The organism is Bacteroides sp. D1 (assembly GCF_000157095.2).
Classification (GTDB): domain Bacteria; phylum Bacteroidota; class Bacteroidia; order Bacteroidales; family Bacteroidaceae; genus Bacteroides; species Bacteroides xylanisolvens.
On record NZ_JH114342.1, the window covers coordinates 734 to 58,404 of the forward strand.

Sequence of the window (57,671 nt, forward strand, 5' to 3'; positions counted from 1 at the left end):
GCGGATGGTTTCGTTACAAAAGTTTTGGTTTCATGTGAATTACTCACTTCATTGAAATCGTACATACCTATTGATTGAAGTTTAGTTAGTAGTACTTCTCCTAAAATAGCTTTAGCTTTTTCGAATGTGATACAACCTTTTTTTGACAAAAGTTCATTCATCTCAGGAATTTTCCTACTGTCATCAGAGTTTAACGAATTCAATATAGCATTTGTTTTTTGAATATTTTCTTTTCTAAATAGGTTACCATTGAAATAAAATTTAGAGTCATTATCTAGATTCTCGTAATCAATAAAACCTATTTCTTCACATTGAGAAAATAAATCAACTGTATCTCTAGAAGTCAGTTTATATTCATCTGATATGTATTCTTTTAATTCTTTCTCAGGTTTGGGCAAATCTGATATCCTTTCAGATAACTCTAAAGCAGCCTTTTGATAATTATTTGAATTTGAAGAATCAAATATATTAGCTGTATGTGATAAAACCGTAGAAGTTGTTATGCCTAATACTGAAATACCTCCATTTTTTGCAACATCAATTAAATGTGCCTCTACAAGTTTGTTTTTAATCGTTTCTATCTCTGTTTTTTTTATACTTGAAGCTTTTGCTATGGCATCGACCTTATCTTTATTTAAATCGGTATTTTCATCTGCAGCTAAGTTAGATAGAAAAATTCCGCATTTACCAGCTAGTTCAATATCTTCAAAGTCTTGAGTATCCCTTACATCAAATAGTTTTTTGGTGTGGTGTATCAGCCATGCTCCTTCTGTTCGTTTTTCCATTTTGTTTAATGTTAGAGTTATATTATACAAAGGAACTAAAACTAATTGGAATTTGCAAAAGAATATTTATTTTTTGAGTACAATGTTTTAAAGCCCCATTTCTTTTAAATATGCTTGGGCTGTTTTGTGTTAAATTGGATAAGTATTGATAGTTGAAATAAATGTACTAATACAGTATAAGTTCATTTCTATTGTATGATAAACTATGTACCAAAAATGAGATTTATATAGGCTTCCAAAATGAAATTTGATTGTTTCAATCCAATATTCATTAAGAGTATAAATGAATATTAAGAATGTATGCAGATTTTTGATTATTAGTTGTTTATAGAAGCTATGTGTGAAATCGTAATTTGCAGGCATTCACTTTTATAGTATATTGTATATTTGTGAATATTAACTTCCTAATAGGTGTTGATAATGCTGACCTTATTTCCTTTATTGGCTTATATTTTCTAAGCGAGTTGCGTAAAACAAGTGCGTAAGATAAATGCGCAATTATGATTTTTTAGTATATGATTTAATGCTCTGTATTATAGATGATTAATTAAGGATGTGTTTGTTTCGACTGTATGCATAGGAGGATACTCCTGCTTGTTGTGGTCGTTGAGTTGAATTTGTTGTTCCATAAATTATTTCAATAACTTTTTATTTTTGATATCTTCTAGTATGCTCATTTGTTGAATTGCTATTTGATTTAATTTGATAAGTCTGTCTTTGGGTGTCAAACCTTCATTTATGAAAACGGCATTTAAATTTTCCATGTTTGATAAGCAGATAAGTTCATTGATTGAGGCATAATCACGAATATTACCTTTTAAATTAGGGTGTGTATCACGCCATTCTAAGGCTGTCATTCCAAACATAGCTACATTAAGGATATCAGCTTCGCTGGCATAAATCATGGATGCTTGCTGTGGGGTGATTTCTTGAGGGATAAGATGCTGCTTGATTGCATCAGTATGAATATGATAATTAATTTTAGATAGTTCTCGCTTCGCTGACCAACCAATTTGAGCTTGCTCTTGCTCTTTGAGACGTTGGAATTCTTTTACTATATATAACTCAAATTCAACAGAAATCCAACTTGCAAATTTGAATGCAATATCTTTGTGAGCAAAAGTGCCGCCATATCTTCCGGATTTGGATATGAGTCCAATAGCACAGGTCGTTTCTATCCATTTTTGAGGAGAAAGAGTGAATGCATTTAAACCTGCTTCTTTTCTAAACCCCTCGAATTCGAGGGGTTTAAAATGGGGGTTATATAATATTTCCCATAATCCTAGATATTCAATAGTCATTCTATTACGTAGCCAGTTGGCAATAACAATATTAGCATCTGTTGTCTTGTATTTAGCTATGTCGGTTAAAGAAATATAATCTGTATCGTTGATCTTTAAGATAGTAACGTCTGTGGTCTGAACTGTAATCTTTGCCATATTCTGATTTTTCAGTAAAGGTAAAGTTATATTTGGGAATAAAGAAACGTATATCACTTTTTATTCAAGGTATGTTAAACTCACTTCTAATATATAGGCATAAAAAAAGGAGCAACGCCTTGCTCCAACCTTTGTTAACCTTAAATCTAATACTATGAAAAACACAGTGCAAAGATACGGACTCTTGGGAAATTAGCAAATAATCCAAGTAAAATAGCATGTTATATAACATAGATTAAGAAAAACTTCTTTCGTCTTAACGGTTATTCGATATTTTGGGCGTCTATGTATGGAGTTTTTTTTATCTTTGTGAAAAATATCATATTACTAATACTTAATATAAACATGGATAAAAGAAGATTGAGCCAATGGATGTTATTGGCTGTTGTTTGCTTGAGTTTCTCAATAGGAGAAAGCTATGCACAGAAAAATGATTTTGGAAATTTAGCTCGTTATTCAAAACAAAATGCTGCACTTCCAAAGGCGACGAAGAAAGACAAACGAGTTATTTTTATGGGAAATTCCATTACGGAGGGCTGGGTACGTACTCATCCGGACTTTTTCAAATCAAACGGTTATATCGGCCGTGGAATCAGTGGGCAGACTTCTTACCAATTCTTGTTACGTTTTCGGGAAGATGTGATTAATCTTTCTCCTGCTTTAGTGGTGATTAATGCCGGAACCAATGATGTCGCCGAAAATACACAAACTTATAATGAAGATTATACATTTGGAAACATCGTTTCTATGACAGAATTGGCAAAAGCAAATAAGATAAAAGTGATTCTGACTTCCGTATTGCCTGCCGCTGCATTTAAATGGAGAATGGAAATAAAAGATGTTCCACAGAAAATTAAATCTTTAAATGATCGGATAGAGGCTTATGCAAAAGCTAATAAAATTCCGTTTGTTAATTATTATAAGGCAATGGTGGATGAAAATCAGGCCTTGAATCCCCAATATACTAAAGATGGAGTTCATCCGACAGGCGAGGGGTATGATATTATGGAGCCATTGATAAAAGCTGCTATTGAGAAAGCACTCTAAGGTTTATTGATGTAAATTTTGAAATATAAATGCTGTCTGATAATCAAGTTAGGCAGCATTTATTGTGAATGTGCACTTCTAATGGATATAGTTGTTGAAAAGGTTTTAGATGACGTATAGACATAAAAAAAGGAGCAACGCCTTGCTCCAACCTTTGTTAACCTTAAATCTAATACTATGAAAAACACAGTGCAAAGATACGGAGTTTTGGCAACTTTGCAAATTATAAGCTGCTAATTGGTGTTTTTATAACACTAATTAATAGATTAAATCCTGTGTTACAGGTTTGTTAAGAGTTTCAACCCTTAGCAATCGTAAGTACTCATGCAAAATAACCTTATATTATTAGGCACGGATTGCGCGGATTACGCGGTTGCTTTATAACAGCCATCATTCGAGGAACCGTGTAATCCGTGCCTAGATTTACTATATAGGCTAATTATGGTGACATACTTAGTGTAATATATGAAGAATGGGAGTTTTTACCCCCATTTCTCTTTCATCAAATCTTCCAGTTTCAACAACTCGTCACGGTATTGTGCAGCTTCAATAAATTCGAGTTTCTTGGCTGCTTCCTGCATCAGTTTGCGAGTACGTTCGATACTCTTTTCCATTTGCGCTTTACTCATATACTGCACTACCGGATCTGCTGCAATGTTCGGAGTAGAAGGTTCTACATAAGCATGTCTTTCTTTTAGCAGTTCATCCGCTTCTTTTGCATTACCGAATACCGACAAGTTTCTGGCCTTTTTAATCTGTTGAGGAGTAATTCCGTTTGCTTCATTGTATGCCAACTGTTTTTCGCGGCGGCGATTGGTTTCGTCAATCGTCAGTTTCATGCTATCCGTCATCCTGTCCGCATACATGATTACCTTGCCGTTTACATTACGGGCAGCACGTCCTGCGGTTTGCGTCAGTGAACGGTGGGAGCGGAGGAATCCTTCTTTGTCAGCATCAAGAATAGCAACGAGCGACACTTCCGGAAGATCGAGTCCTTCACGGAGCAGGTTGACTCCGATAAGCACATCATAGATTCCTTGCCGGAGATCATCCATAATCTTCACACGTTCCAATGTATCTACATCACTATGGATATAGTTACATCTTACATTATTATTAAGAAGATACTCTGCCAGTTCTTCTGCCATTCGTTTGGTTAGTGTGGTGACGAGTACGCGTTCTTCCTTTTCAATGCGGAGCTGGATTTCTTCCATTAAGTCGTCAATCTGATTAAGGCTCGGGCGCACTTCGATGACAGGATCAAGCAGTCCTGTAGGACGGATCACCTGCTCTACGACGATACCTTCAGACTGAATCAGTTCATAATCTGCCGGTGTGGCACTGACGTAAATTACCTGTTTTGCCATTTCCTGAAACTCTTCAAATTTTAACGGACGGTTATCCATAGCCGCAGGCAATCGGAAACCATACTCCACCAGATTGATTTTACGTGCACGGTCTCCTCCGTACATCGCACGGATTTGAGGTACACTTACATGGCTTTCGTCAATGACAATCAGAAAATCATCCGGAAAGAAATCGAGCAGACAATAAGGACGAGTGCCGGCAGCACGACCATCGAAATAACGGGAATAGTTCTCAATTCCGGAGCAATGCCCTAATTCCCGGATCATTTCCATATCGTAAGTCACCCGTTCATAGAGCCGTTTGGCTTCATATTCTTTACCGATAGACTCGAAGAATGCCACTTGTTTGGTCAGATCATCTTCTATTTCGTGGATAGCACGGAGAGTTGCCTCTTTGGTCGTCATAAACAAATTGGCCGGATAAATCTTATAGGCGTCGAATGGAGCAATGGTGACTCCTGTAATCGGGTCTACTTCTTCTACACCATCAATCTCATCTCCCCAGAAGGTGACACGGAGCAGATTGTCGGTATAAGCCAGATAGATATCCACAGTATCACCTTTAACGCGGAAATTTCCACGGTTCAAGTCAATATCATTGCGGACATACAAGCTGTCTACCAGACGACGTAAAAAGACATTGCGGTCCATCATCCGTCCCCGTTCTATTTCAATGACATTTTTGTAGAAGTCCGAAGGATTTCCCATACCGTAGATACAAGAAACGGAAGAAACCACTACCACGTCTTTTCGTCCGGAGAGTAGGGCAGAAGTGGCCGCGAGTCGAAGCTTGTCGATTTCGTCATTGATGGCAAGATCTTTCTCTATATAAGTATCACTGCTCGGGAGATAGGCCTCCGGCTGATAATAGTCATAGTAAGAAACGTAATATTCTACCGCATTATTGGGGAAGAAACCTTTAAACTCACTATAGAGCTGGGCAGCCAATGTCTTGTTATGGCTCAAAATCAACGTAGGTTTGTTGATATTGGCGATCACATTGGCAATGGTAAATGTTTTTCCCGATCCGGTCACTCCCAGTAAAGTCTGTGCGGGAACTCCCTGAAGTACCCCTTCAGTCAGTTGTGCTATCGCTTCCGGCTGATCCCCGGTAGGTTTGTAAGCTGATGTTAGTTCATAATTCATAGTTAAATCCTAAAAAGTGGAGCAATATTCGGTAAAATAATCGAGATAACAAATCATTTTTCCAAATAAATCCTTTACTTTGCAACATATTAATATCAAAAAACAGATTCATACAACTAGTAATACCAGAAACACATGATTTGGAATGAGAGCATTGAGTGTATGGACCGCGAAAGTCTTCGCAAGATTCAAAGCATACGACTCAAGAAAATTGTAGATTACGTCTATCACAACACTCCTTTCTATCGAAAGAAGATGCAGGAAATGGGAATAACCCCCGATGATATCAATAGTATCGATGATATTGTAAAACTGCCGTTTACCACGAAACATGATTTAAGAGATAATTATCCGTTCGGACTTTGTGCCGTGCCGATGAGCCAGATTGTACGTATTCATGCCTCTTCCGGAACGACCGGAAAGCCGACGGTTGTCGGATATACCCGTAAGGACTTGGCCTCCTGGGCGGAATGTATATCACGTGCTTTTACCGCTTACGGAGCGGGCCGTTCTGATATTTTTCAGGTATCATACGGATACGGACTGTTTACGGGCGGACTGGGAGCACATGCCGGAGCCGAGAATATCGGTGCTTCTGTTATTCCGATGTCCAGTGGCAACACTGAAAAACAGATTACCTTGATGCATGATTTCGGATCGACAGTGCTTTGTTGCACCCCTTCTTATGCGCTTTACCTGGCAGATGCAATTAAAGATTCCGGTTTGCCACGTGAAGAATTTCAACTGAAAGTCGGTGCGTTCGGTGCGGAACCCTGGACGGAAAATATGCGTCATGAAATTGAAGAGAAACTGGGAATCAAAGCATACGATATTTATGGGTTGAGTGAGATTGCCGGACCGGGTGTCGGTTACGAGTGCGAATGTCAGAACGGCACTCACTTGAATGAAGACCATTATTTCCCGGAAATTATCGATCCGAATACTTTGCAACCGGTTGAACCGGGACAAACGGGCGAACTGGTGTTTACCCACCTCACCAAAGAGGGTATGCCATTGCTCCGTTACCGTACGCGTGATTTGACTGCCTTGCATCATGATAAATGTTCTTGCGGTCGTACATTAGTACGTATGGATCGTATTTTGGGACGCAGTGATGATATGTTGATTATCCGTGGTGTAAACGTATTCCCGACACAGATTGAATCCGTCATCCTTGAAATGGCAGAATTTGAACCGCATTATTTGTTGATAGTGGGTCGTGAAAATAATACCGATACGATGGAGCTCCAGGTTGAAGTACGTCCGGAATTCTATTCTGATGAGATCAACAAAATGCTGGCTTTGAAGAAAAAGCTGGGAGGACGTTTGCAAAGCGTACTTGGATTGGGAGTCAACGTGAAATTGGTAGAGCCTCGCAGCATTGAGCGTAGCGTAGGTAAAGCAAAACGTGTGATTGATAACAGAAAAATATAAATAAGTATTAGGTATTAAGTATTAAGTATTAACCATGCGGGTGATCTTGGAACTACGGTAATACTTGTTGCCTAATACCTAATGCTTGTTACTTAATACTTATTACTTAATACTTTAATAAATATGGTAGCAAAACAACTTTCTATCTTTTTGGAAAATAAGTCAGGCCGTTTGACGGAAGTGACTGAAGTGCTGGCGAAAGAAAATATCAATCTTTCTGCCTTGTGCATTGCCGAAAATGCTGATTTTGGTATTTTGCGTGGAATTGTATCCGATCCGGATAGAGCATACAAAGCTTTAAAAGATAATCATTTTGCAGTGAATGTGACTGATGTAGTAGGTATAAGCTGTCCCAATATACCGGGTGCTTTGGCAAAAGTGCTGGGATATTTATCAGACGAGGGTGTATTTATTGAATATATGTATTCGTTTGCCAATAACAATATTGCAAATGTGGTAATTCGCCCTAGCAATCTGGATAAATGTATCGAGGTATTGAAAGAAAAGAAAGTCGATCTGCTGGCTGCAAGTGATTTGTACAAGCTGTAGATATAGCAGTAAACGATAAACAGGGAACGGTAAATAGCTGTGTTGTCTTTGAATGGGATAACACATTTGTTTGCCGTTTTCTGCTATAAAAAATAGTGACGCTATCCCGGGCATATACCGTCACTATTTTTTTTCTGCCTTATAACAAGTTTTTTTCTGTCTTATAACAAGGAATCTGACGTTTGTTCGTCAGGTTTATGTCAATCATGATTTCTGTGTGATTCGTTTATTACCTGCCGTTTACAGTTTGGTGTTTGCAATTCGACGTCATTTTCTCTCCTTTTGTCGATGTTTAACGCCTTTTATGTATTAAAAAACACAGATTAATTGCTAAATTCCCAGCGAATAAGTAACTTTGCGCATTATTTTTAAATAGGATGAAGAAAAATATCATTATAACTTTGCTTGCGGCGGCTACTCTGACATCATGTGGAGAGTACAATAAATTGCTGAAAAGCACCGATTACGAATACAAGTACGAAGCCGCCAAAAACTATTTTGCGAAGGGACAGTATAATCGTTCAGCTACGTTGCTGAATGAGTTGATAACCATTCTGAAAGGAACCGATAAAGCGGAAGAGTCTTTGTATATGTTGGGAATGAGTTATTATAATCAGAAAGATTATCAGACAGCTGCCCAGACATTTATCACCTATTTCAATACGTATCCCCGTGGCACTTTTACCGAACTAGCACGTTTTCATGCAGGTAAAGCTTTATTCCTGGATACCCCGGAACCACGTTTGGATCAATCAAGCACTTATCAGGCTATCCAGCAGTTGCAGATGTTCATGGAATATTTCCCGAACAGCACAAAGAAGCAGGAAGCACAGGATATGATTTTTGCTTTGCAGGATAAGCTGGTTTTGAAAGAACTTTATTCTGCAAGATTATATTATAATCTGGGTAATTATTTAGGCAATAACTATGAGTCTTGTGTAATCACAGCTCAAAATGCACTGAAAGATTATCCTTATACTGACTATCGTGAAGAACTTTCTATCTTGATTCTGCGTGCAAGACACGAAATGGCTATCTATAGTGTAGAAGACAAGAAGATGGATCGTTATCGCGAAACAGTGGACGAATATTATGCTTTCAAGAATGAATTTCCTGAAAGTAAATATTTGAAAGAAGCCGAGAAAATATTCAATGAATCACAGAAAGTAATTAAAGACTAAATTTAAATAGATTTATGGACTACAAAAAAACGAATGCTCCTGCTACAACAGTAACCCGTGACATGATGGAACTCTGTGCTGATACAGGTAATGTTTACGAAACTGTTGCCATTATTGGCAAGCGTGCTAATCAGATCAGTGTAGAAATCAAAAACGATCTTTCAAAGAAATTGGCAGAGTTTGCCTCTTACAATGACAACTTGGAAGAAGTGTTTGAAAATAGAGAGCAAATCGAAATTTCTCGTTATTATGAGAAATTGCCGAAACCGGACTTGATTGCTACGCAAGAATACATCGAAGGGAAAATATATTATAGAAATCCGGCTAAGGAGAAAGAAAAACTTCAGTAATTTATTTTCTGACGAAGAATTTGATAGTCAAGTAGTAAGTGGGATGATTATCCCTACTCCTTATTGCTTGGCTATTATTGTTTAACTCAACTACTATTTAGAATACTTATGATTCAACGAATTCAAACTGTTTATTTATTGATTGTTGCAGGATTGCTGATTACAGCTATGTGTATGCCAATAGGTTACTTCATTGATACAATGGGCGAACATCCTTTTAAGGCATTAGGATTGGAAATAAACGACGCTTTTCAGTCTACATGGGGTTTATTTGGGATTCTGATGCTTAGTACTATCGTTGCCGTGGCTACTATTTTTTTATATAAGAACCGTATGTTGCAGATTCGCATGACGATTTTCAATAGCTTGTTGTTGGTTGGTTATTACATTGCTGCCCTTGCTTTTTATTTTGCGTTGAAGAATGATGCAAATATGTTCCGGGTAGGCTGGGCGTTGTGTTTACCACTTATTTCCATCATTCTGAATATATTGGCTGTTCGTGCTATTGGACGCGATGAGGTGATGGTAAAGGCTGCGGATAGATTGAGATAAGACTTTTCCCTATATCTGGGTAATTCGTTAATATGATTAATGAAAAGCATCGCTTTATAAGAGTTAAAGCGGTGCTTTTTGCTCTCTAAAGCTATGCTTTAGCATCCCTAAAACGGTGCATTTACTGAATATCCCTATTTTAAAGATACAAATAAGGCAACTAATTCATTGCGAGTTAGTTGCCTTACTTATTTAAAGAGCATCCCTAAAGCGATGCTTTGTAGATATTCAAGCTCCTTCTCTCGAAAGGGAGGAGGGAGAGGATTTTATTTCTTCAAGTCAAATAGGTACGTGAGCTTTATGGTAATTGTTCCATGCGCTGCACGGGCGAAATAGTCTTTCTTTGTGGTGCTGTAAAAGTCGGACAGCGCAAAATAGTAACGGCCTTCAACGATGAAGCTGCCGGCTTTCTTTGTTCGGAGTTCTACACCGCCGCCACCGGCAATACCGTAGTCGAATTTATTCTGAATCTTAACTCCATACACCGCTTTCTGTGTATTGGATAAGGTGTTCATATCAATACCTTTTATTGTTTCCGATTCGCTTATCAGAAAGCTGATTTGAGGACCTGCATGAACAAAGAATTGTAATCCTCTGTCTCGTCCGAAAGCAAGATGGGCTAGAAAAGGAATATCAATATAGGTCATTTTGCGGGTGTAAGTTTTGCTCGGATCCTTCGAGGTGACTTCATATCCGTTATCGTCCAATGATACCGTTTCAAACAATTGGTCCCAACCCCTTTGTGATACATTCAATTCGACTTGTGCACCGCAAATCATGGCAAAATACTTCTCGGATATATAACGTGCCGTCAAGCCTCCGGTAATTCCCATCAAGCTATTTTGCTTGATGCTGGGAGTGAAAGAAACACTGTTTAAGTTGACACCTCCATTAACACCTACTGATAAATTGCTGCGTGCTTCTCCAATTTGGGCAGTGGCAGGAAGAGCAAATCCTGTAAGTAGGAGTGTTGCAATCAAAAATGGTTTTATCTTTATCATTTTCGTATTATTCGAAGTCAAGTTTTACTAATTCAAAATTCTTAGTGAAACGTATGAAGAACACTTTTTTATTAATAAATCCTCCCCAGTTGTTCACGCGCTGGAATTTGAATCCTGTCTGAATCGGAGTCAGATTCATCTTAGTCAGGTTGTTTTCAAGTTCTGAACCGTAACGTGACAATCCTTTTAGGAAGAAGAAGCCGGTATCAAATCCAAGCATTGCATAATTGGGCCACTCGCTTACTAAATCCTTGCTGTACCATCTGTGGTAATTGTTGGTAAATTGCACAGCAGCCGGGAACAAGGTATTTGTATAGAATGAGGAATAGAAATATGTATCCAGTTCAAAGAAACTTTCCAAATAATCTTTGGTGTAAGTCTGCCATTCCGGATAACCGAACAGGTGTATTTTTTCTACAGGATTCTCTCTGACTAACAGTGTCAGTTGAGGAAGTATCTTGATCAGTATGACATTATTGCCCGATGTGGGGATAAAAATATTTTCTTTATCATTGCGGAGTGTTGTTTTTAATATTTCTTTAGTTGCGCTTTCGCTAACACTTTTCATGGAGATCCCTTTGTTTTTCAATTCTTGTTTCAAACCGCTAATAAATTCCGCTTTTTCCTTATCACTATTTGCCGATTCAATAAAGATAACATGAGCATTAGGAAATTGACGGGTGAAATGTTCGTAAACTTCCGAATACAAATAAGATTGTGGTGTGTTGATTTGATAAACAGCAGGATTGTTGAATACTTCTTCCCCTTTCTTAGAGAAAGGAATCACCAGACGTATGTCGTTCTTCTCCGCGAAGTCTGACAATGGTTTTATTTGATTCTGATGCATCGGACCGAAGATGATATTCATACTCTTCATCTCGTTTTTGGCAAGAATCGTATTTAATGTAGAAATGTCTTTTCCGCTATCATATACATATAAATCAAGAGAAACGCCCGTACGTTTCAGACTGTCTACTGCCATCAGGAAACCTTCGTAATATTCCACCATGCGTTTGTCCTCCTGGAAAGGCAACAACAAGGCAGCCTTAATAGTAGACAGCTTTTGGGGAGTCTCCTTATTTTTGCGGAAAAGCTCGCTATTGCTGGGAGGAACAGCGTATGGATCTTCCTTCTGTGTAGGTTGTACGGTGGTTGCTGCCGGGTAGGGGATGCAAAGGAATTGTCCCTTTTTCATGCCCTTTTTCAGTTCCGGGTTAGCGTCAATCAACTCCTGCTCGCTGATTCCGTATTCACGGCTCACGCTGAATATAGTCTCTTTGCGCTTTACCTTATGCATATCTTTGCATCTCGGAACAACAGGACCTTGAATAGTCGATTGTTCAGTAGGCGTTTGAACTACGGCGTCAGTTTGTTCTTCTTTTTTCTGCGGAATCAGAATAACTTGTCCGATACGGAAATTCTCGGCACTCAAACCTGGGTTTGCTTCACAAATATCTTTGGCGGACACATTATACATCGTTGTCAGTTTGTACAATGTTTCTCCGGCTTGGATCGTATGGAATGTTTCTCCCTTCTGGCTTTCTTTCCCAGTAGGGATTTTGATGGTCTGTCCGGCATAGATTTTTTCGTCACAACCAGGATTCAGACGTATGATGTCTGACGTAGTGACATTATACATCTTGGAAATGGAGTATAAACTTTGTCCTTTTTCGATGGTATGCAAGAAATAAGATTGGTTTTCCTGTGCATAACTGATAGCGTATGAAACGCTTATAAAAAGCAGAAATAAGAATATTCGGTTTATCGGTTTCATCAAATTATAACTATTGGTTCTTGAAATCAAGGAACAAAGGTACAAATAATGCCCTATATCTTCATAAGATTTGAGTTAAGAAAATAATATTGTGCTTTTTTAGGAGCATATTTCGGGCGGAAACATTAATTTTGCAACATTTATGGAAGGATATGAATATGCAGGAAACAGAATATATTAATGTGTACGGTGCGCGCGTGCACAATTTGAAGGACATTGATGCCGAGATTCCCCGTAATAGCTTGACTGTTATCACCGGATTGAGCGGTAGTGGAAAATCTTCTTTAGCCTTCGATACGATTTTTGCCGAAGGACAGCGCCGCTATATCGAAACTTTTTCAGCCTATGCCCGCAATTTCCTGGGCAATCTGGAACGTCCGGATGTCGATAAAATAACAGGCTTGAGCCCGGTTATCTCCATTGAACAGAAAACAACGAATAAAAATCCCCGTTCTACCGTAGGAACAACTACCGAGATCTACGATTATCTCCGTTTGTTGTATGCCCGTGCGGGAATCGCTTATTCGTATCTGTCGGGGGAAGAAATGGTGAAATACACCGAAGAGCAGATTCTGGATTTGATTCTGAAAGATTATAAAGGAAAGAAAATATATCTGCTGGCGCCATTGGTACGTTCACGTAAAGGACATTATAGAGAACTTTTTGAACAGATACGTAAAAAAGGATATTTATATGTACGAGTAGACGGAGAAGTGCGTGAAATCACGCATGGTATGAAGCTCGACCGTTATAAGAACCACGATGTAGAAGTGGTTATCGATAAATTAGTGGTTGCAGAGAAAGACGACCGGCGTCTGAAACAGAGTGTGGCAACTGCCATGCGTCAGGGAGACGGGCTGATGATGATTTTGGATGCCCAGTCCGAAAGTATCCGGCATTATAGTAAGCGACTCATGTGTCCTGTCACCGGGTTGTCTTATCGTGAACCTGCTCCGCATAACTTCTCATTCAATTCACCGCAAGGAGCGTGTCCGAAGTGTAAAGGGTTGGGAGTAGTCAATCAGATTGACGTGGACAAAGTGATTCCCGATCGTGAACTTTCCATTTACGAAGGTGCGATAGCTCCTTTGGGAAAATATAAGAATGCGATGATTTTCTGGCAAATCGGTGCTTTGCTTGAGAAGTACGATGTAACGTTGAAAACACCGGTTAAGGAGTTGCCGGACGATGCGATTGATGAAGTGTTGTATGGCTCTGACGAACGGATTAAAATCAAGAGTTCGCTGATCGGCACTTCATCCGATTACTTTGTTACCTATGAAGGAGTGGTGAAGTATATTCAGATGTTGCAGGAGAAAGATGCTTCTGCGACAGCGCAGAAATGGGCGGAACAATTTGCCAAAACAACGGTTTGTCCTGAATGTAAAGGGGCTCGCCTGAATAAGGAAGCTCTGCATTTCCGCATCCACGATAAGAATATTAATGAATTGGCAAACATGGACATCAACGAGCTGTATGACTGGTTGATGAAGGTAGATGAGTTCCTTTCCGATAAGCAGAAGAAAATATCAGTAGAGATTCTGAAAGAGATTCGTACACGTTTGAAGTTCCTGCTGGATGTCGGTTTGGATTATCTGGCGTTGAACCGTAGTTCTGTCAGCCTTTCCGGTGGTGAGAGCCAGCGTATCCGTTTGGCTACACAAATTGGTTCTCAATTGGTGAATGTGCTTTATATTCTCGACGAGCCGAGTATAGGTCTGCATCAGCGTGATAATTTGCGTCTTATCAACTCTTTGAAAGAACTCCGTGACATGGGAAACTCCGTGATTGTGGTGGAACATGATAAGGATATGATGCTGGCTGCCGACTATGTCATCGATATGGGACCAAAAGCCGGACGTCTCGGTGGAGAGGTTGTTTTTGCAGGAACTCCCCAGGAGATGCTGAAGACCGATACGATGACTTCGCAATACCTGAATGGAAAGATGAAGATAGAAATCCCCGCCAAGCGTAGAAAAGGAAACGGGAAATCTATCTGGCTGAAAGGAGCGAAAGGGAATAACCTGAAGAATGTCGATGTAGAGTTTCCGTTAGGAAAACTAATTTGCGTGACAGGTGTATCGGGAAGCGGGAAATCTACTTTGATTAATGAAACTCTGCAGCCGATTCTATCGCAGAAGTTCTACCGTTCTTTGCAGGATCCTTTGGAATACGATTCGATTGAAGGATTGGAAAATATCGATAAGGTAGTGAATGTCGATCAATCACCTTTGGGACGTACGCCACGCTCCAATCCTGCTACCTATACCGGTGTGTTCTCTGATATCCGTAATCTGTTTGTAGGGCTTCCGGAAGCTAAGATTCGCGGTTACAAGCCGGGACGTTTTTCCTTTAATGTTTCAGGCGGACGTTGTGAAGCCTGTACGGGAAATGGTTATAAGACAATTGAAATGAATTTCCTTCCTGACGTATATGTGCCTTGTGAAGTATGTCACGGCAAACGTTATAACCGGGAAACACTGGAAGTACGTTTCAAGGGAAAATCGATTGCCGATGTATTGGACATGACAATCAACCGTGCCGTGGAATTCTTTGAAAACGTTCCGCAAATCTTGAATAAGATAAAAGTATTGCAGGATGTCGGACTCGGATATATAAAGTTGGGACAATCTTCTACCACACTTTCCGGTGGAGAAAGCCAGCGTGTGAAACTGGCAACGGAACTGTCGAAAAGAGATACAGGCAAGACCCTTTACATCCTTGATGAACCGACTACCGGACTTCATTTTGAAGATATCCGCGTACTGATGGGAGTACTGAATAAGCTTGTGGATAAAGGGAATACGGTTATTGTCATCGAACACAATCTGGATGTGATTAAAATGGCGGATTATATTATCGATATGGGTCCTGAAGGTGGTAAGGGCGGGGGAGAACTCCTTAGTTACGGAACACCGGAAGAGGTTGCGAAGAGCCCTAAGGGATATACACCTAAGTTTCTTCGCGAAGAACTGGGGCTCTAATTTGAAGCATAGAGCGAGTGCGTTCCTCCAATAAAGTCAACTATTCTTAATCATATTAATTAAGGCGCGGATTACATGGTTTTTATTTAATTAGAGCCGTGTAATCCGTGCCTTAATAAAAGTCATAGAGGACTTTGTCTCTCATTAATTCTTTATTTATCAGATATAGAAAGTATAAATACAACGAAAATGAAAATCAATAAAACAAATGCCGCACGGCTGTTAGATAAGGCTAAGATAGCCTATGAACTGATTCCTTACGAAGTGGATGAAAACGACTTAAGTGCTGTTCATGTAGCAGCAGATTTAGGAGAAAACATTGAGCAAGTGTTTAAGACTCTTGTCCTCCATGGCGATAAAAGCGGATATTTTGTCTGTGTCATTCCGGGAGAACATGAAGTTGACTTGAAACTGGCAGCTAAAGCTTCGGGTAATAAGAAGTGTGATTTGATTCCCGTAAAAGAACTTCTGCCACTTACCGGATATATCCGGGGAGGGTGTTCGCCTATCGGCATGAAGAAACATTTTCCTACTTATATCCATGAAACCAGCCGGGAGTTTCCGTATATTTATGTAAGTGCCGGTGTGCGGGGACTTCAGATAAAAATAGCTCCGGAAGATTTGATTCGTGAATCCAAGGCAGAAATTTGTCGTTTATTTGAGGAGTAGTTTAACAAATCATTGTGCAAAAACTCAAGAAAAAGTATATATTTGCAAGAAATATTTATTTAAATCAATCATTTATTAATTCTAAAAACTTATATCTATGTTCAGTAAACACCCTAAAGGTCTGATTGCTGCAGCTTTAGCTAATATGGGAGAGCGTTTTGGCTTCTATATTATGATGGCGATTTTGACATTGTTTATTTCAGCGAAATTTGGATTGTCCGAGACAACTACCGGATACATTTATTCCGCGTTCTATGCTTCCATTTATATTTTAGCTTTGGCGGGAGGTGTTATTGCTGATAAGACGAAAAATTTTAAAGGCACTATTTTAGTAGGGCTGATATTAATGGCTATCGGTTATTTGATTATTGCCATTCCTACTCCGACCCCTGTTCCTAGTATGGCTCTTTACTTGGGATTAACTTGTTTCGGACTTTTGGTGATTGCTTTTGGTAATGGTTTATTTAAAGGAAATCTGCAGGCTTTGGTAGGCCAGATGTATGATGACCCTAAATATTCAAACCTACGTGATGCCGGTTTCCAGATATTTTATATGTTTATCAATATTGGAGCTGTTTTTGCACCGTTTATTGCTATTGGTGTGCGCAACTGGTGGCTGAAGGTGAACAACTTTGATTATGATGCCACTTTACCTGAATTGTGCCATCAATATTTAGAAAAAGGAAATGATATGGCTCCACAGGCAATGGAGAATCTGACAACTTTGGCTAAGAGTGTTGTTCTTGACGGGACTCCTGTAACAGATATGGGTATGTTTGTTAATAACTACCTTGATGTGTTTAACCGTGGTTTTCAGTATGCTTTTATGGCTGCTATTGGTGCTATGCTTGTTTCGCTGATTATTTATATGGCAAATAAGAAGCGTTTCCCGGATCCTGCGACTAAATTGGAAACTAGTAAAGGTACTGCGGCTGTGAATAAGGAAGAAATCCAAATGAGCGCTACTGAAATCAAACAACGTATCTATGCTTTGTTTGCAGTATTCGGTGTTGTTATTTTCTTCTGGTTATCTTTCCACCAGAATGGTTATTCTTTGACTTATTTTGCCCGTGACTATGTGGATTTGAGTGTTATTAATATCGACTTAGGTTTTACGCAGATCAAGGGAGCTGAAATATTCCAGAGCGTTAATCCGTTCTTCGTTGTATTCCTGACTCCATTTATCATGTGGATGTTCGGCTCAATGAAAAAGAATGGTAAAGAACCTTCTACCCCGATGAAGATTGCCATCGGTATGGGTATTGCCGCATTAGCGTATGTATTCTTGATGGTATTCTCCTTTACATTACCTTCGAAAGAGGTGTTGGGCACTATGAGTGCTGCTGAAATAAATGCTATTCGTGTGACTCCGTGGATTATGATCGGTCTGTATTTCATCCTTACAGTTGCCGAATTGTTCATTTCTCCTCTGGGATTATCGTTTGTATCTAAGGTTGCTCCTCCTCATTTGCAGGGATTAATGCAAGGTTGCTGGTTAGCTGCAACAGCTGTGGGTAATTCACTGCTGTTTATCGGTGGTATTCTTTATACCACTGTTCCTATCTGGGCTTGCTGGTTAGTATTTGTAGGCGCAACAGGTGCTTCTATGATTGTAATGCTTTCAATGGTAAAATGGCTGGAACGCGTAGCGAAATAGAATCCCGTCATTGACTAAATAACAAAATGCCCCGGAACATTCACGATACTTGTTCCGGGGCATTTTGGTTTATTAAATATCCAATCCCATAATATAATCATTCATATAATACCCGTTGCCAATCGGGAAATCACCTTCCCGTAACTTTCTCATTCCCATGTATTCGTAAAACTGCAAGGCTTTATTATTACGATTCACGTTAAGTTCCATCAGACAAGGTTCCGGATGCATCCCTTTGATACATTTGATTGCTTCCTTAAATAAGAAACTGCCACAATGCGCACCCTGAAAGCGGGGGAGAACATAGATTTTCTGAAGATGGAATACATCTTTTCCCTGTTGCTGTACAGAGACGTATCCGCATGGCTCATCCTCTTTGTAGGCGATGGAATACACATGTCCTTCTTCCTCCATTTGCTTGCGCACATTGGAAGGAGCATACATCCAGTCCATCATATAATCCAGTTGTTCAGGAGATAAAATATCCTTGTAGGTGGCGGGGAATACCTCCTTTGCCATCATATGAATAAGCTCGCAATCGGCTACCGTTGCTTTTCGAATTGTAAACATACGTATTTTCTATTTTATGGTTTAACGGGCACAAATATAGCCATTATTTCTTTTTATAATAAGGTGGGCGCTCTCTAATGTTTTAATTATTATTAATTTATAGTACTTTGTAATGCAAGGTACTTAAGTAATGCATATATTTGTGCCATCTAAAAGAAGTGAATAATGAAAGTAGACAATGTGAAATCACAGATGAGGAAAGGCATGCTTGAATATTGCATCATGCTTTTGCTGCACAAAGAGCCTGCCTATGCTTCTGATATTATTCAGAAATTGAAAGAAGCCCAGCTGATTGTAGTGGAAGGCACCTTGTATCCGTTGCTGACCCGTCTGAAAAATGACGACTTGTTAAGTTATGAATGGGTGGAATCTACCCAGGGACCTCCCCGCAAGTACTATAAACTCACTGAACAAGGAGAAACCTTTTTGGGAGAACTGGAAATTTCCTGGAAAGAACTTAACGACACAGTGAATCATATAGCCAATAGATAATTAGAAAAAGAAGAAATAAAAATGAAAAAGACATTGACCATAAATTTAGGAGGAATAGTTTATCATATAGATGACGATGCCTACCGACTGTTAGACAATTATCTGTCTAATTTGAAACATTATTTTCGTAAACAGGAGGGTGCGGAAGAAATTGTAGACGATATTGAGATGCGTATTGCCGAACTGTTTGCCGAGAAAGTAACTGAAGGAAAACAGGTCATCACAGTTTCGGATGTAGAAGAAATTATCGCCCGCGTAGGCAAACCGGAAGATTTTGGTATTGCTGACGAGGATACAGATTCACAGAAAAGAACGGAGCAAGCATCGTCCGCTAATCAAAGTAATACGCAAACCTCTGCCCAACGTCGCTGGTTCCGTGATCCGGATAATAAATTGTTGGGTGGTGTGGCAGCAGGACTGGCAGCTTACTTCGGTTGGGACATCACATTGGTGCGTATCCTGATGATTATTCTGGTGTTTGTACCTTATTGTCCGATGATTATCCTTTATATTATCGGATGGCTCGTTATTCCGGAAGCCCGTACCGCCGCAGAAAAGTTAAGTATGCGTGGAGAAGCGGTAACCATTGAGAATATTGGCAAAACAGTGACAGACGGCTTCGAACGGGTAGCAGATGGGGTTAATAATTATGTGAACTCCGGTAAACCTCGTACCTTTCTTCAAAAGATAGGCGATGTATTTGTTTCCATTGCTGCCGTTCTTTTTAAGATATTTCTGGTAGCTCTTGTCATTCTTTGTTGCCCTGTCTTGTTCGTATTGGCTGTCGTATTGGTAGCGTTGGTATTTGCGGCAATTGCTGTGGCAGTCAGTGGAGGAGCTTTACTTTATGAGTTGTTGCCTGCCATCGACTGGATGCCGGTTGCCTCTGTATCTCCTATGATGACATTATTAGGTACGATTGCCGGAGTTGCCCTTATTGGTATTCCATTAGGAGCTTTTTTGTATACCATCTTGCGCCAGCTATTCCATTGGTCACCAATGGGAACAGGTTTGAAATGGTCGTTACTGATTTTATGGATATTGGGTGCGGTCATTATGGTTATCAATCTTTCTGCTCTTGGCTGGCAACTGCCTCTGTATGGGCTGCACTGTTGTTAACTAAGCCTCATTCTATTAAAAAAGGATAATATTTATTCTTTTATAAGTAAATGTACCCCGATAGTGTGTCCGGGGTACATTTTTTGTTTCCCCTTATTCACCGTAAATCGAGATTTTTTAGTAAGTTTGTAAATACGTATTCAGGAAATAAAATGGGTGAACATATATGTTTTAGGAGAAACGAACGTTTAGCGACAGTCAATCCTTATTGGAGAGGAAATCCGATGGTGCGCGGACGTTTTTTTAACAGGCAGCATCGCTTCCGTCCGGGGATGGGCAGCGTGTTGAAATGGCGTCTTTCGCCCAATCCCCAACGCAAAGAGAAGAAGACGGTGAAATGGGACCCGAAAGTTTGTTATCTTCGCTCATTGGATGCGATGGTAGGAGATTCTCTGATATGGCTCGGACATAATTCTTTCTTTCTTCAATTAGCAGGTAAGCGAATCATGTTCGATCCGGTGTTCGGCAGTATTCCTTTTGTGAAAAGACAGAGCGAATTTCCTGCTAATCCTGATATATTTACGGAGATTGATTATCTACTTGTCAGTCATGACCATTTCGACCATTTGGATAAACAGAGTATAGCCCGCTTACTGAAGAACAACCCGCAAATGAAACTTTTCTGCGGCTTGGGAACCGGTGAACTGATTCAGGGATGGTTCCCTGAAATGAAAGTGATTGAAGCCGGATGGTATCAACAAATTGAAGATGAAGGATTGAAGATCACGTTTCTGCCGGCACAACACTGGAGCAAACGTTCCGTACGTGATGGCGGTCAGCGACTGTGGGGAGCTTTTATGCTGCAAGGAAATGGGATTTCTCTTTATTATAGTGGTGATACGGGTTATTCCAGTCACTTTCGTGAGATTCCCGACATGTTCGGAGCACCAGATTATGCTTTGTTAGGTATCGGTGCATACAAACCTCGCTGGTTTATGCGTCCCAACCATATATCGCCATACGAATCATTGACTGCTGCCGAAGAAATGCATGCAGGTCTTACCATTCCCATGCATTATGGTACATTCGACTTGTCTGACGAGCCTTTGCACGATCCTCCGAAGGTTTTTGCAGCAGAAGCAAAGAAACGGAAGATTCCTGTGGAGATTCCCTATTTGGGAGAGATTGTAAAATTGAAAAAACAGAAATAATTAGAAACGAATAAAGAGATGAAGAAATTAGAAGTAAAAGACCTGAAAGAAAACTTTTTCGAAGCGATTGGAAAAGAGTGGATGCTGGTTACGGCCGGAACAAAAGAGAAGTTTAACACGATGACAGCAAGTTGGGGTGGCATCGGTTGGCTGTGGAATAAACCGGTTGCTTTCGTTTTTATCCGTCCCGAACGGTATACATACGAGTTTGTAGAGGAGAACGATTACCTGACACTTTCTTTCTTGGGAGAAGAAAATAAGAAAATTCACGCTATTTGTGGCTCCAAGTCGGGACGTAATATAGATAAAGTAAAAGAAACTGGATTGAAACCAGTGTTTACAGAAAATGGCAATGTGTTGTTTGAGCAGGCACGATTGAGCCTGGAGTGTAAGAAGCTTTATGCTGACGGTATCAAACCGGAATGTTTTCTGGATAAGGAATCATTGGAAAAGTGGTACGGTGGTGCTCATGGCGGTTTCCACAAGATGTATATTGTAGAAATTGAAAATATTTATTCGGAGTAAGATTTAGCCGATTTATGATGGATGCAATGGAGAAGGCTCTGAACTCAAGTAGATTGAGAACAGAGCCTTCTTTTATTTTACTTTATTGGAAAGTCGTTAAGCACAGATTATATGAAATATGCAGTTTTAGTGAATCAAATGACTGTGAGATTCGTATAATCCGTGCTTTAAAATTTTACTTAGATGGAGCTTTCTTCACCCATTTGTCCAGCCATTCGAAGAATGTGCGTTGCCATAGAACCCCATTCTGCGGTTTCAATACCCAGTGGTTTTCATCCGGATAAATCAGCAACTCTGCAGGAACACCACGCATCACGGCAGCATCGAAAGCAGCCATTGCCTGATTAGCCAGAATACGGTAGTCTTTTTCTCCATGAATACAGAGGATAGGCGTATCCCATTTCTCCACGAATAGGTGAGGAGAGTTGGCAAACGTACGTTGTGCCATCGGGTTTTGTTTTTCCCAGTATGCGCCTCCCATATCCCAGTTGGCAAACCATTTCTCTTCAGTTTCCAGATATTGCATTTCCATATTGAAGATACCATCGTGGGCAATGAATGCTTTGAATCGTTTGTCATGATGTCCTGCCAACCAGTATACGGAGAATCCTCCGAAGCTGGCACCTACACATCCCAAGCGATCTTTGTCTACATACGGCTCTTTTGCCATTTCATCGATAGCAGTGAAATAATCTTTCATACACTGGCCACCGTAGTCACCACTGATCTGTTCGTTCCATTCCACACCAAATCCCGGCAAGCCGCGACGATTCGGAGCAACAATGATATAATCATTGGCTGCCATAATCTGGAAGTTCCAGCGATAAGACCAGAACTGGCTTACCGGACTTTGCGGACCTCCTTCACAGAACAGCAAAGTCGGATATTTCTTGTTCGGATCAAACTGCGGAGGATAGATTACCCATGTCAACATCTGTTTGCCATCTGTTGTTTTCATCCAGCGACCTTCCACTTTACCCATTTCCAACTGGTCGTAGATCTGTTTGTTTTCCTGCGTCAGTTGAGTAGTAGAGCCATCCAGTGCCACAGTGTAAATTTCATCACCCATGCTCATTGAATGACGTTTGGCGATCAGTTTATCCCCGAAAAGAGCTACACCTTCATAATCGTACATTCCTGAAGTGATTGCCTTTACCGAATCATTGGCTAAATCCAGTGCATAAATCTGCGATTCTCCGTGCCATACACCGGTGAAATAAATCATCTTTGCATCTGCTCCCCATACAAAAGCATCCACATTCGATTCGAACGCCTTGCTGACAAACCGTTTCTCACCGGTTTCCAAATTCATGATGAACAGACGGTTTAAGTCGGCTTCGTAACCGTCACGTTCCATACTCTGCCAGGCGATATATTTGCCGTCTGGAGAGTATTGCGGATTGGTATCGTACCCTTTGTTTTCTTCCGTGATATTTTCCGTTTTTTGGGTGTTCAGGTCATAAACGTAAATATCGGAGTTGGTAGAAATCGCATATTCCAGTCCTGTCTTTTTACGGCAAGTGTAAGCTACTTTGTCCGAAGCTGTATTCCAGGCAAGTTGCTCAATGCCACCCCAGGGTTTCATTGGACTTTCATACGGTTCTCCGTTCAGGATATCCACGATATTGGAAATACCGTTACCGTCGAAGTCGGCAACAAAAGGATGTGGAGCTGTCGTTACCCATTCATCCCAATGTTTGTACATCAGGTCGGTCACGATGATACCTGTGGCTTTCGGCAGGTCCGGATATTTATCAGCAGTGCTTTCTTTCGTCTTTACTTGTGAAATAAACAGCAGCTTTTTGCCATCCGGTGAAATGGAATAACCTTCGATGTCTCCGTCGTAGTGGGTCAATTGCTTGCGTCCGCTACCGTCCGGGTTCATTTCATAGAGCTGGCTGCTTCCGTTGTCATTACTTAAGAATGCAAGTTTGGTGCCTCCTTTAATCCATGTCACTTCATTTTCCTGATACGGGGTATGAGTGATTTGCTGGTTTTCGCTTCCGTCTGCGTTCATCACGAAAACTTCGCGGTTACTCTTGTTTTCCGGTACACTGTAATACGCTACCGTATACGCAATTTTCTTTCCGTCGGGCGATACGGCGAATTCGCCGATACGTCCCATAGCCCAAAGTGCTTCGGGAGTCATGCGCTTCCCTTCGATCTTAATATCCGATTTCTCGATAAGCACCTGATCTGTTTTGCCTGCGTCTTTCGTTCCTCCGCAGGCAGCTAACAACATTGCTGCCGACATCATAAATAAATTAGCTTGTCTCATATATTTTATAAAATGTTTATTTTCTTGCGAAGATAGTGAAAAAAGGATTTAAATCTTCTTTTTCTGCCAGTTTCCTTTCTTCATATACCAGTAGCAGAACAACAGTATAAAAGTACCGTACACACATTCTGTCGTCCAGGCAAATGCGACATCCATTCGCAGATACATGATGAAATATGCAGAGTATGTGACATAGATAGCCAGTACACAAAGTTCCATAGCCAATGCAGTCCGCGTATTTCCTGTTCCTGATACCGATTGGAAATACACATTGGCAGGCACCAGTACCAGATAGGCAGAGCATAGTACCCACAGTGAAGGTACGGATGCCGCTCTTAAATCCGGGATGTCTGTATAAATGCGCAGAATCAAATCCGGGAATAAACAGAAGAATACCAGGATCGGCAATACAAAGATATATCCGATACGGATATGCTGTTTGATAGTTCCCCGTACACAATCCTGTTCGCCTGCACCGATCAGGTTACTTACCAACGAACCGCAGGTGGAAGCAAATGCCATTGCAATCATAAACGGTATCCCCGACACGTTGCGGATGATGTTGGCAATCGCCAATGACCGCTCTCCCAAATGTTCCACAAACAAGAAGAACATGAACCAGGTAGACAAAGAAACGAAATTCTGAATCATTGTCCACACAGAAACGTTCAGTATGCGTTTCAGTGTTTTTCCATGGAATTTGGGCAATATGTTCAACGCATATTTCTTGCAGTCAATTCGTTTCCAGGTGTAGATGATAAAGAAAATTACCGATACCATTTCGGCCAGTGACGAACCGATGGCAGCACCGGCAATTCCCAGTTGCGGGAAACCGAATTTACCGAAGATCAGGATATAGTTGAATACCACATTCGAAAGCACCATTACGATAGAGTTCAGCGTCAGTGTTTTGGTTTGTGTCGTACCTACAAAGAAGGCGCGGAACATGACCATGACAAAAGAGAAGAAGAACCCATACACACGCCAATGAATATAACTTTCGGCTGCATCGTAAATGTGAGGAGACGAAATGATATTCTTTAAGATATATGGTGAAAATACGATGGAGAATGTGAATAAAATCACTGCCATGGCAAGCAGGAAATAAATGCCCTGATAGAAAATCGGTCCGATTTCCTTGTAGTTTCCTTCTCCGTTGCGGCGGGCGATTAAGATCTGTGCGCCGATGCTGAAACCGAATGCCATCATAAAGATGGCGAGATAATATACCCCTGCGATAGCAGAAGCACCCAGCTCGATTTCTCCTACACGTCCCAGAAAGGCCGTGTCCGTCATACCAATCATCTGTTCCATAATCAGACTGATTAGGATAGGGTAGGAGATTGTCCAGATTTGTTTATAAGAATATTTAGTTTTCATCTTATTTTATTTTTTAGAGAAAGAAAGCCGGGCAACCAAAATAGGATGTCCGGCTTTCTTAGAATATGATTCAGGAATTACTCCTTATTTTTTATTCTGTCTTTGCTGCTGCAATTGCTCTTGTTGCTTTTGCATCGCCTCCAGGCGAGCAGCAAATCCGGTCTTTTTCATTTGTTTCGGGTCTTTCTTTTTCGCTTCAAGAATAGCCAACAATTTAGTTTCGTCAGTCGTTCTACGAAGCAGAATCATAGTACCCACACTAATCAGCGTTGACACGAAGTAGTAATAGTTCAAACCTGACGGATAATCGTTCAAGACGAACAAGAACATAATCGGCATCAGATACATCATCCATTTCATAGCCGCCATTTGTGGCTGCGCTCCGGTATCCTGCATAGACATTGTGTACTTTGTGTTCAAGATGTTTGTCAACGTCATCAGCAAGCAGAACAAGCTAAGGTGATTGCCAAGGAACGGGATATGGAACGGGAATGTGATGATAGCGTCATAAGTAGAAAGGTCGTCCGCCCACAAGAAACTCTGTTGACGCAGTTCGATAGCACTCGGCACGAACATAAACAAAGCCATCAGGATAGGGAACTGCAATAACATCGGCAGACAGCCACCCATCGGGCTTACCCCGTATTGGCTGTAAAGGCTCATCACCTCCTGCTGTTTCTTCATTGCATCTTCCTGCTTGGGATATTTCTTGTTGATTTCATCAATTTTCGGTTTCAATACACGCATCTTGGCAGAAGACATGTACGTTTTCCAGGTAGCCGGATAAACCAGCACTTTCACCATAATAGTCAGAATCAACAGAACGATACCCATGCTCAATCCCCAGCCGGACAACCAGTCGAATACGTTGATCGTGATAAACTGGTTAATCCAGCGAATCAGCGGCCAACCCAGGTAAACCAGTCGGTGAAGCTCCCATTTCTCGTCACGTCCTTTATCCAGCGCTTTCAGCGTCTTGAAGTGGTTCGGACCGAAGTAGAAGTACATCTCTGTCGGTTCTTTGCCTGACGGATCAAAGAAAGTATTCATTTCAGCAGAATAATCTTTGATATATCCGCTTCCCTGTTGTTCCATTTTTGACTTAACGGAAACCTTGTCGAAATCCTGTTCAGCGATAAATACAGACGAGAAGAACTGATTCTTGAAAGCTACCCAATCAATGCGTCCCGGCAAATCCTGACTGTCATCTTTGGCAGCAGACAAGTTGTCTACATTGTCACCTGTTACTTTATAAGTCAGTTCCGACAGACGATTCTCATAAGTGAATCCTTTTTCCAGTTGGCGGGCACGTTGTGACCAGTCGATGTCCACATACTTAGTACTAGCCAACTTGTCTTCCATGCCTGTCGCTTTGATTTCAAAGTTCATCAGGTAGCTATCCGGTTTCAGCGTATAGATGAAATCGATATAGCTTGCGCTATCCGCAGCCAGGCGCATGGTAACACTACTATCCGTCTTGTTTACAGCTTCAAAGAAATAATCTTTGGTCTGGATGGCTCCTGCTTTGTTGTAGAAGTTGAAGTTCATCGAAGCATCGTCACCGTCGAACAACATAATCGGTGTCTTTTTGTCCTGTGCCATATAATCCTTCAGCATGGCTGAATAGACACGTCCGCCTTTTGTTGCGAAAGTAATTTCCGCTACATTATTCTGGATGCTGATTTTAGAATCGGTCCCATGCAAGGCATTGAAAAACAAAGCAGAAGAATCGGCAGCCGATGCAACCTCTTTTTGGCTGTTAGCCAGCGCAGCTTCTGTTTTCGCCTTCAGCGCTTCCTCCTGCTGCTGTACTACGGCAATAGAGTCATAGTATCTTTTTTGTGCAGCTATCTGTTCCTCGCTTGGACGACTCAAAAAGCTGAATCCTACCAATAATATGCCTATTAGAACGAGACCTGTGATGGTGTTTTTATCCATTCTTATTTTAATTACAAATTATAAAATTACAAACTACCGGTCGTTTACCGCGTATTGTTAGCCTTTTGCCGTTGTTTTTTCGTTTTCGATGGCAGCCTTCACAAATGCCACGAACAACGGATGAGGGTTCAGTACCGTACTGCCATATTCCGGATGGAACTGTGTACCGACAAACCATTTCAAAGCCGGGATTTCAACGATTTCTACCAGATCCGATTCCGGGTTGATACCTACACATTTCATGCCGGCAGCTTCATATCGGTCTTTATAATCATTGTTGAACTCATAGCGATGACGGTGACGTTCCTGAATATGTTCTTGTCCGTAAGCCTGATATGCTTTCGAACCTTTCTGCAATACACATTCGTAAGCACCCAGACGCATCGTACCACCCATGTTGGTGATTGCTTTCTGTTCTTCCATGATATCAATCACGTTGTGCGGAGTCTTTTCATCCATTTCACGTGAGTTGGCATCAGCGTATCCCAGTACGTTGCGTGCAAACTCAATAGCAATACATTGCATACCCAGACAAATACCGAAAGTCGGAATGTCATGTGTACGTGTATATTTGATAGCGACAAACTTGCCGTCGATACCCCGTTGACCGAATCCCGGACCAATCATTACGCCCGCCATACCTTTCAAAGCTTCAGCTACATTCTCATCTGTCAGTTTCTCACTGTTTACGAAATGAACTTCCACTTTGCGGTCATTGTAAGTACCCGCTTGCGATAAAGCTTCACGGATAGACTTGTAAGCGTCCTGCAAATCGTATTTTCCAACCAGTGCAATATTGATCGGTTCTTTAGTCTCTGCAGCGTGACGACGTTCCAGGAATTTACGCCATGGGCCGAGTCCCGGAGTTTCTCCTACCGGCAGTCCCATCTTTTCGAGGATAGTGCTGTCCAGCCCTTGCGCCTGCATCAGGATAGGTACTTCGTAAATTGTTTCCGCGTCGATAGACTGCACGACGGCTTTATCGTCTACATTACAGAATTGTGCCACTTTCTTACGCAGTCCGTCACTTAGCGGATGCTCGGCACGCAGTACCAGTACATCCGGCTGAATACCCACACTTTGGAGTTCCTTTACAGAATGTTGCGTCGGTTTTGTTTTCAATTCTCCGGCAGCAGCAAGATAAGGAACATAGGTCAAGTGTACGCAAAGAGCGTTCTTACCGAGTTCCCATTTCAACTGACGGATACTTTCGAGGTAGGGGAGTGATTCGATGTCACCTACCGTACCACCGATTTCAGTAATCACAAAATCAAACTTGTATTTATTACCAAGCAGTTTTACATTCCGTTTGATCTCGTCTGTGATGTGAGGAATCACCTGGATCGTTTTACCCAGATAATCTCCACGACGTTCCTTGTCAATGACGCTCTTGTAGATACGTCCCGTAGTAATGTTGTTCGCCTTTGTCGTTTGTATACCCAGGAATCGCTCATAGTGTCCCAAGTCGAGGTCGGCTTCGTGTCCGTCTACGGTTACATAGCACTCTCCGTGCTCATAAGGATTCAATGTTCCCGGGTCGATGTTGATATACGGGTCAAACTTCTGGATGGTTACATTATAACCTCTTGCTTGCAGCAACTTACCGATGGATGATGAGATGATCCCTTTTCCTAAAGAAGAGGCAACACCACCGGTGACGAAAATATACTTTGTTTCTCCCACAGCTATAACTGTTTTAATAATTGTTTACTTAGTAGTATTCTTACGAACTTAAAAACCGCAAAATTATAAAAAAAGAGGAAGATTACAGTCTTTCGTCTCCACAATTTTATTAAAAAATGCAATTTTAAAAGAATCCTATGATTTCTGAACAAAATAATGTAGCTTTGCACTCTAAACCATAGACAAATATGATGAGAATTACTACTTTATGTTCAGCGTTTATTCTGTCAATCTTATCGTTATCGCTTTTTGCACAGGAATCTGTCGATCCCTCTCCACTTCCGACTGACTCTCTGCAGCCTGCTCCTGAAGCGATTAAACCTGCCAAAACGGTTAAATCTTCAACAGTTGTGGCAAAAGCCAGAGTCGTGAAAGCAGATACGCTTTCGGCGGAGCTTCAGAAATATTTGATGCTCAAACTGAATATGTCGGGGCCGACTCCGAAACTGGATACCGTTTCTTATTTATATAATAAGTATGTCGCGCAATTAGATTATTTGAACGATCTGTCTGTGCCGCCACGTTATATTCCGTCTGATCCCGATTATTTTCGTCTGTTCACACCATTGGCATATTATTATGCTCCGATGGCACAATATTCGAAATTGGAATGGAAGCCTATGCAATGGGACACCACTCCTCAACTGACAGCGGAACTTCTGCCTTATGATACCCTGGCATTTACCAAAACCCAGCGTGCCGAGAAAATAGTGAACAGTGCATTGATGGATCTTTATTTGGAACGTCCGAACTTGGTTGTCACTACAGAAGACCGCATCATGAGTCGTGATGTATTCCGTCACGATGTGAAGCCGAAAATATCTCCCAAAGCAAACGTTATTCATCTGTTTCAACCGGAAAATATGGATGATAATGTAGGGAAAGCCAATATGAAGATTAGTCGGCCGAACTGGTGGGTGACCGGAGGTAACGGATCGTTGCAGATTAGCCAGAACCACCTTTCGGATAACTGGTATAAGGGAGGTGAAAGTAACTTCTCCGGATTAGCCACTTTTCAGATTTTCGCCAACTATAATGACAATGAAAAGGTGCTGTTTGAGAACCAGCTGGAAGCTAAAGTGGGTATGACTTCCACTCCGTCAGATGAATATCATAAATATCTTTTTAATACCGACCAATTCCGCTTATATAACAAATTAGGTTTGAGAGCCCTCAAAAATTGGTATTATACCATTTCTTCCGAGTTTAAGACACAGTTCTTCAACGGATATAAAGCTAACAGTGAAGAATTGGTTTCATCTTTCATGTCTCCGGCAGATTTGGCGGTCAGTGTCGGTATGGATTATAAATTGAGTAAGAAGAAATTTAATCTTTCCGTGTTTATGGCGCCGTTGACTTACAACTTACGTTATATAGGCAATTCTGAAGTGGATGAAACTAAGTTTGGCTTAGAAAAAGGAAAATGTTCTAAAAACGATTTCGGTTCCCAGTTGCAATCGACATTGAACTGGACCATCATTTCTGCAGTGACTTTAGAGTCTCGTCTCAATTATCTGACCAACTACCATTGGGCACGTGTAGAATGGGAAAATACGTTCAATTTCGTATTAAACCGTTATCTTTCTACCAAGCTCTATATACATACCCGTTTTGACGACAGCTCGAAACCGACTGAAGGCGACAGCTTCTTCCAGTTGAAAGAATTGCTTAGCTTCGGTATTAACTATAAGTGGTAATCAAAGTAGATACAGAAAAAGCACAATTCAGTCTGTCTGTAAAAAAAGAAAAGTTTTTTCTTGTTTACTATTTATATTTTTATCTATCTTTGCCACTGAATTCAATCCATTACCTTAAAGGTGACGGAGAAATGAGGGGTAAAAATACATGATCATTAAGAAAAATGACGATCGGGATCTTCTGTCAACAGATGTGATTGGCAGCAGCGTAGCGCGCTCAAAACGTTGGTTAGTAGCTATTGTACGTATCTGTCACGAGAAAAAAACAAGTGAGCGGCTTACGAAAATGGGGATCGAAAATTTTCTTCCAATTCAACAAGAAGTCCATCAATGGAGCGACCGTCGTAAAGTTGTCGACCGGGTATTACTTCCAATGATGATCTTTGTTCACGTTGATCCGCAAGAGCAAAAAGAAGTCCTGACTTTATCTGCTATCAGCCGTTACATGGTATTACGTGGGGAGAGTACTCCGGCTGTTGTCCCTGACCAACAAATGTTGCGATTCAAGTTTATGCTCGACTACTCGGATGAGACGATCAGCATGAGTACATCGCCGTTAGCTCCGGGAGAAAGAATACGGGTAATCAAGGGACCATTGGCAGGATTGGAAGGGGAATTAGTACATGTGAATGGGAAATCGAAAGTTGCTGTTCGATTGACAATGTTAGGGTGTGCATGTGTAGATATACCGGCTGGGTGTGTAGAGCCGGTATCTGAAAATGGGGATTTACGTGATTGAGTAATCAATCTATTTTATAGGGGTATGGGGATTTTACTGCAAAAATGTAATGAAAGTCTGTAAAATAGCAGGCAGTCTATCTGACATCGGTAACCAAACAGTGGATATATTTATCGATGACCTCTCTCAAAAATAAAAATCCATAAAGTATTATGAATTATATCTTTACAAAAGATATAGTGTAGAAATGTATGTACGTATCGAAAGATGAAGGGATTCTTTGTTGGGCTACACCAACATGGAAATCGTAGTCATAGTCCTTGTACTGATCATAATCAATCAGATAAATCAAATTTCGAAATATTATTTTATTCATTTATACTATAATGGAAAAAACATTGAAGGACATAGTGCAATATGTCCGCAAAAATTATTTCAGTTATTGGGTTATTTTAGGTATTGACACGGCAATTTCTGTATTATGTTCGTTGGTCGCTTATGCGGTAATTCATTATATGGCGCATGTTCCAATGACCGACTGGATGCTCTGTAAATTTGCTTGCGTTTCTTTGGTGGCAAGTGTTGCGGGCTCTTTATTATTCCATACTTATCGTAATACAATTCGTTTCTCACAGGCACGTGAACTTTGGCGTATCATGTGTGCCGTTTTATTTAAAATAGCCTGTTTGGTCATTATTTCTTTTGGAGTTATATATGAGACCCAATTGCCATATAATTATAAAATATCCTATCTTCTATTTGATGGTTTATTGACTTTAGTGATCTTGACGACCTTTCGTGTATCATTGATAATCGTCTATGATTTTTTATTGGATTGGGTGAATAAAAAGAACACACGTATTCTTATTTATGGTACTAATGAAGAGAGTGTAGCCTTGAAGTTACGTCTTAGGGATAGTGCACATTATAAAGTAACCGGTTTTTATGTATATGGTAAAAATAACAGCCGACGCCGATTGGCAGATCTTCCCGTTTATTACTTTGAAAATGAATCGGATGTTGATTATATCATGCGGAAGCGCGGAATTAAGGGGATTCTGTTTGCCCGTTATGAAGATACCCGCCTGGAAGAAAAACGCCTTCTGGAATATTGTAAAAACAATGAACTTAAGACATTGATAGCTCCTACTATCAGTGAGGCGGATTCTGATGGAAACTTTCATCAGTGGGTACGTCCTATTAAGATTGAGGATTTGTTGGGTCGTGCCGAAATTAATATCAACCTTCGTCAGGTTGCAGAAGAATTCAGGGGAAAAGTGGTGTTGGTGACTGGTGCGGCAGGCAGTATTGGTAGTGAACTTTGCCGTCAATTAGTGCAGATGGGAATTCAGAAACTTATCATGTTCGACTCTGCAGAAACACCTTTGCATAATGTCCGTCTTGAGTTTGAGAAAAAATATCCTACTATAGATTTTGTTCCGGTGATTGGTGATGTGCGTGTGAAGGAACGTGTTCGTATGGTATTCGAATCGTATCATCCTCAAATTGTTTTTCACGCTGCTGCTTATAAACATGTGCCTTTGATGGAGGAAAATCCTTGTGAGGCTGTACTTGTCAATGTGACCGGTTCTCGTCAGGTGGCTGATATGGCTGTGGAATATGGTGCTGAAAAGATGATTATGGTGTCTACGGATAAAGCTGTAAATCCTACTAATGTAATGGGCTGTTCCAAGCGTTTAGCTGAAATCTATGTTCAAAGTCTGGGATGTGCTATCCGTGAAGGAAAAGTGAAAGGTCATACCAAATTCATCACTACCCGTTTTGGTAATGTGTTGGGTAGTAACGGTTCTGTCATTCCTCGTTTTAAAGAACAGATAGAGAATGGTGGTCCTGTCACTGTTACTCATCCTGATATCATCCGTTTCTTTATGACCATTCCCGAAGCTTGCCGTCTGGTAATGGAGGCTGCTACCATGGGTGAGGGTAATGAGATCTTTGTCTTTGAGATGGGAAAAGCTGTGAAGATTGTTGATCTGGCGACTCGTATGATCGAATTGGCTGGTTATCGTCCGGGTGAAGACATAAAGATCGAATTTACGGGATTACGTCCGGGTGAAAAATTGTATGAAGAGGTGTTGAGCGATAAAGAAAATACGATCCCAACAGAGAATAAGAAAATCATGATCGCCAAAGTTCGTCGGTATGAATATGCTGATATTTTTGATACTTATGCAGAGTTTGAAAGGTTGTCGCGTGCGGTAAAGATCATGGATACCGTGCGGTTGATGAAGAAAATAGTTCCGGAGTTCAAATCAAAAAATTCTCCGCGATTTGAAGTACTGGATAAAGAATAAATAGGGAATAATCAACAAAAGATTCTATAAATAAATTATCATTTAATATGAATAAATCATTGCGCACGCATTTGAATGTACGAAGCTTGTATGGAAGTTTGTTTTCCTGTCTGATAGCGGTATTTCTGTTTGCTTCCTGCCAGTCCTATAAGAAAGTACCTTATTTGCAGGATGCGGGAGTTGTAAAGGACACCAATCAACAGGAAAATTTATATGATGCCAAGATAATGCCTAAAGACTTACTTACTATCGTAGTCTCATGTACTAGTCCGGAACTTGCAGTTCCGTTCAACTTGACGGTGGCAACTCCTGCTAATGCGGCTACTGCCAGCACCCAATTGACTACCCAGCCTGTCTTACAACCTTATCTGGTAGATAATGAAGGCAAGATCAATTTTCCTGTTCTGGGTGAATTGAAAGTGGGTGGATTGACGAAAAGAGAAGCTGAACAACTGATAATAGACAAACTGAAACCTTACATAAAGGAGACTCCGATAGTTACTGTCCGTATGGTAAACTATAAAATTTCTGTATTAGGTGAGGTTGCCCGTCCGGGTACATTTACTATCAACAATGAGAAAGTCAACTTGTTGGAAGCTCTTGCCATGGCCGGTGACATGACGGTCTGGGGAGTTCGTGACAATGTGAAACTGATTCGTGAGGGTGCTGATGGCAAACAGGAAATTGTGACATTGGATTTAAACAAGGCGGAAACAATTCTTTCTCCTTATTATTGGTTACAGCAGAATGATATAGTCTATGTGACTCCTAATAAAGCAAAAGCTCGTAACTCTGATATAGGTAACAGTACCAGCTTGTGGTTCTCCGCTACTTCTATTTTGGTATCATTGGCAAGTTTATTAGTAACAATCTTCAAATAGTAATATAGATATGATTGAGGAAAAAAGAGACCGGGGTGAGCAACCGGAAGAGCAAGTGAATATTCAGGAAATCCTTTTCCGTTACCTGATCCATTGGCCTTGGTTTGTGATTTCTATAATAATCTGTATCGCCTGCGCATGGGGCTACCTGCGTTTGGCCACTCCCGTCTATGATATAACCGCCACAGTCTTAATCAAGGATGACAAGAAGGGCGGTGGTGCGAGCATGTCCTCCGAACTGGAAAAGATGGGACTGGACGGCTTCGTTTCCTCGTCGAACAATGTAGACAATGAAATCGAGGTGCTGAAATCAAAGTCTCTTGCCCGTGAAGTGGTCAATAATCTGGGACTGTTTGTGACTTATAAGGATGAAGATGAGTTTCCTAATAGGGAACTTTACCGTACCTCGCCCGTAGTGGTGAGCTTGACTCCACAAGAGGCGGAAAAATTGTCTGCACCAATGGAAGTGGAGATGACTTTATTTCCCAATGGTGGGATGGATGCGTTGATAACAGTGAAAGACAAAGAGTATCGGAAACAATTCGATCAATTACCTGCTGTTTTTCCGACCGATGAGGGGACGGTCGCCTTTTTTGAAAGCAAGGATACATTGACGACCAATCAGGCTAAGGAGGAAAGTAAAGAGCGTCATATAAAAGCTTTTATAAACCGGCCGATGTCTGTGGCCAAAGGATATATCCAGTCCTTGTCGATAGCCCCTACATCAAAAACTACTTCTGTAGCTGTTCTTTCGTTAAAGAACTCAAATACCCGGCGTGGCAAGGACTTCATCAACAAACTCCTTGAGATGTACAATATCAATGCCAATAATGACAAGAATGAGGTAGCCCAAAAAACCGCAGAATTCATCGACGAACGTATCGGCATTATTTCCAAGGAACTTGGAAGTACCGAACAAGACTTGGAGAACTTCAAGCGTAGCGCCGGAATTACAGATTTGAGCAGTGAGGCGCAAATAGCCTTAACCGGTAATGCTGAATATGAAAAGAAGCGTGTGGAAAACCAGACTCAAATCAATTTGGTGATGGATTTGCAACGCTATATGCAAGGTAATGAATATGAGGTCTTGCCAAGTAATATTGGATTACAGGATGCAGCATCAGCTGGTGCAATAGACAGATATAATGAGATGTTGGTTGAAAGAAAGCGCTTGCTCCGTACATCAACCGAGAATAATCCGACGATCATAAATTTGGATACTAGCATCCGTGCGATGCGGAGCAATGTACAGGCTACGCTGGATGCTACATTGAAAGGATTGCAGATAACCAAAGAAGACCTTGCCCGTGAAGCGAACCGCTATTCCCGTCGTATTAATGACGCTCCGACCCAGGAACGTCAGTTCGTAAGTATCGCCCGGCAGCAGGAAATTAAGGCCGGTCTTTATTTGATGTTACTTCAAAAACGTGAAGAGAATGCCATCACTTTGGCAGCTACAGCAAACAATGCCAAGATTATTGATGAAGCGTTAGCAGACGACAATCCGGTTTCTCCTAAGAGGATGATGATCTATCTTGCCGCCTTGGTATTAGGAGTAGGATTTCCGGTAGGTATCATTTATCTGATTGGCTTGACCAAATTCAAGATTGAGGGCCGTGCTGATGTTGAAAAACTAACTTCTCTTCCTGTTATTGGCGATATCCCGTTGGCGGATGAAAAGTCCGGTTCTATAGCTGTATTTGAGAATCAGAATAACCTGATGAGCGAGACATTCCGTAATGTACGTACTAATCTTCAGTTTATGCTTGAAAATGGCAAGAATGTGATTTTGGTGACATCTACTATCAGTGGTGAAGGTAAGTCTTTTGTATCATCTAATTTGGCTATTAGTCTTTCTTTGTTAGGGAAAAAGGTTGTGATAGTAGGTCTTGACATTCGCAAACCGGGATTGAATAAAGTTTTCAATCTTTCCAGAAAAGAACAAGGTATCACCCAATTTTTGATTAATCCAGCTGTTAATCTGATGGATTTGGTACAGCGTTCTGATATCAACAAGAATCTGTTTATTCTTCCCGGTGGAGCAGTTCCTCCCAATCCAACGGAATTATTGGCCCGTGACAGCTTGGAAAAAGCCATCGAAACATTGAAGGCTAATTTTGACTATGTGATTCTGGATACGGCTCCTGTGGGTATGGTAACTGATACCTTGCTGATAGGGCGTACTGCTGATTTATCGGTATACGTATGCCGTGCCGATTATACCCGTAAGGCAGAGTTTACTTTGATCAATGAGCTTATGGAAAACAACAAACTGCCTAACCTCTGTATCGCCATTAACGGCTTGGATCTTCAGAAAAAGAAGTACGGCTATTATTATGGCTATGGTAAATACGGCAAGTATTATGGCTATGGTAAGCGTTATGGTTATGGCTATGGATACGGCAAAGAAAATCTAGATACAACTTCAAAATGAAACACGGAGGATTTTTAAATTTTTTCCTTTCATTGACTGACTTGTTATTGATATAAGGAATAAAAAAGCATTATGAGCATTTTTGTGGGTAAACTCCTAATGAGCAACCATAGCAGAGGCTGAAGGCGAAGTGATGAAGGTAACCATAAACCACCTGTAGGATCTCAGATTTTCCGTAGCGACTACAGATGTAATAGCTCATAGCCAGCAATATTGCACAAGCTATAGCAGCAAAGACAGTCAGTAAACGCAAAAACTTATGGAGCAACTATTCGAAATATAGAATTTCGTCGTTCCTAATCTTATCCTTACTTTCTTTGTTCTCCACTATCAGTTGCAAAAGAAAGCTGAAATTCGTATCGAGACCGAATTGGATAACAGTAAAATAACAGGTAACAGGTTAACATTTCACTAACGTAATAGAAATAACAAACATATATATGTTCAACTTAGAGAAATTCATTGCTGATTCGGTGACATCGCGTCCGGTCAGCATGTTTGCTGCAGATATTGAGGCAAACAAGGAGACACTTACCGCTGAGATCAAAGGTAAGAAAGTATGTGTAATCGGTGGTGCCGGATCTATCGGTTCTAGCTTCATCAAGGCGGTTCTTCGCTTCGAGCCTGCTTCGATCGTTGTCGTTGACCTCAACGAGAATGGTCTTGCAGAACTCGTTCGCGATGTGCGAAGCACAGAAAGCCTCTATGTGCCTGAGGAGTTCCGCTGCTATACTCTCAACTTTGCAGACCAAATTTTCGAACGTATTTTCTGCGAAGAGAAAGGTTTTGATATCGTCGCAAACTTCTCTGCTCACAAGCATGTGCGTTCAGAGAAGGATAAATATTCCGTTCAGGCGCTCATCGAGAACAATGACATTAAGGCCAAGAAACTGATGGACCTCCTTTGTGTCTATCCCCCTAAGCACTTCTTTTGCGTTTCTACCGATAAAGCCGCCAATCCTGTGAACATCATGGGGGCTAGCAAACGAATCATGGAAGACCTCGTGATGGCATATAATACTCATTTCAAGGTCACTACTGCTCGCTTTGCCAATGTAGCCTTTTCCAACGGTTCACTTCCTGACGGTTGGATTCATCGACTCCAGAAGAAGCAGCCTCTTACCGCACCTTCTGACGTGAAACGCTACTTCGTCTCACCTGAGGAATCTGGTCAAATCTGTATGCTCGCTTGCATCCTCGGTAATGGTGGTGAGGTATTCTTCCCTAAGTTGGATGAAGATCAGATGCTCACATTTTCTGCCATCTGTGATGATTTTGTTAAGGCAGAGGGCTTTATCAAGGTGGAGTGTAAAAACGATCCTGAGGCAAAGCGGTATGCAGCTCAGATGTCCTACGAGTCTGACACTTATCCTGTGTTCTACTTCAAGAGCGACACCACTGGCGAGAAGACCTATGAAGAGTTCTATGTCCTAGGAGAAAAGGTTGACATGGAGCGCTTTATGAGCCTCGGTGTGGTATGCGAAAGTACCCGTCGTTCGATGAATGAAGTAAATGAATTCTTCCTTGAGCTCGAAGGTATTTTCCAGAAAAAAGATTTCACCAAAGCAGAAGTGATAGGATCTATCAAAAAGTTTATCCCTAACTTTGAGCATGAAGAGAAGGGTAAGAACCTTGATCAGAAAATGTAATTCACGGATAATTCATGGGTTATTTATGGTAATTTATGTTGTGAAAAATACAAACAATGGTTGATTACAAAAACACTATAGACTTTATCAAGTCAGTTTATGGCAACAAGGAATTTACTCCTCTTGCTGTTCCTGTATTTGCAGGAAATGAAAAAGCATATCTCAACGAATGCATTGATACCACCTTCGTTTCATCAGTAGGTAAGTTTGTCGATCGCTTTGAGGAAGATATGGCAAAATATACAGGAGCAAAACGTGCAGTAGTATGCGTGAGTGGTACTAATGCCCTTCATATGTCACTCATACTTGCAGGTGTGAAGAAAGACGACGAGGTGCTCACTCAAGCACTCACTTTCATTGCCACATGCAATGCCCTTTCATACATTGGTGCTCATCCAGTGTTCCTTGATGTGGATTTCACCACAATGGGACTCTCTCCTGATGCTATGAAAGAATGGTTGCAGGCAAATGCAGAGGTTCGCAAGAACACTCGTATCGATGAGCTTCCTGCGTCGTTGAATTTTGCCTTCCATGAGGATGAACTTGCTTGCTACAATAAGTACACTGGCCGTCGCATCAAAGCTTGCGTACCTATGCACACTTTCGGTCATCCAGTTCGTATCGATGAGATTGCTGTCCTCTGTAAGGAGTGGCATATTGAGCTCGTAGAGGATGCAGCTGAATCTATTGGCTCTACCTACATGGGTCAGCATACTGGAACATTTGGACGCATTGGTGCTATCTCATTCAATGGCAACAAGACTATCACCACTGGTGGTGGCGGTATGATGCTCTTCATGGACGAGGAACTCGGAGCTTACGCAAAGCACATTACCACACAGGCCAAGATTCCTCATCGGTGGGAGTTTCGTCACGATCACATCGGTTTCAACTACCGTATGCCGAATATCAATGCAGCTCTCGGTTGCGCTCAGTTGGAGAATCTTGACAAGTATGTAGCCAGTAAGCGCAAGGTGGCAGTTGAATACATTGAGTATTTCAAGAATGTAGATGGTATTGACTTCTTTGTTGAGCCAGAGAACACTTTCTCCAACTACTGGCTCTCAGCCGTTGTCTTGAAGGACAAGGAGTCTCAACTTGACTTTCTCCAGCAGACCAACGACAATGGCATTATGACTCGTCCTATTTGGGAGCTCATGAATCGTCTGCCTATGTTCAAGAACTGCCAGAACGATGGTCTCAAGAACACTATTTGGTTTGCTAATCGCGTAGTAAATATCCCTTCAAGCGTAAGACCTGAGGATTTATAAAATAATTCTAATGTCATTTATTACCAAACGTACCAAAGCAAACTTCTACAACGAGAGTCAGATGACGTTTCTCGTGTAGAAGGATTGTGTAAATATTATCTTTCAGATTAAGAATGATGTGTATCTTACGGTTTCGGTCTATTTATTTTCGGAGGATAGGCTGCTGTTAGCGTACACTTGGAATGGGGCCTGGAACCGATTGAAAGGGATGCGTAATCGTAAGGATGTATGGGCAAGACTTAAGAAAATTTGTCCTCTTGTTACCAGCATCTTTGCGAATACAAATTCACCTCACTTCGCATATATAGATAAGAAACAGGGGCTGTAGTACTTGAAATGAAAGCTCCTGTGCAGATTAACAGTATCTCTGACTATCTGCACGGGAAAGTGATTGAGAGGGCGATAGAACTGATGATGTATAATCTGAATCTGTATTGCGAATTGGAGGAGAATTGTCTTTTCTCGACTTGGAAGAGCGATTTACAGAACTTGAAATAAGCGGATGGAGATTAACTCAGTTGACTAGAGAGATTGCATGAACTGCAAGAGGTCTCGGTTCGAGCTTAAATTTTTTTTTTCCACAATTAATCAAAAGAAAATAGATGAAGAAAGTCTGTATAATAACAGCTGCCCGTTCAGAATACGGTTTGCTCCGATGGACTATAGATAGTGTTCAGCAGAATCCTAATCTCGAACTCCAATTGGTTGTTACAGGTGCACACTTGATGGCTGAACATGGTTATACATATAAGTACATAGAGGAGGATGGTTATCCTATTTCCGCAAAAATGGATATGGGTCTTAGTAGTGATTCAAAGGAAGCCATTGTTGAGTCGATGGGGCGTTGTAGCATGGGTTTTGCAAAGACCTTTGCAGAACTACAGCCGGATCTCGCAGTGGTATTGGGCGACCGCTATGAGCTTCTCCCTATCTGTAGTGCAGCCCTTGTGATGAATATTCCAATAGCTCATATATCAGGTGGCGATGTGACTATTGGTGCTATTGATAACGAAGTACGTAATGCCGTCACTATGATGTCTGTTCTTCATTTTCCTGGAGTGGAAAAGTCGGCTCAGAACATCATTCGTATGCGTAACTCTGATGCAAACGTGTGGACAGTGGGTGAACCGGGGTTGGATAACTTCCGAAGAAGTGTTTTGATGACTCGTCAGGAATTGGCAGAGAATATCGGTATCCCTATGAGCAATAAATGGATTCTTGTCACCCTTCATCCGGAGACCAATGAATCGCTCGAATACAATCTACAGATGGCTAAGAACATCATTGCACTTACAGACAGCATGACTGATGCTTCCATTGTTATTTCAAAGGCAAATGCCGATTTCGGAGGCAATCAGATCAACGACAATTGGACTGAATTAGAGAGGCTAAATCCAGAGAAATATCATCTCTATCCTTCGCTTGGTCAGATGCGCTATCTTAGTTTCATGAACGAATGCTATGCTGTCTTGGGCAACTCGTCAAGCGGTATAATAGAGGCTTCTTGTTTAGGTATACCTGTCATCAATATCGGAAATCGTCAGACTGGTCGCTTCATCTGCAAGAATGTACGTCAGGTAAACAACGATCTCACAGAAATACAATCTGCTTGGAGTGCGATAGAAACTGATCCTGAGCGCATTAAGGACAGCTATTATGGCGATGGATGTACTGCAGAAAAGATAGTAAAACACATTGAAGAGTATCTGTATGCAAAATAGTCATATCATAGGCGGAGAATTTGGCATAGACCTTCAAGGGTTCCAATACGCACAGAGCAATAACGGTTTTTTGGAAGGCATTTACAAGTATTCTTCTGGACGTTCTGCTTTATATTATATTCTTCTTGATGTACAGAAGCGTTACGGTATTACTACAGCTTATCTGCCTAATTATCTTTGTTCGTCCGTAGTGGTAGCAGCCGAGAAGAGTCAAGTGAAGGTCGTGTTCTATAACCTCAATGACCAGCTGGAGATTGATATAGAGAAGTTCCCTCTTGACGACAACGAGAAGGCAGCCGTATTGCTCATCAACTATTTTGGACTTAAGAGTCTCCAATTGCAGGTTGAATTGGTACGGTCTATTAGCATGGAGGCTATCGTTATAGAAGACGATGTGCAGGCGTTTTATGAGTTCTGTAAACCTGAGCTTGCTGCTGACTACAAGTTCACTAGTCTCCGCAAGACTTTTGCTTGTCCTGATGGTGGATTGGTGAAGACTGCTAAGCAACTGACAGTTGTAACTGAAGTAAATAAGTTTCATCAATTTAAACTTGCAGGCTGCATCCTCAAGTCGCTTCACAAACCGAAGTATTACGATGATGATGTTTATCTCCATCTCTTTGAGAAAGGTGAGAGTCATATTGACGATGAGATTACGATGGGCATGAGCCAAATTTCGCAGGAGGTAATTACCAAGACCGACTTCGAACGAATCGCTTACATCCGCCTTCGCAACACTAGACAGATACTCAGTGGGCTCAACACTCTAGGTATCCGAACCATCCTTCCTGTACCCGAAAACAAGACACCTCTGTTCGTTCCGATCTGGTTGGAGGACAGAAACAAAGTTCGCAAGCAGATGTTTCAGCAGCAGATTTTTTGTCCTGTTCATTGGCCGCTTGAAGGCATGAACGTACAGAAGGGGGCTGAGATGGCAGAACATGAGATGTCCATCATTATCGATCAGAGGTATACCAACAAGGATATGGATTTTATTCTCAACACATTAGAGAAAGCATTGAAATGATAGGATTTACAGAACATTGGAATGAGTACCTTGAGCGTATTCCTGCGAAGTTGCAAGACCTGTACTTTCGTGAGGAATATGTGAGACTCTACGAGACAGAGAGCGAGAAGGCTTGCTGCTTCGTGTATCAGAATGGCGACAGCATCTTACTGTTCCCATTCCTCCGTAGAGCCTTTAAGTATAAAGGCAATACATACTTCGATTTTGAGACTGCTTATGGTTATGGCGGTCCCGTATCAAACGACCATAATGAGGTGTTTATGACAGCAGCTCTTCAGGCTATGACCGATAAGGCTAAGGCTGAGAACTACGTCTGTGGATTCATACGTTTCCATCCTCTGCTTGAGAATTGGGACTGTTTCGATAAGGTGGGCCACTTGATTCAGGACAGAAAGACTATTGCTATTGACCTCACAGGAGGCATTGAGGCAACTTGGATGAACGAGATTCACACCAAGAATCGCAATGTCATCAAGAAAGGTGAGAAGAACGGACTAGAATTTGTAGTAGATAACGACTTTACTTATCTCAAGGAGTTTGAGCAGCTATACAATTCCACTATGGATAGGCTGGAGGCTGATGGATTCTACTATTTTGATCCTAAGTATTACGACCAATTGAAAGATACCATTCAGAACCGTTTCCTCGGCATCGTGATCCATGAGGATAAGGTCGTGGCAGGAGCCATCTTCTTCTATCAGTTGCCATATGGCCATTATCATCTTGCCGGTAGTGACAAAGTTTCTCTCAAACTCTCGCCAAATAACTTCCTGCTTTGGGGAGCTGCTAGGGAACTGATCAATCGAGGTGTGGAGCACTTCCATCTTGGTGGCGGTACTGACGGATCTGAGGAGAACAGTCTATATCAGTACAAGTGCAAGTTCTCGAAGCACGAATATCAGTTCATTTTGGGCAAAATGATTTTCAATCCTTCACTTTACGATGAGGTTTGTGCTGATTGGGCTGCTGCTAATCCGGAGAAAACAGAAACACTGAAACACATTCTTTTGAAATATAAATATTGACAATATGCATACTTACATAATAGCTGAAGCAGGTGTTAACCACAATGGTCAGCTCGATCTCGCTCTTCAACTTTGTGATGCTGCCAAGACTGCTGGTGTAGATTGCGTGAAGTTCCAGACTTGGCAGACCGAAAAGATTGTTACTTGTAAGGCAAAGAAGGCAACATATCAGTCGGAAAATACATACGATGCAGAAGAAAGCCAATTCGAGATGCTCAAGAAGTTGGAATTGTCATACGAGAATTTTCGCATCGTTCAGGAGCACTGTAAGAAGATTGACATTGATTTCCTCTCTACTCCTGATGAGGAGTACAGCCTTGCTTTCTTGATGAACGAACTCAATCTTCCTCTTATCAAGATTGGTTCCGGTGAGGTGACTAACATTCCTTACCTCCGTCAGATGGCATCCTACAGTAAACCTATCATTCTCTCTACAGGAATGGCTACACTTGCTCAGGTGGCTACAGCTTACGACACGCTCCTTGCAGCAGGTGCTCCATCAGTGACTTTACTCCATTGCACCACAAACTATCCTTGTCCTAAAAATGAAGTAAATCTTCGTGCAATGCAGACCATGAAGGAGGCTTTCAAATGTCAGGTAGGCTATTCCGATCACACTATGGGTACAGAGATTCCTATTGCAGCCGTTGCTATGGGGGCAGAGATTATTGAGAAGCACTTCACCCTTGATCGCAATATGAAAGGTCCTGACCACAAGGCTTCGCTTGAGCCTCAGGAACTCAAGTATATGGTTGATTGCATCCGCAATATTGAGGTAGCTCTTGGTGATGGCATTAAGCGCCCGAATCCAAGTGAAGTGGAGATTTCCAAAGTGCTACTCAAGTCCATAGTGGCAAAGGTACCAGTGAAGAAGGGAGATATCCTCTCTGCCAATAATATCACCATCAAACGAGCAGGAAGCGGTATTCCAGCCACACACTGGGATATGGTGGTTGACACTAAGGCACTTCACGACTTTGATATTGACGAACCTATTAAGCTCGATTAAACCTATGCGTCCATTAGTTATTATACCGGCACGAGGTGGTAGTAAAGGTATACCTCACAAAAATATAAAGGAGTTGGGTGGTAAACCGTTGATCTGTTATGCTATTGATGCCGCCCGTAAGTTTACTACCGACGATAATATTTGTGTATCGACCGATGATGATGCCATCATCAAAGTTGTAGAGGATTATGGATTGAAGGTTCTTTTTAAGCGTCCTGAGTATTTGGCAACCGATAATGCAGGTACTAATGGGGTACTCCTTCATGCACTCGACTTCTATGAGCAGAAAGGTAATCACTACGATATGGTCGTACTCCTTCAGGCAACCTCTCCTTTCCGTAGAGCCGAAGATGTAATTGAGGCTGCTAAACTCTATGATGATAGTATTGATATGATTACGTCGGTAATGCTAGCTAAGTGTAATCCTTATTACGATGGCTTTGAGGATAATGCAGAAGGATTTCTCACCATCAGTAAGGGAAATGGCACTATTGGACGTCGTCAGGACGCTCCTCACGTATGGCAGCAGAATGGTGCTGTATATGTGATCAATCCTGAACAGCTTAAAGCCAAAGGGCTTGCAGGAATGACCAAGATTCGTAAATATGTGATGGACGAAATTCATTCTGTAGATCTTGACAATATGCTCGATTGGAAGATTGCAGAAATCATGTTGAAAGATAAATTGGTAGAGATATGAGAAAATATATAATAAGTGAGACTGCCTCCGTTCGCGATGCTCTCGTTGCTATTAACAACATAACCCACGATGGCGAGTTGCTCATTGTTGTGAATGCCGCACAGCAGATGGTAGGTTCGCTCACCGATGGTGATATCCGCCGTGGTCTTATTGCAGGAGCAGAACTGACTGATACTATCAACAAAATCATGCATCGTGACTTCAAGTTCATCAAGCAGGAAGATTATGATGTAGCACACCTTAAGTCGTTTCGTGACCGTCGTATTATGTTCATCCCTATTCTTGATGCTGAGAATCATGTGGTGGATGTAGTCAACCTCCAGAAGTTCAAATCAAAACTTCCTATTGATGCCGTTCTGATGGCTGGTGGAAAGGGTGAACGTCTTCGTCCGCTTACTGAGAAGATTCCTAAACCATTGCTCGAAGTAGGAGGCAAGTGCATTATCGATCATAATGTAGATCGTCTGAGGTCGTATGGCGTGCAGTATGTCAATGTGACTGTTAACTACCTTGGCGAGCAGTTGGAGGAGCATTTCTCTACTCCTCGTGATGGTGTACAGGTTCGCACTTTCCGTGAGCCAAAGTTTCTCGGTACTATTGGTAGCATTAAATTTGTAGATACTTTCTACAACGATACTGTTCTTGTGATGAACTCCGATCTCTTCACCAATATCGACTATGAGGACTTTTTTCTCCACTTCCAAATGCACGATGCAGAAATGTCGGTTGCTGCCGTTCCTTACAACATCAGTATCGAATTGGGGATCCTCGATCTTGATGGTCGCAACATCAAGGGGCTCATTGAGAAGCCGAAGTATAACTACTATGCCAATGCCGGCATTTACCTCATAAAGAAGCGCGCTCTTGCCGAGATTCCAAAAGACACTTTCTTCCATGCCACTCATCTTGTAGAGAAACTCATCGCCCAGGACAAGAAAGTTATCCGTTATCCTCTCAACGGCACTTGGATAGATATAGGCACTTTGCAGGAGTATGAGAGAGCGAAGGAATTAGTGAAACATTTGAAATAATCAAGTATGAAAAAAATTGGAATTATTTCATACTTCAACTATTATAACTACGGATCAATGCTTCAGGGCTTTGCTTTGCAGCATTATATCCGATCTCTTGGTCAGGATGTGAAGTGTGAGTTAATCAATTATAGAGGAGTACCCCCAACCAACGCATCAAAGTGGAAGCGATTGAAAACAAGAATCAGTCGAACAGGCTATTATTTGTCACATATTAAAGAGATACGAACAAAATCTAAGTATGTTTCGAAATTCGCATTGCGCAATACCTATTTTGACGAGTTTCTCAAAAATAATACTCAAACGACAGATAAACTTTACAGAAACAAGAACCAGTTGATGGAAAATCCTCCAGTATATGACATTTATGTAACAGGATCAGATCAGACATGGAGTCCTAATGTTTCAGGAGGATATGAGTTAACACCAATGTTCCTTGATTTTGCGGTTAGGGGAGCAAAGAAAGCTGCTTATGCTCCAAGTCTGGGCATAAATTCATTCTCAAATGAGCAAGAACGATATCTCAAAACAAAGTTGCGAGATTACTCAATCTTGTCTTGTCGTGAAGTGGGAGGAGCAACCTTATTATCTAAGATAATAGACAATGAGGTGCCAGCTGTAGTTGACCCAACTCTTTTGATAAAAAAGGAAGAGTGGAGATCATTGGCTCATAAACCAATGATTAGTGGCAAGTACATATTCTGTTACTTTCTTGGTGATCGTCAATATTATCGCGATTTTGTACAACAGTTGTCAAAGCAAACAGGGCTTCCTATTTATTATATTCCTGTAAATTGGCGCGAGTTCTCTGATGCCGATAATTTGATTTGGAATGCAGGTCCTCTTGATTTTGTAGGTTTGATAAATGGTGCAGAATATATTTGTACGGATTCATTTCATGGAGTTGTATTCAGCAGTAATCTTAATAAGAACTTCTACGCATTTGTAAAGCATAGTGGTTCTGAGAGTGCTGGAGATAATTCTCGTTTGTTTGACTATTTGCATAGGATAGGACTTGAAGCTCGTCTTCTTTCATATTATAATGGTGGTTTAATTGATATCCGGTCGATTGATTACTCTGTTGTAAATGCAAAATTCGAGAGCGAAAGAGAAATGTCATATTCTGTAATTAATAGGATTATTGAGTTATGATGAAAGAAATCTGCCAACATAATGAATGTACCGGTTGTTCTGCATGTGTAAATGTTTGCGGAAAGAACGCTATATTTTATTGTGAGGATAAAATAGGTTTCCGCTATCCAGTTGTCAATTTGGACTTATGTATTGATTGTGGTTTATGTCAAAAAGTATGCCCCAACAATGTTGAGGTTGATAAGAGCGAACCAACCCTATGTTTTGTAGGGCATGCAACAGATCGTTCTGAACAGGAAACATCTTCTTCTGGTGGTATCGCTTCATTGTTAAGTCGGACAATAATAAGACAAGGAGGTGTTGTGTATGGATGCACTGCTAGAGATATTTCACATGTACAACATATTCGTGTTAATAATGATGATGACCTGTTCCTTCTAAAAGGAAGTAAGTATGTGCAAAGTGATCTAGGTGATTGTTACAAACGCATCAAAGTAGATTTACATTCAAATCTACAGGTTATCTTTATTGGAACTCCATGTCAAATTGCCGGTCTGAGGACATATTTGCGCAAGGACTATGAAAATTTGGTCACAATAGATTTTGTTTGTCATGGAGTACCTTCACAGATTATCTTGAATGAAAGTTTAAGAACTAAAACTAATGAAAACCTTCGAGAATGTACACTTTCGTTCCGCCGTAAAATTAAGAATGGGAAGAAAATTGATTCGAAATATGGTCTCTTCCTAGATAACAAAAAAGGACAATCTGTGTATAATGGAATGCATCCAAAGGATATGTATATCGCTGGTTTTTTATCGGCACTGTACTATCGCGAATCATGTTACCAGTGCAAATATGCAACCTCCGAGAGAGTTAGCGATATTACTGTGGGAGATTATGCAGACAGGGATAGCGAATACAGCCAACTATCTGGAAGTGATTTTTTGCTATCAATGATAACCTTGAATACACAAAAAGGAGAAAAGCTGTTTGCTGATTTGAATGAAACAGTTGAGATTGCTCCTATAGAGTATTCAAAGTTGGTGGCTGTTCAAGGGCAGTTACGGATGCCGATGAAGAGGCATCCGAATAGAGATAAATTTTCTGATCTGTTTCAAAACGCAGATTTTGAAAAGGATGTGAAACTTCTGATAAGTAATGATCTTAAGAGGATCGCAAAAATTACTCGAAAAACTCGAATAAGAGAAATACTCTTTCATATCCCTTTTATGAAGCATTATCTAAATCAAAGGAATAAATAATGAGAAAGTTTATTTCATACCTATCACTGGATCGAATAGGCTTTCTTGAGCTTCTATTTGCATTCTACTGCATATTATCAGGGTATAGTTGGGGGGCAATAAAAGGTAACCTGTTCTTTATGGTTGTGATGGCATTAATTGCTTTCGCAAGGCAAAATAAATCCAACATACAAATGAGAGAGTTAAAATGGCTTATTGCTTTTGTGGTTATACATGAAATTCTGTTGGCGGTTATGATAAATGCCCCAGGATACATGATTAACAATACCATTTCGGCTGTGCTATTGTCAATATGTATTATACCTATTGTGAAAGCTCTGGATTTTGAAAAACTAAAAGGGGCAATAAATCTTGTTGCTATTATTAGTATAGGAGGTATTGCATATCACTTCGCAATAATTAGGAGTGGCGGGTGTGTAACACCTATTCCTTTGCCGTTTCTTCCTGAACTTGAAACAGGATCAAGACTTTTTGAGGAAGGATTTCGCCCAACCTCGTTTTACTGGGAGCCTGCTGCCTTTGTGACTTATATGATGGTTCCACTTTTTCTGTCATTATTTGAACGAAAATTCACATGGACGGTCATTATTATGGCATCAATGTTCTTCAGTACATCTACAACTGGTATCACAATGTCCCTCCTTATGCTGATCGTATATGTATTAACACAGGATATTAGAATTCGAACAAAAGTTGCTGTTGTGTTATTGACTGGAGTTTTTGTATGGCTGCTGTTTACTTCGGAAATTTTCTCTGCTGGTATGGAGAAAATCTCAGAGACAGATATTGAAAGTACATCTCGAACAATCAATGGTCCAGCTATGGTGTTTAATATGCCATTTATGGATTTATTAATTGGCATGCCTGCAGCTAATCCGTATGATTACTTAATAAGTGGAGGTTTCCATTCCAATGAAATAATTGTAAAGGAAAATTCTATCTTTGTTTCTACATTCTGGCTGGTACTTGCAAAATTCGGAGTGATAGGGCTTGCTTTATTCTTGTCGTTGTATATCAGACCTTTAATTAATAGTAAGGAAATATTGACATATATTATTATGCTATTTGCGAGTATGTTCTTTCAAAGTTATTCCTTTGGAACTGGAGGTTTCGCTTTTCAAATTATTTTTATTTATTTGTTTACAAGTATTTATAATCGTCAAAATAGTTTGGTATGAACTCAAGAATAAAAGAATTACTTTCCAATACGCTATTATTTGCAATTGCAAATATGGGATCAAAAATTCTTGTGTTTTTGATGATTCCATTATACACAGCAGTACTTTCAACTGAAGAGTATGGCATATCAGACATGGTTCAAACAACAGCTCAAATGTTATTCCCTATTTTGACATGTATGATTGCAGATGCTATACTAAGATTTTGTTTCATTAAAAATGTTGACCGAAGGAAACTCTTTTCAACTGGCTTAAGGGTGACATTATGGGGCTTTGTAATAAGCCTTTTTATTACAGCTGGGCTCTATTTCCTTCCAATGTTCGATTCTATTGGTGGGTATATTCTATTTGTTCCTATTATGTTATGCAATCAAGGTTTGATGAACCTGATGCATAAGTTCGCAAGAGGAATTGATAATGTAAAAGTCTCTGTATCTGGAGGATTGCTGAGTTCATTCATGGTAGTTGTTCTCAACTTGTTCTTTTTGCTTGTATTGAGGCTAGGGGTTATGGGATTTTTGCTTTCATATACCATTGCAGACATTTTTGCTATTTCTTACATGGCTATAAAGTGCAGTGTATGGGATTATTGGACAAGGATTTCTGATGCAAAACTCCAAAAGGAGATGATTGTGTTTTCAATGCCACTAGTTTCAAATCAGATAAGTTGGTGGGCTCTGAGTAGTGTAAATCGCTATGTCATGCTTGCATGGCTAGGTGTATCAGCAGTGGGTATATATTCTGCAACTCTGCGTATACCTTCAATATTGACTGTATTGTGCGATATTTTTGCACAGGCTTGGTTGTTATCAGCGTTGAAGGACTATGGTACAGATGAATCCAAAAGGTATATAAAGTCAATGCATCGGAAGTATTTTTCAATGCTTATTTTATTGACTGGAATGATTATCCTTTTGTCTTATGTTCTTGCTAGTGTTTTGCTGTCTGGTGAATTTGTATCTTATTGGTGGGTCACTCCATACCTTTTTATATCTGTATTCCTTGGTGCATTGGCCGGTTTTCTTGGCTCAATATTTTCATCAGAAAGGAAGAATATCATGCAATTTGTTTCCACTTTGATAGGAGCGATTGTTTCAATTTTGCTAACAGTTTTATTCCTGAAGCAATATGGAGTCATTGTGGTAGCCATATCTACAATGATTGGATATTATATAATATGGTTAATTAGAAGGGTAGCTGTAAACAAATATTTGAATATTGGTGTAAGTCCAATTAGTACCACAATGCAGGTGATTCTTTTGGTGGTTGAATCAGTGTTTGTAGGGAAAGGTGCTTATTTGTGGGCAATGTTATGTTTTGCAATATTGACTGTTTTGAACTTTTCTGAAATAGTATCAATAGTACGATTTGCAATTAGAGAGTTAAATCATTATATACATAGAAAGTTATGGTAAAGTTAGCAATTAGAGACGATGATGCAAATTTCTTCACAAAGGTAGAAGATATAGAATTCGTTTATAAAGATTTTGAAGGCTTTCCAATATCATTTGCTGTTGTCCCTCATGTTATGGATGTTTCAACTAAGGGGACATGTTCTGACACAAAAGGAAACACTACACCGCGTGATATAGATAAAAATATAGAACTATGTTTATGGTTTAGAGAAAAGTATGTCCGTAAAGAGTGCGACATTTTGCTTCATGGCATCACTCATCAGTATAAAGTTGATGGGAATATACGATATCCGGAAATGATATGGTCTGGCATGAGCGGAAATAAATTGATAATCAAAAATATAAAATTGGCAAAAGACTACTTGGAATATGCGTTAAAATGCCAAATTTCTGTTTTTGTGGCACCAAGTAATATGATTTCCAAGAAATGCCTAAATGCTGTTGTTGCTAACAATATGCATTTCTCAGGCATTGTTCCTATCAATTTTCAGCGTAATTTGACCATTCAGAATATTATAAGCTATTGCAAGAGATGGTATTACCGTGTTACAATAGGATTTGCTTATCCTGGTGTTTTGAAGTATTCGGATCACTTAGAGATAAATGCATGTGCATTAAGGTCCTTGACTTATCTAAAAGCATTGTTTGATTATTGCGATAAAAATAACTTGCCAATGGTTGTTAACGTTCATTATTGGCATCTACGGGATAATCCTGAGTATTTGGAAATGCTCCGTTCGTTTGTGATGGACTATGCTATACCTAAGGGTGCACAGCCTACTTTATTATCGAATATTTTAAAATGAAAGTACTATTCGTAACGTCGCATATAACCCACCCTTCTTCTCCTACTTTTATGCGTAATCAGACGGGGTTTGGGTATATGGTATTTGACATGGCAAAGCATATCTCACAAACTAATCAAGTGGATATGTTTGTTGCTAACACATTTTCACTTTCGGTACAACTTGAGGGAGTGAATATTATTAAAAGAACATGGATGTCATATTTCTGTGGATTGACACTAAATAGTCTCTTAAATGGATTTAAATATGTCAAGAAGTACAAATTACCTCTGAAGCGAAGCTTTAGGGAATTATACATGTATACATCATTATCTCAGCTTCACTCAAATTTGATGGAGTATGATGTTGTTCATATTCATGGATGTAGTGAGATAACAGATTCCATGATTCGTATGTGTAAAATAGCAAATGTTCCATTCGTCGTTACATTACATGGATTGAATAGTTTTGAAGACTCTATCAAACTTCCTTTTAGCCTCAAGCGGTATGAACGGGACTTCCTCAAAGAGGCATCATCAAATGGATATCCTGTATCATTTATCAGTACTGGAAACAAGAAGACTGCTGAATCATTTATTGGACATGATGTTGCAAATTTTTATGTTATTTGCAATGGCTGCGATGTTGTTGAGAAGGGTAGTACGCAAAACATAAGGGAGAAATATCATATCTATGAAGACGAATTTTTGTTCGTCTTCGTAGGAAACATTTCTAAGAATAAGAATCAGATTCAGGCTGCCCGTGCTTGGTTGAAGATGCCAGAAGAGTATAGAAATCGAAGTAAGATCCTATTTGTAGGTAGATATTTTGAGACAGATGAGGTCGCAAAGTTTATTAAAATCCATAATCTACAAGATAAACTAATCCTTTGTGGAATACAACCGAAAGAAGATATCTTCAATTATTATGAGACTTGTAATGCAACTATTCTTACTAGCTTGACAGAAGGATTTGGGTTGAGCATAATCGAAGGGTACGTTTATGGCAAACCAAATGTCACTTTTAAAGATCTACCGGCAGTTGAGGACCTTTATGTAAATGACGCTATGATAGCTGTGGAAGAAAGAACAGATGAAGCGTTGGCAAAAGCTATGGTAGAAATAATGTGCAAAATAATTGATTGTGAAAATATCAAATCAGTCTCTAAAGGGTTTTCATTTCAGAGGATGACACAACAATACGTTGAATTATATAAGAGTGTAATTAAATGAAAAGGATAATTGTTTTCTGTGTGGACAAGTTTCGTAGATTGAAGCACTATGTAAGTACTTTCATCTTGAAACATCAACTTGTTGCATATGGTGACCATGTTGGAGCTGCAAGATATATAAAAATATCAAGGCAAGCAAAAGTCTCTGTTGGTCATAATTGTGGGTTTAATGGTATGGTTATCAGTGGATTTGGTAGCGTGAAAATTGGAAATTACTTTCACTCGGGTACTAATATCTTGATAATGTTAGGAAGCCATGATTATGAGTATGGTGATAAAATTCCGTATGGAATTCATTATAAGCCGAAGAATGTTGTAATAGATGATTTCGTTTGGATCGGAAGTAATGTGATAATCTCAGGTAATGTACATATTGCTGAGGGTGCTATTGTTGCCGTTGGTTCAGTTGTTGTAAAAGACGTACCTCCATGCGCAATTGTTGGTGGTAATTCAGCTAAGATTATTAAGTATAGAGATATAGAACAGTTTAATCGCTTGAAAGCTAAAGGTAGATTTTAATGAGTATAGCTTATGAATTATATTAAGTTTTTGAATTATTTACGTTCCTTTGATAAAGAATTGTTTGAGGTCACGTCAAAAGAACAGAAGGAATTTCTCTCGACCATGAAAGAACCTGTTGATGATATTGACAGATCCTTCAATCAGTTTAGAGGAAGACATTTTTTTTACCATACACTCAAAGAAATAGCAGCAGAGATTATTTCGTTCTTTGCTTTACCAGTGTATGTACTATATTGCTTGATTCTCTATGTATTCAAGCCTAAACAAACGCAATCATATCAGGCCGTTGGCGATTTCTATAAATTTGAGGAAATAATTCCTAATACACTCAGACATGAGTTCGATATAAATAATAACGTTTGGAACAAAGGGCGTATGCTTTCAGGAAGTGATGTTCTTCTCTTGATAAAAATATTTTTTAGACATCCTGTTCCATGCTTTGTATTCAAAACGGCAATCAAACTGTCGTACTATAAATACATAATTTATTGCTATAGCCCTAAAGCAATTATTGTACATAATGAAGCATCGTACGCAGGTTCAATATTGACAAAGTATTGCAATGACCTTGGTATCGAGCATGTCAATGTTATGCATGGCGAAAAGTTATTTTATTTAGGGAATGTGTATTTTAGATATAATCGTTGCTATGTATGGGGAGAACATTATAAACAGATGTTCCTCAGCCTAAAAGCAGAAGCTACACAGTTCCGTATTGAGATACCAGAGAGTTTTAATGTTGATGTTGAGAATAATTTTAGAAAAGAGTATTATAGCGATTATAAGTATTATCTTCAAATATATGATGAAGCACAACTAAAAAGTATTATTGAGTCACTTAACTTTATCGTTAAGAATGGACAGATATATAAATTTAGACCTCATCCTAGGTTCAGCAACATAAAACTGCTTGAAGAACTTGTAGATAAGAGTATTATTGAATACCCCAAAGACGTTCCAATTCTAGAATCTATTGCTAGTACGAAACATGTTATTGGTTCATATACAACAGTATTAAACCAAGCATACTATGCAAATATTGATGTGATATTTGACGATGTGACATATAAGGACACTTTTGATAAATTGGGGGATTTGAACTATATATTCGCTAAAGAGGATACGAATAAACTATCGCAATATGTCAAGTAATAAAGTATTACTAACTACCGTATTCTCCGGTTACAACTACGGCTCAAGTCTGCAGGCATTAGCAGGAAAGACGATATTGAAAGAACTTGGTTATGACTGCCAGTTGGTGGCTATGAAGAGTCTGGTGAAAGGACGTGATATACGACTGAAAAAACTCCTTACTATCTTGGTTCGATCATTGATGCTCAGAGGAAAGAATGGTTCAAAATCGTTGAGTATTTATCAGAATTCTTACAACAAGACGATGATAGGAGATTCTGCTTCGCTTTTTATTCGTTTCTCGGACGAGTACTTGCAGCCAAATTATCTCTCGTGGGATGGCATGAAGAAAGCAGCAAAAGAGGCTGTTGCTTGTTTTGCCGGTAGTGACCAAATCTGGAACTCATCAACAATGTATGTGGATCCAATGTACTATCTTCGTTTTGCGCCTGCAGAGAAACGAGTTGCTTTGGCTCCAAGTTTTGGACGTGATTTTGTTGCAGACTACAATAAGGAGAAGATAGGGAAATGGATTAGTGAGTTTGCATACCTGTCAGTACGTGAGGATAGTGGAGTGAAGCTCATCAAGGAGATGACAGGACGTGAGGCAATTCAGTTGGTGGATCCTACACTGATGGTGGATGGTGAAACATGGAAGAATATCCTAGGCATTGATGACAAGGAGAGTAACTATATACTTGCATACTTTTTGGACAAGCCATCGGAACTTGCTCGAAAGGCGATAACAGAACTGAGGGCGGCATTGAAGTATGAGGTGATAGCTATTCCATACCAGTTTGATGATATGAGTTATTGTGACAAGATGGTGTCTTCGGGGACTATTGAGTTTCTTGATTTGATAAATAACGCAAAGTGTGTACTGACCGATTCATTCCATGGCACAGCCTTCTCCATCAATCTGCATACTCCTTTCTATGTTTTCAGCAGAGCATACGGGACTGCTCATTCACAGAATAGTCGTGTAGAGTCAATACTGAAGAAGGTGAAAATGCAGGCTCGATTTGAGCCTAAGGACGTCCTTGTTCAGTATGACCAGATTGACTTTGCTTATTCGGAGAGCGTATTAATAGAAGAGCGCAAGAATGCAAGAGAGTATATTTCAAATGCGCTAAAAACAATAGAATAAGATGAACGTAAGTATAGTAATGCCGTATTACAATGCGGCAAAATATATCAAAGAGACAGTTGGGGCAATTATTGCCCAAACTTATACGGATTGGGAACTGATTATTGTGGATGACTGTTCTCTAGCTCCTGAAACTGTAGAGGTACTCAAGGCGGTGGAAGCTATGGATGATCGTATCCGTGTGTTGAGAGCCAAAGTGAATGGTGGTGCAGGTGCTGCTCGCAACATTGCCATCAAGGAGGCATATGGTCGATATCTGGCGTTTTGTGATTCAGACGACTGGTGGTATCCTACCAAATTGGAGGAGCAGATACGTTTCATGGAGGAGAACAACTATCCCTTTACTTGCACATGGTATGAGGATGCCGACGAGAACTTGGAGCCATACTATACTATGAAGCAGAATGAGAAGCAGACGTACAAGAGTATGATCACTGGATGCAACATTGGTACTCCAGGTGTGATGGTTGACACTCAGGTATTGGGTAAGAAGCAGATGCCCAACCTCCGTAGAGCAGAAGATTGGGGGCTGTGGATGATGTATCTGAGAGATACTGATTATCTGGTGACTTATCCGAAGGTGCTTTGGAAATATCGTCATGTTCCTGGGTCTGAGACCTCGAACAAGTGGAAGCAACTGAAGGCTGTCATTCGGATGTATCAAGAAGTGTTAGGCTTTTCTGCCTTCAAAGCAAATATGATAGTATTCTTGCTATTTTTACCAAACAATATTTGGAGAAAAATTCAAAAGAGATTCTAAACTATGAACGTAGCAGAATTAGATATTGATAAGTGCTCTGGTTGTGGCTTGTGCGCTAGTGTTTGCAGTAAACATAGTATTAGTATTGTACCTGATGATTCTGGTTTTCTCCGTCCTATAGTGGATAAGAATACTTGTGTGGATTGCGGTCTGTGTGTAAAGAGATGTGTGATAGTGAACCCTCGCAAGCAAACTATTCCCCAAAAAACTTACGCTGCAATTCGTCAAGACAAAGATAGAATTGCTCTTTCTTCTTCTGGTGGAGTTTTTGCTGCTGTGGCAGAATATGTTCTCCTGAAAAAAACGAATTGGGTGGTAGTAGGTAGCACACTAGATGAAACTGTTTCAGCAAACCATATTATAGTTGATAATGTTGTTGACCTAAAGAACCTTTATGGATCCAAGTATGTCCAAAGTGAAACTACTGGTATTTATAAAAAGATTCAAATCCTACTGGATGATAGCAAATCTGTCTTGTTTTCAGGAACTCCGTGTCAAGTAGCAGCTATTCAACGATACACAAATAACCATCCGAATCTGTGGACTATTGAGGTAATCTGCCATGGTGTATCCAATAATAAGATGTTCAACTCATATTTGGATATGTATAAGAGGAATGAGATCAGGATGTTCTA

47 protein-coding genes and 1 pseudogene (1 of these 48 cut by a window edge) are annotated in these 57,671 nt (G+C 40.3%); 38 read left to right on the top strand and 10 right to left on the bottom strand.

The features are described 5' to 3' along the window. Positions 1 to 785 (bottom strand): annotated as a pseudogene (locus BSAG_RS11880) (hypothetical protein); the annotation flags it as partial. Positions 786 to 1,417: 632 nt separating this feature from the next. Next, the gene (locus tag BSAG_RS11875) at positions 1,418 to 2,224 is read right to left on the bottom strand and encodes a KilA-N domain-containing protein (protein ID WP_004312702.1); all 807 of its coding nucleotides are present in this window, start codon (positions 2,222 to 2,224) and stop codon (positions 1,418 to 1,420) included. Between the two features lie 345 nt (positions 2,225 to 2,569). Here BSAG_RS11875 and BSAG_RS11870 point away from each other — a divergent pair, with 345 nt between their 5' ends. Beyond that, entirely contained in the window at positions 2,570 to 3,271 is a 702-nt protein-coding gene (locus tag BSAG_RS11870; RefSeq protein WP_008016251.1) for an SGNH/GDSL hydrolase family protein, read from the top strand. A 482-nt stretch (positions 3,272 to 3,753) separates the two neighbouring features. On the opposite strand, the gene uvrB is transcribed toward BSAG_RS11870, so the two are convergent. Next, positions 3,754 to 5,784: an excinuclease ABC subunit UvrB gene (gene uvrB, locus BSAG_RS11865; RefSeq protein WP_004312704.1), complete on the bottom strand. Its 2,031-nt coding sequence runs from the start codon at positions 5,782 to 5,784 to the stop codon at positions 3,754 to 3,756. A gap of 135 nt (positions 5,785 to 5,919) precedes the next feature. On the opposite strand from uvrB, the gene BSAG_RS11860 reads away from it, so the two are divergent. The 5 genes from BSAG_RS11860 to BSAG_RS11840 all read left to right on the top strand — a co-directional run bounded on the left by BSAG_RS11860 (position 5,920) and on the right by BSAG_RS11840 (position 9,850). Beyond that, positions 5,920 to 7,218 (top strand): phenylacetate--CoA ligase family protein, encoded by a 1,299-nt coding sequence (locus BSAG_RS11860; protein ID WP_004312705.1) that lies wholly within the window; start codon positions 5,920 to 5,922, stop codon positions 7,216 to 7,218. Positions 7,219 to 7,341: 123 nt separating this feature from the next. Beyond that, the gene (locus BSAG_RS11855) at positions 7,342 to 7,767 is read left to right on the top strand and encodes an amino acid-binding protein (RefSeq protein ID WP_004312706.1); all 426 of its coding nucleotides are present in this window, start codon (positions 7,342 to 7,344) and stop codon (positions 7,765 to 7,767) included. A 377-nt stretch (positions 7,768 to 8,144) separates the two neighbouring features. Next, entirely contained in the window at positions 8,145 to 8,948 is an 804-nt protein-coding gene (locus BSAG_RS11850) for an outer membrane protein assembly factor BamD (protein ID WP_004312707.1), read from the top strand. A gap of 14 nt (positions 8,949 to 8,962) precedes the next feature. After that, positions 8,963 to 9,298 (top strand): DNA-directed RNA polymerase subunit omega, encoded by a 336-nt coding sequence (locus BSAG_RS11845; protein ID WP_004299989.1) that lies wholly within the window; start codon positions 8,963 to 8,965, stop codon positions 9,296 to 9,298. A 108-nt stretch (positions 9,299 to 9,406) separates the two neighbouring features. Further along, on the top strand, positions 9,407 to 9,850 hold the full coding sequence (locus tag BSAG_RS11840; RefSeq protein ID WP_004312708.1) for a DUF4293 domain-containing protein: 444 nt from the start codon (positions 9,407 to 9,409) through the stop codon (positions 9,848 to 9,850). A 266-nt stretch (positions 9,851 to 10,116) separates the two neighbouring features. Here BSAG_RS11840 and BSAG_RS11835 read toward each other — a convergent pair whose 3' ends face one another. Together BSAG_RS11835 and BSAG_RS11830 are read right to left on the bottom strand one after the other, a co-directional pair. Beyond that, positions 10,117 to 10,851 carry a porin family protein gene (locus BSAG_RS11835; RefSeq protein WP_004312709.1) on the bottom strand — a complete coding sequence of 245 codons (735 nt, stop codon included), beginning with the start codon at positions 10,849 to 10,851 and terminating at the stop codon, positions 10,117 to 10,119. 7 nt (positions 10,852 to 10,858) lie between these two features. Then, the gene (locus BSAG_RS11830; protein WP_004312710.1) at positions 10,859 to 12,625 is read right to left on the bottom strand and encodes a LysM peptidoglycan-binding domain-containing protein; all 1,767 of its coding nucleotides are present in this window, start codon (positions 12,623 to 12,625) and stop codon (positions 10,859 to 10,861) included. A 158-nt stretch (positions 12,626 to 12,783) separates the two neighbouring features. Between BSAG_RS11830 and uvrA the strand changes: the two genes are divergently transcribed. The 3 genes from uvrA to BSAG_RS11815 all read left to right on the top strand — a co-directional run bounded on the left by uvrA (position 12,784) and on the right by BSAG_RS11815 (position 17,935). Then, positions 12,784 to 15,609, top strand: coding sequence for an excinuclease ABC subunit UvrA (gene uvrA / locus BSAG_RS11825; protein WP_008022804.1), 2,826 nt, complete (start codon positions 12,784 to 12,786; stop codon positions 15,607 to 15,609). Positions 15,610 to 15,798: 189 nt separating this feature from the next. Further along, positions 15,799 to 16,278 (top strand): Cys-tRNA(Pro) deacylase, encoded by a 480-nt coding sequence (ybaK, locus tag BSAG_RS11820; RefSeq protein ID WP_004312712.1) that lies wholly within the window; start codon positions 15,799 to 15,801, stop codon positions 16,276 to 16,278. Between the two features lie 97 nt (positions 16,279 to 16,375). After that, complete coding sequence (locus BSAG_RS11815; protein WP_004312713.1) at positions 16,376 to 17,935, top strand: peptide MFS transporter; 1,560 nt, start codon at positions 16,376 to 16,378, stop codon at positions 17,933 to 17,935. 72 nt (positions 17,936 to 18,007) lie between these two features. On the opposite strand, the gene BSAG_RS11810 is transcribed toward BSAG_RS11815, so the two are convergent. Continuing rightward, positions 18,008 to 18,505: a GNAT family N-acetyltransferase gene (locus BSAG_RS11810; protein ID WP_004312714.1), complete on the bottom strand. Its 498-nt coding sequence runs from the start codon at positions 18,503 to 18,505 to the stop codon at positions 18,008 to 18,010. 165 nt (positions 18,506 to 18,670) lie between these two features. On the opposite strand from BSAG_RS11810, the gene BSAG_RS11805 reads away from it, so the two are divergent. The 4 genes from BSAG_RS11805 to BSAG_RS11790 all read left to right on the top strand — a co-directional run bounded on the left by BSAG_RS11805 (position 18,671) and on the right by BSAG_RS11790 (position 21,792). Then, positions 18,671 to 18,997 carry a PadR family transcriptional regulator gene (locus BSAG_RS11805; RefSeq protein ID WP_004312715.1) on the top strand — a complete coding sequence of 109 codons (327 nt, stop codon included), beginning with the start codon at positions 18,671 to 18,673 and terminating at the stop codon, positions 18,995 to 18,997. A 21-nt stretch (positions 18,998 to 19,018) separates the two neighbouring features. Further along, on the top strand, positions 19,019 to 20,116 hold the full coding sequence (locus tag BSAG_RS11800) for a PspC domain-containing protein (RefSeq protein WP_008016256.1): 1,098 nt from the start codon (positions 19,019 to 19,021) through the stop codon (positions 20,114 to 20,116). Positions 20,117 to 20,268: 152 nt separating this feature from the next. Further along, a complete protein-coding gene (locus BSAG_RS11795) occupies positions 20,269 to 21,267 on the top strand; it encodes an MBL fold metallo-hydrolase (protein WP_008016258.1) in 999 nt (332 codons plus the stop codon). Positions 21,268 to 21,285: 18 nt separating this feature from the next. Beyond that, positions 21,286 to 21,792, top strand: a complete 507-nt coding sequence (locus BSAG_RS11790) for a flavin reductase family protein (RefSeq protein WP_004312718.1) — start codon at positions 21,286 to 21,288, stop codon at positions 21,790 to 21,792. A 175-nt stretch (positions 21,793 to 21,967) separates the two neighbouring features. On the opposite strand, the gene BSAG_RS11785 is transcribed toward BSAG_RS11790, so the two are convergent. The 4 genes from BSAG_RS11785 to BSAG_RS11770 form a co-directional block, all read right to left on the bottom strand. Then, positions 21,968 to 24,070 (bottom strand): alpha/beta hydrolase family protein, encoded by a 2,103-nt coding sequence (locus BSAG_RS11785; protein WP_004312719.1) that lies wholly within the window; start codon positions 24,068 to 24,070, stop codon positions 21,968 to 21,970. A gap of 48 nt (positions 24,071 to 24,118) precedes the next feature. Next, positions 24,119 to 25,450, bottom strand: a complete 1,332-nt coding sequence (gene bexA / locus BSAG_RS11780; RefSeq protein ID WP_004312720.1) for a multidrug efflux MATE transporter BexA — start codon at positions 25,448 to 25,450, stop codon at positions 24,119 to 24,121. Positions 25,451 to 25,534: 84 nt separating this feature from the next. Continuing rightward, a complete protein-coding gene (yidC, locus tag BSAG_RS11775) occupies positions 25,535 to 27,388 on the bottom strand; it encodes a membrane protein insertase YidC (protein WP_004312721.1) in 1,854 nt (617 codons plus the stop codon). 57 nt (positions 27,389 to 27,445) lie between these two features. Further along, positions 27,446 to 29,071, bottom strand: a complete 1,626-nt coding sequence (locus BSAG_RS11770; RefSeq protein ID WP_004312722.1) for a CTP synthase — start codon at positions 29,069 to 29,071, stop codon at positions 27,446 to 27,448. 188 nt (positions 29,072 to 29,259) lie between these two features. On the opposite strand from BSAG_RS11770, the gene BSAG_RS11765 reads away from it, so the two are divergent. The 25 genes from BSAG_RS11765 to BSAG_RS11660 form a co-directional block, all read left to right on the top strand. Beyond that, a complete protein-coding gene (locus BSAG_RS11765) occupies positions 29,260 to 30,768 on the top strand; it encodes a DUF3078 domain-containing protein (RefSeq protein WP_004312723.1) in 1,509 nt (502 codons plus the stop codon). Between the two features lie 148 nt (positions 30,769 to 30,916). Then, positions 30,917 to 31,507, top strand: coding sequence for a UpxY family transcription antiterminator (locus tag BSAG_RS11760; protein ID WP_004312725.1), 591 nt, complete (start codon positions 30,917 to 30,919; stop codon positions 31,505 to 31,507). Positions 31,508 to 31,833: 326 nt separating this feature from the next. Then, positions 31,834 to 33,762, top strand: coding sequence for a polysaccharide biosynthesis protein (locus BSAG_RS11755; protein ID WP_004312726.1), 1,929 nt, complete (start codon positions 31,834 to 31,836; stop codon positions 33,760 to 33,762). Positions 33,763 to 33,809: 47 nt separating this feature from the next. Further along, positions 33,810 to 34,643 carry a polysaccharide biosynthesis/export family protein gene (locus BSAG_RS11750; RefSeq protein ID WP_004303599.1) on the top strand — a complete coding sequence of 278 codons (834 nt, stop codon included), beginning with the start codon at positions 33,810 to 33,812 and terminating at the stop codon, positions 34,641 to 34,643. 10 nt (positions 34,644 to 34,653) lie between these two features. Further along, a complete protein-coding gene (locus tag BSAG_RS11745) occupies positions 34,654 to 37,077 on the top strand; it encodes a GumC family protein (protein WP_004312727.1) in 2,424 nt (807 codons plus the stop codon). A gap of 440 nt (positions 37,078 to 37,517) precedes the next feature. Then, complete coding sequence (locus BSAG_RS11740; protein ID WP_004312728.1) at positions 37,518 to 38,726, top strand: UDP-N-acetylglucosamine 4,6-dehydratase; 1,209 nt, start codon at positions 37,518 to 37,520, stop codon at positions 38,724 to 38,726. A gap of 56 nt (positions 38,727 to 38,782) precedes the next feature. Next, on the top strand, positions 38,783 to 39,997 hold the full coding sequence (locus BSAG_RS11735; protein ID WP_004312729.1) for a LegC family aminotransferase: 1,215 nt from the start codon (positions 38,783 to 38,785) through the stop codon (positions 39,995 to 39,997). 336 nt (positions 39,998 to 40,333) lie between these two features. Next, positions 40,334 to 40,495 carry a hypothetical protein gene (locus BSAG_RS25275; protein WP_008016261.1) on the top strand — a complete coding sequence of 54 codons (162 nt, stop codon included), beginning with the start codon at positions 40,334 to 40,336 and terminating at the stop codon, positions 40,493 to 40,495. Between the two features lie 104 nt (positions 40,496 to 40,599). Continuing rightward, positions 40,600 to 41,718: a UDP-N-acetylglucosamine 2-epimerase gene (gene neuC, locus BSAG_RS11730; RefSeq protein ID WP_004312730.1), complete on the top strand. Its 1,119-nt coding sequence runs from the start codon at positions 40,600 to 40,602 to the stop codon at positions 41,716 to 41,718. Continuing rightward, a complete protein-coding gene (locus BSAG_RS11725) occupies positions 41,708 to 42,745 on the top strand; it encodes a hypothetical protein (RefSeq protein WP_004312731.1) in 1,038 nt (345 codons plus the stop codon). The genes neuC and BSAG_RS11725 overlap by 11 nt, the downstream gene beginning before the upstream one ends. Continuing rightward, a complete protein-coding gene (locus BSAG_RS11720) occupies positions 42,742 to 43,770 on the top strand; it encodes a lipid II:glycine glycyltransferase FemX (RefSeq protein WP_004312732.1) in 1,029 nt (342 codons plus the stop codon). Before BSAG_RS11725 ends, BSAG_RS11720 begins: the two co-directional genes overlap by 4 nt. A 4-nt stretch (positions 43,771 to 43,774) precedes the next feature. Then, on the top strand, positions 43,775 to 44,779 hold the full coding sequence (neuB, locus tag BSAG_RS11715; RefSeq protein ID WP_004312733.1) for an N-acetylneuraminate synthase: 1,005 nt from the start codon (positions 43,775 to 43,777) through the stop codon (positions 44,777 to 44,779). Positions 44,780 to 44,783: 4 nt separating this feature from the next. Further along, complete coding sequence (locus tag BSAG_RS11710) at positions 44,784 to 45,479, top strand: cytidylyltransferase domain-containing protein (RefSeq protein WP_004312734.1); 696 nt, start codon at positions 44,784 to 44,786, stop codon at positions 45,477 to 45,479. Further along, positions 45,476 to 46,510, top strand: a complete 1,035-nt coding sequence (locus tag BSAG_RS11705; RefSeq protein ID WP_004312735.1) for a sugar phosphate nucleotidyltransferase — start codon at positions 45,476 to 45,478, stop codon at positions 46,508 to 46,510. The genes BSAG_RS11710 and BSAG_RS11705 overlap by 4 nt, the downstream gene beginning before the upstream one ends. 6 nt (positions 46,511 to 46,516) lie before the next feature. Continuing rightward, positions 46,517 to 47,662 (top strand): polysaccharide pyruvyl transferase family protein, encoded by a 1,146-nt coding sequence (locus BSAG_RS0223200; protein WP_004312736.1) that lies wholly within the window; start codon positions 46,517 to 46,519, stop codon positions 47,660 to 47,662. Further along, the gene (locus BSAG_RS0223205) at positions 47,659 to 48,867 is read left to right on the top strand and encodes a Coenzyme F420 hydrogenase/dehydrogenase, beta subunit C-terminal domain (RefSeq protein ID WP_004312737.1); all 1,209 of its coding nucleotides are present in this window, start codon (positions 47,659 to 47,661) and stop codon (positions 48,865 to 48,867) included. Before BSAG_RS0223200 ends, BSAG_RS0223205 begins: the two co-directional genes overlap by 4 nt. Continuing rightward, on the top strand, positions 48,867 to 50,045 hold the full coding sequence (locus tag BSAG_RS11700; RefSeq protein WP_004312738.1) for a hypothetical protein: 1,179 nt from the start codon (positions 48,867 to 48,869) through the stop codon (positions 50,043 to 50,045). The genes BSAG_RS0223205 and BSAG_RS11700 overlap by 1 nt, the downstream gene beginning before the upstream one ends. Then, a complete protein-coding gene (locus BSAG_RS11695) occupies positions 50,042 to 51,460 on the top strand; it encodes a lipopolysaccharide biosynthesis protein (RefSeq protein WP_004312739.1) in 1,419 nt (472 codons plus the stop codon). The genes BSAG_RS11700 and BSAG_RS11695 overlap by 4 nt, the downstream gene beginning before the upstream one ends. Continuing rightward, positions 51,454 to 52,266, top strand: coding sequence for a DUF2334 domain-containing protein (locus BSAG_RS11690; protein ID WP_004312740.1), 813 nt, complete (start codon positions 51,454 to 51,456; stop codon positions 52,264 to 52,266). Before BSAG_RS11695 ends, BSAG_RS11690 begins: the two co-directional genes overlap by 7 nt. 89 nt (positions 52,267 to 52,355) lie before the next feature. Beyond that, on the top strand, positions 52,356 to 53,477 hold the full coding sequence (locus BSAG_RS11685; RefSeq protein ID WP_229037637.1) for a glycosyltransferase family 4 protein: 1,122 nt from the start codon (positions 52,356 to 52,358) through the stop codon (positions 53,475 to 53,477). Beyond that, positions 53,474 to 53,995 carry an acyltransferase gene (locus BSAG_RS11680; protein WP_008997533.1) on the top strand — a complete coding sequence of 174 codons (522 nt, stop codon included), beginning with the start codon at positions 53,474 to 53,476 and terminating at the stop codon, positions 53,993 to 53,995. The genes BSAG_RS11685 and BSAG_RS11680 overlap by 4 nt, the downstream gene beginning before the upstream one ends. 12 nt (positions 53,996 to 54,007) lie before the next feature. Then, a complete protein-coding gene (locus BSAG_RS11675) occupies positions 54,008 to 55,150 on the top strand; it encodes a hypothetical protein (protein ID WP_004312743.1) in 1,143 nt (380 codons plus the stop codon). Then, positions 55,140 to 56,276: a polysaccharide pyruvyl transferase family protein gene (locus BSAG_RS11670; protein WP_004312744.1), complete on the top strand. Its 1,137-nt coding sequence runs from the start codon at positions 55,140 to 55,142 to the stop codon at positions 56,274 to 56,276. Before BSAG_RS11675 ends, BSAG_RS11670 begins: the two co-directional genes overlap by 11 nt. Before the next feature lies 1 nt (position 56,277). After that, entirely contained in the window at positions 56,278 to 57,036 is a 759-nt protein-coding gene (locus BSAG_RS11665) for a glycosyltransferase family 2 protein (RefSeq protein ID WP_004312745.1), read from the top strand. A gap of 3 nt (positions 57,037 to 57,039) precedes the next feature. Further along, positions 57,040 to 57,671, top strand: partial view of a Coenzyme F420 hydrogenase/dehydrogenase, beta subunit C-terminal domain gene (locus BSAG_RS11660; RefSeq protein WP_004312746.1) — the 5' portion only. 544 nt of this gene lie beyond the right edge of the window; the window shows 632 of its 1,176 coding nt (coding positions 1–632); its start codon is at positions 57,040 to 57,042; its stop codon lies off the right edge, out of view.

Excerpts from the sequence above, each read along its gene's own strand:
- BSAG_RS11875 (WP_004312702.1), bottom strand. The coding sequence starts at position 2,224 with ATGGCAAAGATTACAGTTCAGACCACAGACGTTACTATCTTAAAGATC.
- BSAG_RS11870 (WP_008016251.1), top strand. The coding sequence starts at position 2,570 with ATGGATAAAAGAAGATTGAGCCAATGGATGTTATTGGCTGTTGTTTGC.
- uvrB (WP_004312704.1), bottom strand. The coding sequence starts at position 5,784 with ATGAATTATGAACTAACATCAGCTTACAAACCTACCGGGGATCAGCCG.
- BSAG_RS11860 (WP_004312705.1), top strand. The coding sequence starts at position 5,920 with ATGATTTGGAATGAGAGCATTGAGTGTATGGACCGCGAAAGTCTTCGC.
- BSAG_RS11855 (WP_004312706.1), top strand. The coding sequence starts at position 7,342 with ATGGTAGCAAAACAACTTTCTATCTTTTTGGAAAATAAGTCAGGCCGT.
- BSAG_RS11850 (WP_004312707.1), top strand. The coding sequence starts at position 8,145 with ATGAAGAAAAATATCATTATAACTTTGCTTGCGGCGGCTACTCTGACA.
- BSAG_RS11845 (WP_004299989.1), top strand. The coding sequence starts at position 8,963 with ATGGACTACAAAAAAACGAATGCTCCTGCTACAACAGTAACCCGTGAC.
- BSAG_RS11840 (WP_004312708.1), top strand. The coding sequence starts at position 9,407 with ATGATTCAACGAATTCAAACTGTTTATTTATTGATTGTTGCAGGATTG.
- BSAG_RS11835 (WP_004312709.1), bottom strand. The coding sequence starts at position 10,851 with ATGATAAAGATAAAACCATTTTTGATTGCAACACTCCTACTTACAGGA.
- BSAG_RS11830 (WP_004312710.1), bottom strand. The coding sequence starts at position 12,625 with ATGAAACCGATAAACCGAATATTCTTATTTCTGCTTTTTATAAGCGTT.
- uvrA (WP_008022804.1), top strand. The coding sequence starts at position 12,784 with ATGCAGGAAACAGAATATATTAATGTGTACGGTGCGCGCGTGCACAAT.
- ybaK (WP_004312712.1), top strand. The coding sequence starts at position 15,799 with ATGAAAATCAATAAAACAAATGCCGCACGGCTGTTAGATAAGGCTAAG.
- BSAG_RS11815 (WP_004312713.1), top strand. The coding sequence starts at position 16,376 with ATGTTCAGTAAACACCCTAAAGGTCTGATTGCTGCAGCTTTAGCTAAT.
- BSAG_RS11810 (WP_004312714.1), bottom strand. The coding sequence starts at position 18,505 with ATGTTTACAATTCGAAAAGCAACGGTAGCCGATTGCGAGCTTATTCAT.
- BSAG_RS11805 (WP_004312715.1), top strand. The coding sequence starts at position 18,671 with ATGAAAGTAGACAATGTGAAATCACAGATGAGGAAAGGCATGCTTGAA.
- BSAG_RS11800 (WP_008016256.1), top strand. The coding sequence starts at position 19,019 with ATGAAAAAGACATTGACCATAAATTTAGGAGGAATAGTTTATCATATA.
- BSAG_RS11795 (WP_008016258.1), top strand. The coding sequence starts at position 20,269 with ATGGGTGAACATATATGTTTTAGGAGAAACGAACGTTTAGCGACAGTC.
- BSAG_RS11790 (WP_004312718.1), top strand. The coding sequence starts at position 21,286 with ATGAAGAAATTAGAAGTAAAAGACCTGAAAGAAAACTTTTTCGAAGCG.
- BSAG_RS11785 (WP_004312719.1), bottom strand. The coding sequence starts at position 24,070 with ATGAGACAAGCTAATTTATTTATGATGTCGGCAGCAATGTTGTTAGCT.
- bexA (WP_004312720.1), bottom strand. The coding sequence starts at position 25,450 with ATGAAAACTAAATATTCTTATAAACAAATCTGGACAATCTCCTACCCT.
- yidC (WP_004312721.1), bottom strand. The coding sequence starts at position 27,388 with ATGGATAAAAACACCATCACAGGTCTCGTTCTAATAGGCATATTATTG.
- BSAG_RS11765 (WP_004312723.1), top strand. The coding sequence starts at position 29,260 with ATGATGAGAATTACTACTTTATGTTCAGCGTTTATTCTGTCAATCTTA.
- BSAG_RS11760 (WP_004312725.1), top strand. The coding sequence starts at position 30,917 with ATGATCATTAAGAAAAATGACGATCGGGATCTTCTGTCAACAGATGTG.
- BSAG_RS11755 (WP_004312726.1), top strand. The coding sequence starts at position 31,834 with ATGGAAAAAACATTGAAGGACATAGTGCAATATGTCCGCAAAAATTAT.
- BSAG_RS11750 (WP_004303599.1), top strand. The coding sequence starts at position 33,810 with ATGAATAAATCATTGCGCACGCATTTGAATGTACGAAGCTTGTATGGA.
- BSAG_RS11745 (WP_004312727.1), top strand. The coding sequence starts at position 34,654 with ATGATTGAGGAAAAAAGAGACCGGGGTGAGCAACCGGAAGAGCAAGTG.
- BSAG_RS11740 (WP_004312728.1), top strand. The coding sequence starts at position 37,518 with ATGTTCAACTTAGAGAAATTCATTGCTGATTCGGTGACATCGCGTCCG.
- BSAG_RS11735 (WP_004312729.1), top strand. The coding sequence starts at position 38,783 with ATGGTTGATTACAAAAACACTATAGACTTTATCAAGTCAGTTTATGGC.
- BSAG_RS25275 (WP_008016261.1), top strand. The coding sequence starts at position 40,334 with ATGAAAGCTCCTGTGCAGATTAACAGTATCTCTGACTATCTGCACGGG.
- neuC (WP_004312730.1), top strand. The coding sequence starts at position 40,600 with ATGAAGAAAGTCTGTATAATAACAGCTGCCCGTTCAGAATACGGTTTG.
- BSAG_RS11725 (WP_004312731.1), top strand. The coding sequence starts at position 41,708 with ATGCAAAATAGTCATATCATAGGCGGAGAATTTGGCATAGACCTTCAA.
- BSAG_RS11720 (WP_004312732.1), top strand. The coding sequence starts at position 42,742 with ATGATAGGATTTACAGAACATTGGAATGAGTACCTTGAGCGTATTCCT.
- neuB (WP_004312733.1), top strand. The coding sequence starts at position 43,775 with ATGCATACTTACATAATAGCTGAAGCAGGTGTTAACCACAATGGTCAG.
- BSAG_RS11710 (WP_004312734.1), top strand. The coding sequence starts at position 44,784 with ATGCGTCCATTAGTTATTATACCGGCACGAGGTGGTAGTAAAGGTATA.
- BSAG_RS11705 (WP_004312735.1), top strand. The coding sequence starts at position 45,476 with ATGAGAAAATATATAATAAGTGAGACTGCCTCCGTTCGCGATGCTCTC.
- BSAG_RS0223200 (WP_004312736.1), top strand. The coding sequence starts at position 46,517 with ATGAAAAAAATTGGAATTATTTCATACTTCAACTATTATAACTACGGA.
- BSAG_RS0223205 (WP_004312737.1), top strand. The coding sequence starts at position 47,659 with ATGATGAAAGAAATCTGCCAACATAATGAATGTACCGGTTGTTCTGCA.
- BSAG_RS11700 (WP_004312738.1), top strand. The coding sequence starts at position 48,867 with ATGAGAAAGTTTATTTCATACCTATCACTGGATCGAATAGGCTTTCTT.
- BSAG_RS11695 (WP_004312739.1), top strand. The coding sequence starts at position 50,042 with ATGAACTCAAGAATAAAAGAATTACTTTCCAATACGCTATTATTTGCA.
- BSAG_RS11690 (WP_004312740.1), top strand. The coding sequence starts at position 51,454 with ATGGTAAAGTTAGCAATTAGAGACGATGATGCAAATTTCTTCACAAAG.
- BSAG_RS11685 (WP_229037637.1), top strand. The coding sequence starts at position 52,356 with ATGGCAAAGCATATCTCACAAACTAATCAAGTGGATATGTTTGTTGCT.
- BSAG_RS11680 (WP_008997533.1), top strand. The coding sequence starts at position 53,474 with ATGAAAAGGATAATTGTTTTCTGTGTGGACAAGTTTCGTAGATTGAAG.
- BSAG_RS11675 (WP_004312743.1), top strand. The coding sequence starts at position 54,008 with ATGAATTATATTAAGTTTTTGAATTATTTACGTTCCTTTGATAAAGAA.
- BSAG_RS11670 (WP_004312744.1), top strand. The coding sequence starts at position 55,140 with ATGTCAAGTAATAAAGTATTACTAACTACCGTATTCTCCGGTTACAAC.
- BSAG_RS11665 (WP_004312745.1), top strand. The coding sequence starts at position 56,278 with ATGAACGTAAGTATAGTAATGCCGTATTACAATGCGGCAAAATATATC.